This is a genomic window from Streptomyces populi, assembly GCF_002911015.1.
Taxonomy (GTDB): Bacteria; Actinomycetota; Actinomycetes; order Streptomycetales; family Streptomycetaceae; genus Streptomyces; species Streptomyces populi.
Window position 1 is genome coordinate 1 of the sequence record NZ_KZ626911.1, and the last position, 43,903, is coordinate 43,903.

General features: G+C 71.5%; 36 protein-coding genes and 1 tRNA gene. 19 read left to right on the forward strand and 18 right to left on the reverse strand.

Going from position 1 to position 43,903, the window contains the following annotated elements; all coding sequences use genetic code 11:
• The coding region (locus CW362_RS29040; protein WP_162684258.1) for a 2'-5' RNA ligase family protein at nucleotides 1-469 on the forward strand (469 nt) is incomplete at its 5' end.
• A gap of 261 nt (nucleotides 470-730) precedes the next feature.
• Nucleotides 731-1,957, forward strand: coding sequence for a L,D-transpeptidase (locus CW362_RS29045; RefSeq protein WP_103552576.1), 1,227 nt, complete (start codon nucleotides 731-733; stop codon nucleotides 1,955-1,957).
• 240 nt (nucleotides 1,958-2,197) lie between these two features.
• Here the strand turns inward: CW362_RS29045 and CW362_RS29050 are convergent.
• Nucleotides 2,198-2,282: transfer RNA gene (locus CW362_RS29050), tRNA-Leu, on the reverse strand.
• A gap of 142 nt (nucleotides 2,283-2,424) precedes the next feature.
• Here CW362_RS29050 and CW362_RS29055 point away from each other — a divergent pair.
• On the forward strand, nucleotides 2,425-3,756 hold the full coding sequence (locus CW362_RS29055) for a DUF2254 domain-containing protein (RefSeq protein WP_103552577.1): 1,332 nt from the start codon (nucleotides 2,425-2,427) through the stop codon (nucleotides 3,754-3,756).
• 54 nt (nucleotides 3,757-3,810) lie between these two features.
• Here the strand turns inward: CW362_RS29055 and CW362_RS29060 are convergent, their stop codons facing one another.
• The 3 genes from CW362_RS29060 to sucC all read right to left on the reverse strand — a co-directional run bounded on the left by CW362_RS29060 (nucleotide 3,811) and on the right by sucC (nucleotide 7,668).
• Nucleotides 3,811-5,409: an aldehyde dehydrogenase family protein gene (locus tag CW362_RS29060; protein ID WP_103552578.1), complete on the reverse strand. Its 1,599-nt coding sequence runs from the start codon at nucleotides 5,407-5,409 to the stop codon at nucleotides 3,811-3,813.
• A 178-nt stretch (nucleotides 5,410-5,587) separates the two neighbouring features.
• Nucleotides 5,588-6,526 (reverse strand): succinate--CoA ligase subunit alpha, encoded by a 939-nt coding sequence (sucD, locus tag CW362_RS29065; protein ID WP_103552579.1) that lies wholly within the window; start codon nucleotides 6,524-6,526, stop codon nucleotides 5,588-5,590.
• Between the two features lie 11 nt (nucleotides 6,527-6,537).
• Entirely contained in the window at nucleotides 6,538-7,668 is a 1,131-nt protein-coding gene (gene sucC / locus CW362_RS29070) for an ADP-forming succinate--CoA ligase subunit beta (RefSeq protein ID WP_103552580.1), read from the reverse strand.
• A 166-nt stretch (nucleotides 7,669-7,834) separates the two neighbouring features.
• Here sucC and frc point away from each other — a divergent pair, with 166 nt between their 5' ends.
• The 3 genes from frc (at nucleotide 7,835) to CW362_RS29085 (ending at nucleotide 12,728) form a co-directional block, all read left to right on the forward strand.
• Complete coding sequence (gene frc / locus CW362_RS29075; protein ID WP_103552581.1) at nucleotides 7,835-9,067, forward strand: formyl-CoA transferase; 1,233 nt, start codon at nucleotides 7,835-7,837, stop codon at nucleotides 9,065-9,067.
• 1 nt (nucleotide 9,068) lies between these two features.
• A complete protein-coding gene (locus CW362_RS29080; protein ID WP_103552582.1) occupies nucleotides 9,069-11,216 on the forward strand; it encodes an acetate--CoA ligase family protein in 2,148 nt (715 codons plus the stop codon).
• A gap of 123 nt (nucleotides 11,217-11,339) precedes the next feature.
• Nucleotides 11,340-12,728, forward strand: coding sequence for an OFA family MFS transporter (locus tag CW362_RS29085; protein ID WP_103552583.1), 1,389 nt, complete (start codon nucleotides 11,340-11,342; stop codon nucleotides 12,726-12,728).
• Here CW362_RS29085 and CW362_RS29090 read toward each other — a convergent pair.
• Entirely contained in the window at nucleotides 12,723-13,247 is a 525-nt protein-coding gene (locus tag CW362_RS29090; protein WP_103552584.1) for a hypothetical protein, read from the reverse strand. The genes CW362_RS29085 and CW362_RS29090 overlap by 6 nt on opposite strands.
• A 35-nt stretch (nucleotides 13,248-13,282) precedes the next feature.
• Between CW362_RS29090 and CW362_RS29095 the strand changes: the two genes are divergently transcribed.
• Complete coding sequence (locus CW362_RS29095; protein ID WP_240658092.1) at nucleotides 13,283-14,632, forward strand: low temperature requirement protein A; 1,350 nt, start codon at nucleotides 13,283-13,285, stop codon at nucleotides 14,630-14,632.
• Here CW362_RS29095 and CW362_RS29100 read toward each other — a convergent pair whose 3' ends face one another.
• The 4 genes from CW362_RS29100 to CW362_RS29110 form a co-directional block, all read right to left on the reverse strand.
• Complete coding sequence (locus CW362_RS29100) at nucleotides 14,633-15,310, reverse strand: GntR family transcriptional regulator (RefSeq protein WP_103552585.1); 678 nt, start codon at nucleotides 15,308-15,310, stop codon at nucleotides 14,633-14,635.
• Between the two features lie 183 nt (nucleotides 15,311-15,493).
• Nucleotides 15,494-16,441: a beta-ketoacyl-ACP synthase III gene (locus CW362_RS29105; protein WP_103552586.1), complete on the reverse strand. Its 948-nt coding sequence runs from the start codon at nucleotides 16,439-16,441 to the stop codon at nucleotides 15,494-15,496.
• Between the two features lie 136 nt (nucleotides 16,442-16,577).
• Nucleotides 16,578-16,712: an MFS transporter small subunit gene (locus CW362_RS45360; protein ID WP_276313705.1), complete on the reverse strand. Its 135-nt coding sequence runs from the start codon at nucleotides 16,710-16,712 to the stop codon at nucleotides 16,578-16,580.
• Nucleotides 16,681-18,012 (reverse strand): OFA family MFS transporter, encoded by a 1,332-nt coding sequence (locus CW362_RS29110; protein ID WP_103552587.1) that lies wholly within the window; start codon nucleotides 18,010-18,012, stop codon nucleotides 16,681-16,683. Before CW362_RS29110 ends, CW362_RS45360 begins: the two co-directional genes overlap by 32 nt.
• 213 nt (nucleotides 18,013-18,225) lie before the next feature.
• On the opposite strand from CW362_RS29110, the gene CW362_RS29115 reads away from it, so the two are divergent.
• Both CW362_RS29115 and fdhD read left to right on the forward strand, forming a co-directional pair.
• Entirely contained in the window at nucleotides 18,226-19,197 is a 972-nt protein-coding gene (locus CW362_RS29115) for a 2-dehydropantoate 2-reductase (RefSeq protein ID WP_103552588.1), read from the forward strand.
• Nucleotides 19,198-19,370: 173 nt separating this feature from the next.
• Entirely contained in the window at nucleotides 19,371-20,234 is an 864-nt protein-coding gene (gene fdhD / locus CW362_RS29120; RefSeq protein WP_103552589.1) for a formate dehydrogenase accessory sulfurtransferase FdhD, read from the forward strand.
• A 126-nt stretch (nucleotides 20,235-20,360) separates the two neighbouring features.
• Here fdhD and CW362_RS29125 read toward each other — a convergent pair whose 3' ends face one another.
• Complete coding sequence (locus tag CW362_RS29125) at nucleotides 20,361-20,903, reverse strand: isochorismatase family protein (RefSeq protein ID WP_103552590.1); 543 nt, start codon at nucleotides 20,901-20,903, stop codon at nucleotides 20,361-20,363.
• Nucleotides 20,904-21,136: 233 nt separating this feature from the next.
• Between CW362_RS29125 and CW362_RS29130 the strand changes: the two genes are divergently transcribed.
• Complete coding sequence (locus tag CW362_RS29130; protein WP_206301083.1) at nucleotides 21,137-23,146, forward strand: sialidase family protein; 2,010 nt, start codon at nucleotides 21,137-21,139, stop codon at nucleotides 23,144-23,146.
• Between the two features lie 52 nt (nucleotides 23,147-23,198).
• Here CW362_RS29130 and CW362_RS29135 read toward each other — a convergent pair whose 3' ends face one another.
• On the reverse strand, nucleotides 23,199-24,287 hold the full coding sequence (locus CW362_RS29135; RefSeq protein WP_240658095.1) for a bile acid:sodium symporter family protein: 1,089 nt from the start codon (nucleotides 24,285-24,287) through the stop codon (nucleotides 23,199-23,201).
• Nucleotides 24,288-24,458: 171 nt separating this feature from the next.
• On the opposite strand from CW362_RS29135, the gene CW362_RS29140 reads away from it, so the two are divergent.
• The 4 genes from CW362_RS29140 (at nucleotide 24,459) to CW362_RS29155 (ending at nucleotide 29,483) form a co-directional block, all read left to right on the forward strand.
• Nucleotides 24,459-25,331: a LysR substrate-binding domain-containing protein gene (locus CW362_RS29140; protein WP_103552591.1), complete on the forward strand. Its 873-nt coding sequence runs from the start codon at nucleotides 24,459-24,461 to the stop codon at nucleotides 25,329-25,331.
• A 319-nt stretch (nucleotides 25,332-25,650) separates the two neighbouring features.
• A complete protein-coding gene (locus CW362_RS29145; protein ID WP_103552592.1) occupies nucleotides 25,651-27,477 on the forward strand; it encodes an AMP-dependent synthetase/ligase in 1,827 nt (608 codons plus the stop codon).
• A gap of 307 nt (nucleotides 27,478-27,784) precedes the next feature.
• Nucleotides 27,785-28,576: an aldo/keto reductase gene (locus CW362_RS29150; protein WP_103552607.1), complete on the forward strand. Its 792-nt coding sequence runs from the start codon at nucleotides 27,785-27,787 to the stop codon at nucleotides 28,574-28,576.
• A gap of 211 nt (nucleotides 28,577-28,787) precedes the next feature.
• The gene (locus CW362_RS29155; protein ID WP_103552593.1) at nucleotides 28,788-29,483 is read left to right on the forward strand and encodes a glycoside hydrolase family 75 protein; all 696 of its coding nucleotides are present in this window, start codon (nucleotides 28,788-28,790) and stop codon (nucleotides 29,481-29,483) included.
• A 48-nt stretch (nucleotides 29,484-29,531) separates the two neighbouring features.
• On the opposite strand, the gene CW362_RS29160 is transcribed toward CW362_RS29155, so the two are convergent.
• The 3 genes from CW362_RS29160 to CW362_RS29170 all read right to left on the reverse strand — a co-directional run bounded on the left by CW362_RS29160 (nucleotide 29,532) and on the right by CW362_RS29170 (nucleotide 33,160).
• A complete protein-coding gene (locus CW362_RS29160; protein WP_103552594.1) occupies nucleotides 29,532-30,233 on the reverse strand; it encodes an SDR family oxidoreductase in 702 nt (233 codons plus the stop codon).
• A 129-nt stretch (nucleotides 30,234-30,362) separates the two neighbouring features.
• On the reverse strand, nucleotides 30,363-31,316 hold the full coding sequence (locus CW362_RS29165; RefSeq protein ID WP_103552595.1) for a class I SAM-dependent methyltransferase: 954 nt from the start codon (nucleotides 31,314-31,316) through the stop codon (nucleotides 30,363-30,365).
• A gap of 365 nt (nucleotides 31,317-31,681) precedes the next feature.
• Nucleotides 31,682-33,160 (reverse strand): cellulase family glycosylhydrolase, encoded by a 1,479-nt coding sequence (locus CW362_RS29170; protein ID WP_103552596.1) that lies wholly within the window; start codon nucleotides 33,158-33,160, stop codon nucleotides 31,682-31,684.
• Between the two features lie 255 nt (nucleotides 33,161-33,415).
• Here CW362_RS29170 and CW362_RS29175 point away from each other — a divergent pair, with 255 nt between their 5' ends.
• From CW362_RS29175 to CW362_RS29185, 3 genes are all read left to right on the forward strand, one after another.
• Nucleotides 33,416-36,340, forward strand: a complete 2,925-nt coding sequence (locus tag CW362_RS29175) for a glycoside hydrolase family 48 protein (RefSeq protein ID WP_103552597.1) — start codon at nucleotides 33,416-33,418, stop codon at nucleotides 36,338-36,340.
• 141 nt (nucleotides 36,341-36,481) lie between these two features.
• Nucleotides 36,482-39,142: a cellulose binding domain-containing protein gene (locus tag CW362_RS29180; RefSeq protein ID WP_103552598.1), complete on the forward strand. Its 2,661-nt coding sequence runs from the start codon at nucleotides 36,482-36,484 to the stop codon at nucleotides 39,140-39,142.
• Between the two features lie 184 nt (nucleotides 39,143-39,326).
• The gene (locus CW362_RS29185) at nucleotides 39,327-39,884 is read left to right on the forward strand and encodes a hypothetical protein (protein WP_240658093.1); all 558 of its coding nucleotides are present in this window, start codon (nucleotides 39,327-39,329) and stop codon (nucleotides 39,882-39,884) included.
• Nucleotides 39,885-40,104: 220 nt separating this feature from the next.
• Here CW362_RS29185 and CW362_RS29190 read toward each other — a convergent pair whose 3' ends face one another.
• On the reverse strand, nucleotides 40,105-40,446 hold the full coding sequence (locus CW362_RS29190; RefSeq protein ID WP_103552599.1) for a hypothetical protein: 342 nt from the start codon (nucleotides 40,444-40,446) through the stop codon (nucleotides 40,105-40,107).
• A 126-nt stretch (nucleotides 40,447-40,572) separates the two neighbouring features.
• Nucleotides 40,573-41,517, reverse strand: a complete 945-nt coding sequence (locus tag CW362_RS29195; RefSeq protein WP_103552600.1) for a helix-turn-helix transcriptional regulator — start codon at nucleotides 41,515-41,517, stop codon at nucleotides 40,573-40,575.
• Nucleotides 41,518-41,556: 39 nt separating this feature from the next.
• Here CW362_RS29195 and CW362_RS29200 point away from each other — a divergent pair, with 39 nt between their 5' ends.
• Together CW362_RS29200 and CW362_RS29205 are read left to right on the forward strand one after the other, a co-directional pair.
• Nucleotides 41,557-42,072, forward strand: a complete 516-nt coding sequence (locus CW362_RS29200; RefSeq protein WP_103552601.1) for a hypothetical protein — start codon at nucleotides 41,557-41,559, stop codon at nucleotides 42,070-42,072.
• Nucleotides 42,069-42,560, forward strand: a complete 492-nt coding sequence (locus CW362_RS29205) for a hypothetical protein (RefSeq protein WP_103552602.1) — start codon at nucleotides 42,069-42,071, stop codon at nucleotides 42,558-42,560. The genes CW362_RS29200 and CW362_RS29205 overlap by 4 nt, the downstream gene beginning before the upstream one ends.
• Before the next feature lie 45 nt (nucleotides 42,561-42,605).
• Here CW362_RS29205 and CW362_RS29210 read toward each other — a convergent pair whose 3' ends face one another.
• Both CW362_RS29210 and CW362_RS29215 read right to left on the reverse strand, forming a co-directional pair.
• Nucleotides 42,606-43,322 carry a class I SAM-dependent methyltransferase gene (locus CW362_RS29210; RefSeq protein WP_103552603.1) on the reverse strand — a complete coding sequence of 239 codons (717 nt, stop codon included), beginning with the start codon at nucleotides 43,320-43,322 and terminating at the stop codon, nucleotides 42,606-42,608.
• A gap of 5 nt (nucleotides 43,323-43,327) precedes the next feature.
• On the reverse strand, nucleotides 43,328-43,633 hold the full coding sequence (locus tag CW362_RS29215) for a 4a-hydroxytetrahydrobiopterin dehydratase (protein ID WP_103552604.1): 306 nt from the start codon (nucleotides 43,631-43,633) through the stop codon (nucleotides 43,328-43,330).
• Nucleotides 43,634-43,903 lie beyond the last annotated feature (270 nt).

Below are 43,903 nucleotides of genomic sequence, written 5' to 3' on the forward strand. Positions count from 1 at the left end.
TCCCGAGTCCGACTTCGAGCGGGCCGTCCCCCTGCTCGCCGCGGCGGCGGCCGAGGCGCCGGTCTTCACCGCCCGACTGGAGGGGGTGCGGACCTTCCGGCACCGGGCGTACTCCACCGTGTGGCTCGATCCGGCGGCGGCCGGCGAGGAGCCGTGGAAGGACCTGCACCACGTGCTGCAACAGCGGTTCCCGCTCTGCCACGGGCCCGCCGCGGGCTTCACCCCGCACCTGTCCCTGGGCCGGACCGGGGATCCACGACGGGTCGGCGCCGACTGCGCCACCCGGCTCGACGCCACGACGGCGACGGTCCGGGAACTCGTCCTGCTCTCGCGCAGGGGTCACGAGCCGATGCGGCCACGGGCCACGATCGCCCTGCACACGGGCGAGGTCCGCGAGCTCCCCGCACCCGGCCCCGGAGCACCCGGCCCGGAGGACACGGCATGGCTCCCCGGGATCTCCGACAGGTGAGGCCGCGTCCGGCCGGAACCCCGCCGAGCGGGGCCACGGCCAAGCAGTCCGGAGCGCGGCCAGGGACGGGATCCCGGGCGAGGGAGCGGCCCGGACGGAAGGGATCACACCAGCCGGCCCGAAGCCCGCACCACGACGTGAAACCCGCCACAAACCCTCCCATTAAAGCGGACAAATAGATAAAAATGATCCTTTGGAGCCGACGGGCCTTCTCGGCGGCCGGCTCCAGGGATTCACCGACCAGCGGCATGGGAGAAGCGTTTGATCACGGCACGCAAGCGACGCACCGGACTGATGGCCACGGCCGGCGCACTCGCACTCACGGCGCTCGGCGGCACCAGCTACGCGGCGACCGACGACACCGCGACTCCCCCGGCAGCGCAGACACAGCAGACGAGTCAGGCCGACGATCAGGACGCTTCCGACGCCCGAATAAAGATCGCGCCCGGGGACGGGGTCCACGGCGTCGCGACCGACGGCTCCGTGAACGTGACCGTCGGCGACGGCAGGCTCACCAAGGTGACCATGACCGCCGTCGCGACCGGCACCGAGGTTCCGGGCACCCTGTCCGCGGACGGCACGTCCTGGAAGCCGAACGGCCCGCTGAAGCAGGCCACCCGGTACCAGATCGCCGCGGAGGCCCAGGACGCGAAGGGCCGCTCCGCGACCGAGAACGCCTCGATCTCCACGGTCTCCCCGGCCAACGACCTCCTCGGGCACCTCTCCCCCCAGAACGGCTCGACCGTCGGCGTGGGCATGCCGGTGAGCTTCACCTTCGACAAGGCGATCGCCGACAAGGCCGCGGTGGAGTCGAGGATCCAGGTCAGCTCCAGCAGCGGCCAGCAGGTCGTCGGCCACTGGCTCAACGGCAGCCGTCTGGACTTCCGCCCCGAGAACTACTGGAAGCCCGGCTCCACCGTCGCCGTCACCGTCAGCCTCGACGGCGTCCAGAAGACGGTCACGTTCAAGATCGGCCGGAGCCAGATCAGCACCGTCGACGCCAGGACGAAGCAGATGACCGTCGTACGGGACGGCAAGACGATCAAGACCATCCCGATCTCGTCCGGCAGCGCCGAGCACCCGACGTACAACGGCCGGATGGTCATCTCCGAGAAGTTCCGGCACGTCCACATGAACGGCGCGACCGTCGGCCTCACGGAGAAGGACGGCAAGCCCTCGTACGACATCGAGGCCGTACCGCACGCCATGCGCCTCACCGATTCGGGCACGTTCATCCACGGCAACTACTGGGGCGCCGACTCGGTCTTCGGCAAGGTCAACACCAGCCACGGCTGCGTCGGCCTGAAGGACGTCAGGAACGCCGGCGACGCCAAGCAGCCCGCCGCGTGGTTCTTCGACAACTCGATGATCGGCGACGTCGTGGTCGTCAAGAACTCCGCAGACAAGACCACGGTGGCCCCGGGCAACGGCTTCGGCGACTGGAACATGCCGTGGAGCGAGTGGGTCTCGGGCGGCACGTCCAACTGAGGCCGCGCGCCTCACGCGATCACTCGCGCGCGTGAACCCGCGTCCCTGACCCGCACCCCTTCCGCCGGGCGGCGGGCCGGGCCCCCCCCCCCCCCCCCCCCGCCCGCGGCACAGGGGAAGTCCGGACGGCCCGCGCCCCGAGGAATCCTTCGGCCACGAACAGCCGTGCACGGCCACGAAAACGCAATGAGGACCCCGACCTGACGGCCGTGGTCCTCATTCGTGTATCGCTACAACGAGTGTCCGAGGGGGGACTTGAACCCCCACGCCCGATAAAGGGCACTAGCACCTCAAGCTAGCGCGTCTGCCATTCCGCCACCCGGACAAGGTGTCTGTCGCCTGGCCGAGGGTGTTCCCCGCGGCGACATGGACAACAATACCAAGGTTTCGGAGTGCCTTTCACCTGCGTATCCGGGCCCTCGGAGCGGGTCCGCGGAGCGTGGTGGGGGTGCGCCTACAGTCTCACCATGGGTGACTGGATGACTACCGGCGGTCTGCGGGAAGGGCGGCGGCCGCGGGCGCTGTCGCCGTGGCGGGAGCACCTGCGGGACACGTTCTGGTTCGCGCCCACCGCGGCCATGGTGCTGGTGTTCGTGGTGTGGGCGGTGGCGACCGGGATCGACACCGCGATCGTCGACGCGCTGCGCGAGGAGCGCGACTACGACACCCTCGACGACATGCTGCGGCTGGCCGACGACGCGAAGGCCGTGGTGACCGTGGTCAGCTCGGCGATGATGACCTTCATCGGCGTGGTCTTCAGCATCTCGCTGGTCGCCGTGCAGATGGCGAGCGGGCAGTTCAGTCCGCGCGTGGTGCGGATCTTCGTACGGAGCCGGATCACCAAGGCCACCTTCGCCGTGTTCCTCTCCACTTTCCTGCTGTCGCTGCTGGTCCTGACCTCGTACGAGGGGCAGGCCGAGGCGCGGTACGTGACCTCGATCCCGCTGGTCCAGTCGGTCCTGACGCTCACGATGCTGGGGCTGAGCCTGCTGCTCTTCGTGCTGTACGTGAACCAGACACTGCGGCTCATGCGCATCAGCCATGTCATCGACCGCATCACCCGCGAGGCGTTCAAGGCCGTCGCGCGCATGCCCGTGGGCCGCACGACCGGCGAGGAGGAGGCGCTCGGGCCCGAGACCGCCCGGGTCGTCCACCACGGGCGGGCCGGGGTCCTGCGGGACGTCGACATCGCCCGGCTGGTGCGGGCGGCCCGGCAGGAAGGCGTGGTGCTGCGGCTGATCCCGAGGATCGGGGACTTCGTCGTGCCGGGCACGCCGCTGTTCGCCGTGCACGGAGGTCCCGCGCCGGCGGGGCGGTCGCTGAGCCGCACCGTGTCCGTCGGGGTGGAGCGCACCTTCCACCAGGACTTCGCGTTCGGGCTGCGCCAGCTGTCCGACATCGGGCTGCGGGCGCTGTCGGCCGCGATCAACGACCCGACCACGGCCGTGCAGGCGATCGACCGCATCGTGCAGTTCCTGGCCGCCGTCGCCGGCCGGCCGCTCGACACGGCGCTCCATCGCGACCGGCGCGGGAACGTGCGGCTGGTGCAGCCCGTACCGGGGTGGACGGAGCTGGTCGACCTCGGGTTCGCGGAGATCCGCGGCTGCGCGGTGGGCACCCCGCAGGTCACCCGGCGGCTCGTCGCGGGGCTCGACGACCTCGTCGTGATCGCTCCCGCCGACCGGCGCGAGCCGCTGCTCCGGCACCGGGCGCTCCTCGTCGAGGCCGTGGAGCGTTCGGTGTCCGAGGCCTCGGACCGCGCCTTCGCCCTGCGGCCGGACCGGCAGGGCATCGGCTGACCGGCCCGATCCGCCGGGGATCGCGTGGCCCGTCGGCCCGCGAACCCCACCGGCTCACGGCATCAGGTGGTACTCCGGGAAGTTCCCCGGCAGCCGCTCCCCCGCCGGGCCCTGGGTCACGGCTCGGACCAGGAGTTCGCCGCCCACGAACGCTCCGCGCCACGACGCCCCGAAGCCGCCGAACAGTTCGTCGCGGTCGCCCCGGGAGCGGGGCCTGCCGTGGCCGACCTTGAACGCGCGGATCTGGGGAGCCAGCCGGGTGTACGTCGCCTCGTCGTCCGTGGACAGCGTGGCGACCAGCGCGCCGTTCGACGCGTTCATCGCGGCGAGCAGTTCGGCCTCGGTGTCGACCAGGACGATGGTGTCGACCGGGCCGAAGGGTTCCGCGTGGTGCAGCGGTGAGGAGGGGGGCGGGCCCAGGAGCGTGACGGGCTGGACGTACGCTGTCGTGTCCTGGCCGGGCAGGAAGCGGGCGTCGGACGGCTTGCCCCGGTACAGCGGGACGGCGCCCCGGTCGATGGCCTCGGTGACCTGGTCCTCCAGTTCCTTGGCCTTGGCCGCGTTGATGACCGGGCCGAAGTCCAGCGAGGGGTGGGGGTCGTCGGGGTGCTCGACGGCGAGCGGGTGACCGGTGCGCAGGGTGCGGACGGCGGGCAGGTACGCGGCGAGGAAGTCGTCGAACAGCGCCCGCTGGACGACGAAGCGCGGGTAGGCGGTGCAGCGCTGCTTGCCGTAGTCGAAGAGCTTGGGGATCACCGCCGTCAGCGCGTCCCAGTCGGTGTGGTTCCAGACGCCCCAGGTGTTGAGCCCCTCCTGCTCGAGGACGTGGCGTTTGCCCAGGTCGGCGACGGCGGTGGCCACGGCGGCGCCGGTGTCCCGGCCGCCGACGAAGGAGACACAGCCGATCTCGGGCGCGCGCACGAGCGCCTCCGACAGCTCGCCCCCGCTGCCGCTGACCAGGGTGAGGGGAACGCCTTCGCGTACGGCGAGCGCGCAGGCCAGGGTGAGGCAGGCGACCCCGCCGTCGGTCGGGGTCTTGGCGACGACCGCGTTGCCCGCCAGTGCCTGCACGAGCATCGCGTGGACGAGGACGCTCATCGGGTAGTTCCAGCTGGCGATGTTGGAGACGGGCCCGTCGAGCGGGGTCCGGCCCTCCGTCATGGGCTCGATGCCGTCGACGTACCAGCGCACGCCGTCGATCGCGCGGTCCACGTCGGCCCGGGCCGACCTCCAGGGCTTGCCGATCTCCCAGACCAGCAGGAGGGCGAGCAGTTCACGGTGCTCGGCGAGGGCGTCGAGGGCCGCCGCCACGCGGGCCCGGCGTTCGGCGAGGGGCACGTGGCGCCAGGCGCGGTGCTGGTCGAGCGCGGCGCGGACGGCGCTCCTGGCGGTGGCGCCGTCGAGCCGTGGCGGTCCCGCGACGGGGCCGCCGTCGACGGGGCTGGTGGCGGGCAGCGCCCGGCCGTCCGGCCGCCAGCCGGAGTTCCAGAGGTTGAGCACCCGGTCGTCGCGGAACGCCTCGGGGGCGACGGCCAGGCAGCGCCGCCAGGCGTCGGCCCAGGACGTGCCGGACTTGAGGACGAGGGGGGCGGGAGCGCGGGGGCCGAGACGGGGTGGTGTGGGTTCGGGAGGGGTGGGGCCGGGGGTCGTCATGCGTGTCTCCGCTCTCGGTGCACGGTCGGGGGCGGGGAGCCCGGATCCTGCCGGACGGCAGGCCGCACGGGCCTGCGCGAACGGGTCGTCACGCGCGTGCCGCACGGGCCGGCGCGAACGGTCGTCACGCGCGTGAGGAACGCGGGGAGGTCCGGCGGCTTCCGGAAGTCACCTCGCATCAACCATGGGTGACATCACTCGGGACCGCCCGCTCCGCCAGCCGTGCCAGGACCAGCCGTGCCGTCTCGGTCGGGGTCTCGCCGACCCGCACCCCGGCCGCCTCCAGGGCCTCCTTCTTGGCCCGGGCGGTGCCCGAGGAGCCGGAGACGATGGCACCGGCGTGCCCCATGGTCCGGCCCTCGGGGGCGGTGAATCCGGCGATGTAGCCGACGACGGGCTTGGTGACGTGATCGCGTACGTACGCGGCGGCCCGCTCCTCGGCGTCGCCTCCGATCTCTCCGACGAGAACGATCAGCTCGGTGCCGGGGTCCTCCTCGAAGGCCGCCAGACAGTCGATGTGGGAGGTGCCGACGACGGGGTCCCCGCCGATGCCCACACAGGTCGAGAAGCCGACGTCCCTCAGCTCGTGCATGAGCTGGTAGGTGAGGGTGCCGGACTTGGAGACCAGGCCGATCGGTCCGGGGCCGGTGATGTCGGCGGGGACGATGCCCGCGTTCGACCGTCCGGGGGAGATGACGCCGGGGCAGTTGGGGCCGACGACGCGGGTGCCGCGGGCGGCGGCGTGCGCGCAGAAGGCGACGGAGTCGTGGACGGGGACGCCCTCGGTGATGACGACGGCGAGCGCGATCCCGGCGTCGGCGGCCTCCTGCACGGCCGCGCGGGTGAAGGCGGGCGGCACGAACACGACGCTCACGTCGGCTCCCGTCGCCTCGATCCCCTCGCGCACCGACCCGAAGACGGGGACGGTCCGCGGGGCGCTTCCCCGGCCCCCGGGGCCGGCGACGTCGAACTCCACGTCCAGGCCGGCCTTGCGCGGATTGACGCCGCCGACGACGCGGGTGCCGGCGGCGAGCATGCGCCGGGTGTGCCGCATGCCCTCGGCGCCGGTCATGCCCTGGACGAGGACCTTGGACTCCCCGGTGAGAAAGACGGCCATGTCCCGCTCCTTCAGCTGATGTGGGCCAGTCGGGCGGCGAGGCGGGCGGCGTCGTCCATGGTGGCGGCCTGGTGCACCAGGGGGTGCGCCCGCTCGCCGAGGACGGCGCGGCCCCGGGCCGCGTTGTTGCCGTCGAGGCGGACCACGATCGGCTTGGTCGGCCGTACGGCGTCCAGGGCCGCGACGATGCCGTCGGCGACCGCGTCGCAGGCGGTGATGCCGCCGAAGACGTTGACGAGGACGGACTTCACGCCGGGGTCGGACAGGACGACGGACAGTCCGTCGGACATGATCCGCGCGGAGGCTCCGCCGCCGATGTCGAGGAAGTTGGCGGGGCGGGCGCCGCTGCCGGCGACGACGTCGAGCGTCGACATCACGAGGCCCGCGCCGTTGCCGACGACCCCGACCTCGCCGTCCAGTTTCACGTAGTTGAGGCCCTTGGCGGCGGCGGCGGCCTCCAGCGGGTCGTCGTTCGAGGTCTCCTGTCCGGACCGACGCGCCTGGCGGAAGCGGGCGTTGTCGTCGAGGGTGACCTTGCCGTCCAGGGCCACGAGCTGCCCCTGGGCGGTGCGGACGAGGGGGTTCACCTCGACGAGGAGGGCGTCCTCGCGCGTGAGCACCTGCCAGAGCCGCACGAGGACGCCGGCGGTCCGCGGGGGCAGTCCGGCCGCCCGGACGATCTCGGCGGCCTTCTCCGGGGTGACGCCCTCCGCCGGGTCCACGGGGACGCGCGTCACCGCCTCCGGCCGGGACGCGGCCACCTCCTCGATCTCGGTGCCGCCCTCGGCCGAGGCGATCGCGAGGAAGCGTCCGGCGGCGCGGTCCAGGACGTACGAGACGTAGAACTCGCTCTCGATGTCGATGGGTTGGGCGAGCATGACGGTACGGACCGGGTGGCCCTTGATGTTCATGGCGAGGATCTCGCGTGCCGTGCGTTCGGCGGCGGCAGGGTCCTCGGCCAGCCGCACCCCGCCCGCCTTGCCCCGCCCGCCGGTCTTGACCTGGGCCTTGACGACGACCCGGCCGCCGAGCCCACGCGCGATGCCGGCCGCCCGGCCGGGCGAGTCGGTGACCTCGGCGCGCGGCACCGAAATGCCGTGTTCCTCGAAGAGTTGACGCGCCTGATGTTCGTACAGGTCCACGTTTCGGCTCCTGTCCTGAAAGTGGTGCACGACCCCTGGACAGCACCCATCGGATGCGGGATAACAAACTTCATACAGTATTCGTCGACTGTATGCAATGTGCCGAACCTGGCCCACCGCCGGCTCCACCGGGGCGGCTCAAGGCAACGGACAAGTGAGGTGACCTGTGACGACCAAGGCTCTCGAAGGCATCCGGGTCCTGGACATGACGCACGTTCAGTCCGGTCCCTCGGCGACCCAGTTGATGGCATGGCTCGGCGCCGACGTGGTCAAACTCGAGGCGCCGACCGGCGACATCACCCGCACCCAGCTGCGGGACATCCCGGACGCCGATTCCCTCTACTTCACCATGCTCAACAGCAACAAGCGCAGCATCACCCTCAACACCAAGACCGAGCGCGGCAAACAGCTCCTGACCGAGCTGATCCGCCGCTCCGACGTCATGGTGGAGAACTTCGGCCCCGGCGCGATCGACCGCATGGGCTTCACCTGGGACCGCATCCGCGAGATCAACCCGCGGATCGTCTACGCCTCCATCAAGGGCTTCGGGGACGGCCCTTACACCGGCTTCAAGGCGTACGAGGTGGTCGCGCAGGCCATGGGGGGCTCCATGGCCACCACCGGATTCGAGGACGGCCCGCCGCTGGCCACCGGCGCCCAGATCGGCGACTCCGGAACCGGCGTCCACGCCGTCGCCGCCGTCCTGGCCGCGCTGCTCCAGCGCACCCGCACCGGACGCGGCCAGCGCGTCAACGTGGCCATGCAGCACGCCGTCCTCAACCTGTGCCGGGTCAAGCTGCGCGACCAGCAGCGCCTGGCCCACGGGCCGCTCGCCGAGTACCCCAACGACGACTTCGGCGACGAGGTCCCGCGCTCGGGCAACGCCTCCGGCGGCGGTCAGCCCGGCTGGGCCGTCAAGTGCGCGCCCGGCGGCCCCAACGACTACGTCTACGTCATCGTCCAGCCCGCCGGCTGGAAGCCGATCACCCGGCTGATCGGCCGCCCCGAACTGGCCGACGACCCCGGCTGGTCCACGCCGGGGGCCCGGCTGCCGAGGCTCACCAAGATGTTCCAGCTCATCGAGGAGTGGACCAGCGGCCTGCCCAAGTGGCAGGTGCTGGAGCAGCTCAACGCGGAGAACATCCCCTGCGGACCGATCCTGTCGACCAAGGAGATCATCGAGGACGCCTCACTCGTGGCCAACGAGATGGTCGTCGAGGTCGCCCACCCCAAACGCGGCTCCTACGTCACCGTCGGCAGCCCGCTCAAACTCTCCGACTCCCCCGTCGACATCACCGCCTCCCCGCTGCTCGGCGAGCACAACGAGGAGATCTACATCGGCGAACTCGGCCTCGGCGACGAGGAACTGCGGCTTCTCAAGCAGGGCGGGGTGATCTGAGGTGGCGGCACGGGACCGGGTGGCGCGGGTACGGGCGCTCCTCGACGGCGTCCGGCGCCAGGGGCGCGCCGCGCTGACGGCGCCGGAGGGCAGGCTGATCGCCGACGCCTACGGGATCGCCGTGCCCGGCGAGGAGCTGGCCCGTGACGAGGACGAGGCGGTGGCCCACGCGGAACGCTTCGGCGGCCCCGTGGTGATGAAGATCGTCTCCCCCGACATCCTGCACAAGACCGACGCGGGCGGGGTGCTGGTCGGCGTCGAGGGCGAGGCGGACGTGCGGGCGGCCTTCCGGACGATCACCGGGAACGCCCGCGCGTACGACGAGCGCGCCCGGATCCACGGCGTCCAGGTGCAGGAGCTGGTCCCGCCGGGGCAGGAGGTCATCGTCGGCGCGGTGACCGACCCGACCTTCGGGAAGGTCGTCGCCTTCGGGCTCGGCGGTGTGCTCGTCGAAGTGCTGAAGGACGTCACCTTCCGGCTCGCGCCCGTCGACACGGACGAGGCGCTGTCCATGCTCGACTCGATCCGCTCGGCCCAGGTCCTGCGCGGGGTGCGCGGCGGGCCCGCGGTGGACCGGACCGCCGTGGCCGAGCAGATCCGCCGGGTCTCCGAACTCGTCACGGACTTCCCCGAGATCGCGGAGGTGGACCTCAACCCGGTGATCGCGGGCCCGGACGGCGCCGTCGCGGCGGACATCCGCGTGATCCTCGGCGCGAACGCCCCGGCCGGGCGGCGCCGTTACACCCGGGACGAGATCCTCGCCTCCATGGACCGGCTGATGCGGCCGCGGTCGATCGCCGTGATCGGCGCCTCGGACGTGCCGGGCAAGATCGGTCACGCGGTGCTGCGCAACCTCGTCGACGGGGGCTTCGCGGGCGAGATCCACCCGGTGAACCCCAAGGCCGACGACATCCAGGGGCGCAAGGCCTACGCGAGCGTCATGGACATCCCGGGCGAGGTGGACGTCGCGGTGTTCGCCGTCCCCGCCCGGGCGGTGGCACGGGTCCTGGAGGAGGTGGGACGCAAGAACATCCCCAACGCCGTCCTGATCCCCTCCGGGTTCGCGGAGACCGGCGAACAGGGGCTCCAGGACGAGATCACGGCCATCGGCGAGCGGTACGGCGTCCGGCTGCTCGGCCCGAACATCTACGGCTACTACTCGACCTGGCAGGACGTGTGCGCCACGTTCTGCACCCCCTACGACGTGAAGGGCGGTGTCGCGCTCTCCTCGCAGTCCGGCGGGATCGGCATGGCCGTCCTGGGATTCGCGCGGACCACGAACACGGGCGTGTCGGCGATCGTCGGACTCGGCAACAAGGCCGACCTGGACGAGGACGACCTGCTCACCTGGTTCGGCGAGGACCCGCGCACCCGGTGCGTGGCGATGCACCTGGAGGACCTCAAGGACGGCCGCGCCTTCGTGGAGGCGGCCCGCGCCACCGTCCCGAAGAAGCCCGTCGTGGTCCTGAAGGCCGGGCGGACCGCCGCCGGCGCGCGGGCCGCGGGCTCGCACACCGGAGCCCTCGCGGGCGACGACGCCGTGTACGACGACGTCCTCCGGCAGGCCGGGGTCATCAGGGCCCCCGGGCTGAACGACATGCTGGAGTACGCGCGCGCCCTGCCGGTGCTGCCCGCTCCCCGGGGCGACAACGTCGTGATCATCACCGGCGCGGGCGGCAGCGGTGTCCTGCTGTCCGACGCGGTGACCGACAACGGGCTGTCCCTGATGGAGATCCCGCCGGATCTCGACGCCGCCTTCCGGGAGTTCATCCCGCCCTTCGGGGCCGCGGGCAACCCGGTGGACATCACGGGCGGGGAGCCGCCGTCGACGTACGAGGCGACGATCCGGCTCGGCCTCGAGGATCCGCGCGTCCACGCGCTCGTCCTCGGTTACTGGCACACGATCGTGACCCCTCCCATGGTCTTCGCCGAGCTCACCGCGCGCGTGGTGGCCGAGTTCCGCGAACGCGGCGTCGAGAAGCCCGTGGTGGCGTCGCTCGCGGGCGACGTCGAGGTCGAGGAGGCGTGCCGGTACCTGTACGAGCGGGGGGTCGTGGCCTACCCGTACACGACCGAGATGCCGGTGGCCGTCCTCGGTGCGAAGTACCGCTGGGCACGTGCGGCCGGCTTGTTGGGGGGTCGTTCATGACATGAGGACGCGCGGGGGCGGCCGACGGTGCGCGTCGGCCGCCCCCGGGACCCGCGGGCGCACGAAAGGCATGTGGCAGGGGGCGCTGACCCGTTCTTTCGACGCAAGGGGATCTCGATCGACATGACAACCACCGGCTACTCGACTCCGGTGCCTCATCGAGAGGTGAAGGACCGGCACGGACGCGTGTACCGCGTCGGCGAGACCGACATCGACATCATGGGCCGGAAACGTGCCTGGATGGTCTTCCTGCCCTGGGCGGGCATGCTGGGCATCAGCTCCGCCGAGTACGCCTTCACGTCGGCGGAGGACACGCTCCACGAGGCCCACCTGTGGAGCAGCGGACACATCTTCTGGCTGATGGGCGTCTGGGTGTTCTTCCAGGCGGCCGTGGCCTTCCCGGCCGGGCAACTGCGCGAGAGCGGCAGGCTCCCCGCCCGTACGGCGATGCTGCTGGGCGCGCTCGGCACCCTGCTCGGCTATGTGTCCCTGGCGTTCGCGCCGCACGTCGTGGTCGCCTATCTCGGCTTCGGCATGTGCAGCGGCATCGGAGCGGGTCTCGTCTACGCGACCTGCGTGAACATGGTCGGCAAGTGGTACCCGGAGCGCAAGGGCGGCAAGACGGGCTTCGTCAACGGCGGTTTCGCCTACGGGTCCGTGCCCTTCGTCTTCCTGTTCACCTCGTACATGGACCTGGGCAACTACCGGGGCGTCCTGGTGGGAGTCGGTCTGCTCTGCTGCACCGTGGTCGCGGCGGCCGGCTGGTTCTTCAAGGACCCGCCGAAGGGCTGGTGGCCGCCGGACGTGGACCCGCTGAAGGTGCCGGACGACCCCAAGGTCCGGCGGGCGCTGGAGAAGAACCCGCCGGCGCCGAAGCAGTACACCCCGAAGGAGGCCGCGCGTACACCCGTTCTGTGGATGATGTGGTTCTGTCTGCTGTGCACGGCCGGCATCAACATCTTCGGCATCGCCTTCCAGGTGCCCTTCGGCAAGGACATGGGCTTCGCGGGCGGGATCGTGGCCACGGCGATGTCGCTGAAGGCCGTCGTCAACGGCACCGGGCGCGGGGTCATCGGCTGGATCTCCGACCGCGTCGGGCGGCGCCACACGCTGATCATCGTGTGTCTGGTGCTCGGTTCCGCCCAGTTCGGCGTGCTGGTCTCGGGTCAGATGGGCAGCATGCCGTTCTTCCTGTTCTGCTCCATGGTCTCCGGTTTCGGCGGCGGCGCGATCTTCCCGCTGTTCGCGGCCATGACCGCGGACTACTTCGGTGAGAACAACAACGCCTCCAACTACGGGATGGTCTACAGCTCGAAGCTGATCTCGGGCCTCGTGGGCTCCGGCCTGGGCGCGGTCGTCGTCGGCGCGTGGGACTACCACGGCGCCTTCGTGCTCGCCGGGTCCATCGGTCTGGCCTCCGCCGTACTGGCCCTGTTCCTCAAGGCCCCGGACCGGCCCGGGGCCCGCGTCGTCGCCAATCCGCACCCGCTCGGAGAGGAGGCCGCGTCATGACGGAGCCATCGCCACGGCCGCTCGGCTGAGCGGCCACGGGCCACGGGCCGCCCTGACGAGGGCGGCCCGTGGCCCGTGCTCGGGTGACGGCTGCTTCACGACGACGTAGTCGGCGGTCGAGGTGGCGGCGCCGGTGGTGCCGGTACCGGCGAACACCCAGCGCCACGAACCCTCGGCGAGGGCGGGGACGGTGGCCCTCAGCGCGCCGTCCGTGCCGGAGGTGACCGTCCTGACGGTCGTGTAGGCACCGGCGTTCTTGTCGCGGAACTGGAGCTGCGCCTGCTGGTTGATGCTGCCGGCGTACCGGCCGGTCTCCCGGTTGGCGCGGGTCAGCCGGCCGGTGATGGTGATGGTGCCGCCGTACTTCGCCGGCTCCGGTCGGGATCCTCGCTCCTTCCGGCTCCCCTCCCCGGGTGGTGAGGCCGCGTCAGGTGCGGTGGTCCCGGCGGGCTTCGTCCGCTCCGGGGCGACGGAGGAATGGTGGGTGAAGTGCCGGGACTTCCGGCGGTGCGGCCGCATACGATCTCCACAGACCATCTGTCACGGGGGGACGTATGAGCGGGGCCGGGGACGAGGCGGGGTACACGTCGGTGGACGTGCCGGTGCTGCCGTCGGCGCGCGGGGGGCCGGATCCGGCGCCGGACGGAGGCGTGGACCGGGCGGCACCGGGCGGGATGGCACACCCGCCGGGCGACGGATCCGTGACCCCGCGTGCGGACGGGGCGGGGCTCCCGGCGGAGGACGGGGCCGGGCGGCGGGTCAGTACCCTGGAGCTCTTCTTCGACCTCGTCTTCGTGTTCACCCTCACGCAGCTCACCGTGCTGCTCACCTCCGACCTGTCGTTCGCGACGGCGGCCCGCGTAGCGCTGATCTTCGTGGTGCTGTTCTGGATGTACGGCGCGTACGCGTACCTCACCAACCAGGTTCCGCCCGACCGGCCTTCACGGCGGATCCTGTTGCTGCTGGGCATGGGCGCGTTCCTGGTGTGCGCCCTGGCCATCCCGCGCGCCTTCGACGACGGAGGCGTGGTCTTCGGTCTGGGCTTCCTCGCCGTCGTCCTCGTGCACAGCGCGCTCTACACCCGCGGCCACGGCCGTGACGTCATCTGGTACGCGGTGCCGAACTCGCTGGCCGCGCTGGCCGTCACGGCGGCGGGGCTGTTCGACGGCCTCCGTGCCGACGGGCTGTGGCTGCTGGCGCTGGTCCTGCAGTTCGTGACGCCGTTCTTCGCCGAGCACGGGGCCAGGCGGCGGGGCGGGCGTGACGCCGCGGCGCTGCGCACGCAGTTGGGCGCGCTCGACCCGGCCCACTTCGTCGAGCGGCACGGGCTGCTGCTCATCGTCGCGTTCGGCGAGTCCGTCATCGCGATCGGCATCGGGATCGGGGACCGGCCGCTCACCGCGGATCTGTTCGCCGGCGCCTTCCTCGCGCTCGCGCTGGCCGGGGCCCTGTGGTGGACGTACTTCGTACGCGACGAGCACGCCGCGGAGGCCGCGTTCACGGCGACGCCGCCGGACCGTCGCTGGCGCCTGGCCATGAACGCGTACTACTACGCCTTCCTGCCCATGCTCCTCGGCATCGCCTACTGCGCGGCCGGGGTGAAGAAGACGCTCGGCCACCTCACCGAGCAGTCGGGGACCGGTCCGGCGCTGGCGCTCGCGGGCGGGGTCGCGCTGTTCCTCGCCGGGGACGTGGCGTTCCGCTCGGTGCTGCGGCTGGGGCCGGTGACGTTCCGCGCGGTCGCCGTGCCCGTCGCGGCGGCCACCGCGCTGCTCGGCGTCCGGCTCTCGGCGGTCGCCGAACTGCTCGCGCTGGTCGCGGTGTTGGTGGTGATGCTCGGCGTGGAGGCCCGCTGGTCACCCGCCCACCCCGTCCCCCGGACCGAGGCGGCGTCCACCGGGTGACTACTTCTCGCGGTCGTGGTACATCTGCCGCGTGTGTTCGGTGTGGGCCCGCATGACGTCGGTGGCCCGCTGTTCGTCGCGCTCCGCTATCGCGGCGATCAGCTCGCGGTGTTCTGTCCAGGACTGGCGGCCGCGTTGCCGGGCCACCGGCGTGTAGTACCAGCGGACCCGGCGGTCGACCTGTGCGGCGAGCTCGGCGAGGACCGTGTTCCCGGCGAGTTCCATGACCTTGGCGTGCAGCCGCGCGTTCGTCGCGACCGCGGCGTCGACGTCGTCGGCGGCGACCGCCCGCTCGCCCTCGGCGCACAGGTCCTCGAGCGCGCCGATGGCGGCTGCGCCCGCGTTGGCGGCGGCGAGCCGGGCCGCTTCGGCCTCCAGGAGCGTACGGACCGTGAGGAGCTGGTCGGCCTCCTCCTCGGTCGGCTCGTGCACGAACGCGCCCTGGGCGGGCCGCAGATCGACCCAGCCCTCGGTGCTCAGCCGCTGGAGGGCCTCCCGCACGGGCTGCCGTGACACTCCGAGATGACCGGCGAGTTCGCTCTCCACGAGGTGCTGGCCCGGCTTCAGTGCGCGGGTGGTGATGAGTTCGAGCAGTGCCTCGTAGACGCGGTCACGGAGCGGGCCGGGCCGCTCGAGCCTCGGTACCGCTCCCTGAGGCAGTCCTGTCGACAACGTCACGGTCCCTCCTGGGCGGCGTCGTCGCCGCGATAGGAAAGTCGGTCATCAATTGTCTTTCGCCTACAGTCTACGGCGCACGAACGCCGGGCAGACACGGGAGTCGGCCTTGTCACACCCGGGGAGGCGGAGGCCGACGGGCGGCTCGGCCGCTCCACGGACGGCGGGCGGGCGGCCCGGGGCGCCTCACGGGCAGCGGACGACCTGTCCGGCGTAGGAGAGGTTGCCGCCGAAGCCGAACAGCAGGACGGGATCGCCGGCGGAGACCTCCCCGCGCTCGACGAGCTTGGAGAAGGCGAGCGGGATGCTGGCGGCGGAGGTGTTGCCGGAGTCGACGACATCGCGCGCGACGACGGCGTTCACCGCGCCGATCTTCAGGGCGAGCGGCTCGATGATGCGCAGGTTGGCCTGGTGCAGGACGACTCCGGCGAGGTCCTCGGGCGCGAGGCCGGCACGCTCGCAGGCCTTCCGGGCGATCGGCGGGAGCTGTGTGGTGGCCCAGCGATAGACGCTCTGGCCCTCCTGCGCGAACCGCGAGGGGGTGCCCTCGATGCGCACCGCGTGCCCCATCTCCGGTACCGAGCCCCACAGCACGGGCCCGATGCCCGGCTCCTCGTCCGCGGGGCAGGCCTCGACCACGGCGGCCCCCGCGCCGTCCCCGACGAGGACGCACGTGGTGCGGTCGGTCCAGTCCGTCACCTCGGTCATCTTGTCGGCGCCGATGACGAGCGCCCGGGTCGCCGCGCCGGCGCGCACGGCGTGGTCGGCGGTGGCGAGGGCGTGGGTGAACCCGGCGCAGACGACGTTGACGTCCATCGCGGCCGGCGAGGGGATGCCGAGGCGGGCGGCGACGCGGGCGGCCATGTTCGGGGAGCGGTCGACGGCCGTGGAGGTGGCGACGAGGACGAGGTCGATGTCGCCGGGTGTCAGACCGGCCGAGGCGAGCGCCTTGGCGGCGGCGTGCGCGGCCAGCTCGTCGACCGGTTCGTCGGGCCCGGCGACATGGCGGGTCCGGATGCCCACGCGGCTCCGGATCCATTCGTCACTGGTGTCGACCATGCCCGCCAGGTCCTCGTTGGTGAGTACCTTGGCGGGCTGGTAATGGCCGACGGCGGCGATCCGTGAGCCGTTCATGGGTGGTCCCCCTCGTGCCTCGGGTAGCGGGATCCACCAGTCTGATCAGTGACTCACCAGTACGACGGCAGGTGATGCCACAGGATTGCGGCGCCAGGCTTGTCGGCTTCTGTCAGACCTTGGGACGTCCGAACACCTAGCCCGAAAACAGCTGAGCGGCCTTCTGCACGAGCTCGTAGAGGCCGTAGCACAGGGGCGCGCCCACCCACAGCCAGGCGAGGACGATCAGGACCCGCCGGTCAGGCGGACTCGGGCTGCTGTCGTGCGACATCGGCGGCCTCCCTCGGCGCGGGGACGTGGTGGCGGGCGTGCACGGGGCGTACGAACTCGTTGGCGACGAAGCCGACGGCGAGCAGCCCGATCATGATCAGGAACGACAGTCCGTACAGGGACGAGCCGTGTCTGCCCGCTGCCTCCTGGTGGTCGGCGATCCGGTTCACGATCAGCGGTCCGAGGACGCCGGCGGTGGACCAGGCGGTGAGCAGCCGGCCGTGGATGGCACCGACCTGGTAGGTGCCGAACAGGTCCTTCAGGTAGGCCGGGACCGTGGCGAAGCCTCCGCCGTAGAAGGAGAGGATCACCAGCGCGCTCAGGACGAACAGCGGTTTCGAGGAGTCCCCGAGCCAGGCGATGAGCGCGTACATCAGGGCGCCGACCCCGAGGTAGACCCGGTAGATGTTCTTGCGCCCGATCAGGTCGGAGGTCGAGGACCAGCCGATGCGGCCCGCCATGTTGGCGGCGGAGAGCAGGGCGACGAATCCGGCGGCCGCGGAGGCGGTGACCGGGGTGGAGCCGTCCGCGAAGAAGTCCGTGATCATCGGCGCGGCCTTCTCCAGGATGCCGATGCCCGCGGTGACGTTCATGCACAGGACGATCCAGAGGCACCAGAACTGCGGGGTGCGGACGGCGCTGCGGGCGGAGACCTGGACGCCGTCGAGCGCGCTCGGGCCGGACGCGGCCGGCCTCTCGCCGCGCGGCACGCGCACCAGCAGCACGCCGAGCGTCATGAACACGGCGTACGACAGCCCGTGCACGAGGAAGGCGAGCGCGATGCCGGAGGAGTCGGAGCCGAACGACTTCAGCATCTGGGCGGACCAGGGCGAGGCGATCAGGGCGCCGCCGCCGAAGCCCATGATCGCGATGCCGGTGGCCATTCCGGGCCGGTCCGGGAACCACTTGATCAGCGTGGAGACGGGTGAGATGTAGCCGATGCCGAGGCCCGTGCCGCCGACGAAGCCGTAGCCGAGGACGATCAGCCAGTACTGCTCGGTGGCCGCGCCGAGCGCGGAGACGAGGAAGCCGGAGGAGAAGCAGACGAGGGCGACGGTCATGGCCCAGCGCGGACCGTTGCGCTCGACGAGGGTGCCGCCGAACGCGGCCGACAGGCCGAGCATCACGATGGCGAGCTGGAAGGGCAGCGCGCTCTGGGTTCCGCTGAGGCCGAGCGCGGATTCGAGCGGAGGCTTGAAGACGCTCCAGGCGTAGGCCTGGCCGATGGAGAGGTGGACCGACAGGGCGGCGGGCGGGACGAGCCAGCGGCTCCAACCGGGCGGTGCGACGGGAGGGCTCATGATCCGGGACGATAGGAAGCGGCCGTCCGGCTGTGAAGCGCCGTGACACGACTTGTCGACCGTATGCGGTGAACGGTGTCCCTGGCGCGACGAACGGTCGCCCGACCGGTCCCGCCCACCCCCTTGTCGACCCCTATTCCATCCTGTAGACAATATTTCGTCGACAGAGTTCGGCAGTTCCTCGGTACCCTCGACCGAACGGAGCGCCACACAGTGAGAGTCGCAGTTCTCGGCGCCGGTGCGATCGGCGCCTACGTCGGCGCCGCCCTGCACCGCGCGGGCGCCGACGTGCACCTCGTCGCCCGTGGACCGCACCTGGCGGCCATGAGGCGGCACGGCGTCCGCGTCATCAGCCCGCGCGGGGACTTCACCGCGCGGGCCCACGCCACCGACGACCCGGCCGACATCGGTCCGGTCGACTACGTCTTCCTCGGCCTGAAGGCCAACTCGTACGCGGCGTGCGGGCCGCTGATCGAGCCCCTGCTGGGCGCCACCACGGCGGTGGTCGCCGCCCAGAACGGCATCCCCTGGTGGTACTTCCACCGGCACGGCGGACCCTACGACGGCCACCGGGTGGAGAGCGTGGACCCGGGCGGCGCGGTCAGCGCGGTGCTGGCGCCGGAGCGGGCGATCGGCTGCGTCGTGTACGCCGCGACCGAACTGGAGGGACCGGGCGTCGTCCGTCACCTCGAGGGCACCCGGTTCTCCGTCGGGGAGCCGGACCGGTCCGTCTCGGCGCGCTGCCGGGTGTTCAGCGACGCCGTGCGGGAAGGCGGGCTGAAATGCCCCGTCGAACCGGAGCTGCGCAATGACATCTGGCTCAAGCTGCTCGGCAACATCTCCTTCAACCCGATCAGCGCGCTGGCCCGCGCCACGATGCGGCAGATGTGCCTGCACGGCGGAACGCGCGAGGTCATCGAGATCATGATGACCGAGACGCTGGCCGTCGCCCGGGCCCTCGGCTGCGAGGTGGGGGTGTCCATCGAACGGCGCCTCGCGGGTGCCGAGCGGGTCGGCGACCACCGCACCTCCACGCTCCAGGACCTGGAGCGCGGCAAACCGCTGGAGCTCGACGTGCTGCTCGCGGCCGTCGTGGAACTGGCGGAGATCACCGGAGTTCCGGTGCCGACGCTGCGCACCGTGTACGCCATCTCGGACCTGCTCGCGCTGCGGACGGCGGCATGACCGCGGGGCGGGCCCGCCGTCCGCCGGGGCGTCACGCGGCCCGCTCCGCGGGTGCAGGACAATGAGGACGTGAAGGTCATCCCCGCGCCACACTCCGGGTGACCCGAACGGCAACCGCCGGTTGAAGGGCCGATCCGGCCGGCCGCACGTACGGAAGCGGGACTGATCAGGACATGGGACGAGTCACGGAACGACGCAAGGTGATCCGCATCCGGGACGGGGCCGTGAGCACCCGCCCGGACACGCTCGTCGCCGAGGAGCCGCTGGAGATCCGGCTCGACGGCAAGCCGCTGGCGATCACCATGCGCACCCCGGGGGACGACTTCGCGCTGGCCGCGGGCTTCCTGGTGAGCGAAGGGGTGCTGGGCCGGGCCGACGAGCTGCAGAACATCGTGTACTGCGCGGGCGCCACGGTGGACGGCTCCAACTCGTACAACGTCGTCGATGTGCGGACGGCGCCCGGGGTCGTCGTCCCCGACATCACGCTCGAACGCAACGTGTACACGACGTCGTCGTGCGGCCTGTGCGGCAAGGCCAGTCTGGACGCGGTCCGCACGACGGCCCGCTGGAGCATCGACGACACGCAGGGCGGCACCGCTCCCCCGGTGCGGCTGGAACCCGGTCTGCTCGCGAGCCTCCCCGACCGGCTGCGCGCGGCCCAGCGGGTCTTCGACCGGACCGGGGGCCTGCACGCGGCGGCGCTGTTCACCGAGGAGGGTGAACTGCTCGACATACGCGAGGACGTGGGCCGGCACAACGCGGTCGACAAGCTGGTCGGCCGGGCCCTGCAGGAGGGGACGCTCCCGCTCTCCCGGACGGTTCTGCTGGTCTCCGGCCGGGCGTCCTTCGAGCTGGCCCAGAAGGCGGTGATGGCGGGCATCCCGGTGCTGGCGGCGGTCTCCGCCCCGTCGTCCCTGGCCGTCGATCTGGCGGCGGAGACCGGCCTGACCCTGGTCGGCTTCCTGCGCGGCTCCAACATGAACGTGTACGCGGGCGAGCACCGCGTCACCCTGCGGGCCACGGCCGCCCAGGGCTGACACCGGCTCCCCGCGGCACGGCGGCGGGGGCCCCGGACGGCGGGGAGCGCCCCCTGCGCCGGAGGGGCCCCGCCTCGGCCCCGGGCCGCCGCTCCGTGCGCGACGGACTCCGCCCGCGCCGGGGGTTCACCGCTCCGGGAAGCGCACCTCGCCGGCGGTCACGACCGTGCCGAGGCGCGGGAAGTCCAGGCGGACCGAGGCGTCGTGCTCGGCGGAGGTGAACGCGGCCATCGCGTCCTCCACGAAGACGAGTCGGTAGCCGAGGTCGTCGGCGGCGCGCGCGGTCGACTCGACCCCGAGGTTGGTGGCGATCCCCCCGAACACCAGGGTGGAGACCCCGTGTTCGCGCAGCCGCTCGTCGAGGCCGGTGCCCTGGAAGCCTCCGGTCGTCCGCTTCACGACCTCCAGGTCCCCCTCCGCGAGGAGTCCGGCCGCCAGTCCGCTGCCGGGCGGCTGCTCCGCGACTCCCGGCCGCTCGACCCGGACGAGCACGACGAGCGCGCCCGCCTTCCGGAAGGACGCCGCCAACTCCTCCGCCACGGCGAGGACTTCGGTCCCCTTGTACGGCTCCAGCGGCAACGCCACGATGCGCTCCATCAGGTCGACGAGCACGAGGGCGGTGCGCGCCGGGTCGAGGACGGGACGGGGTTCGGCTTCGGGTGCGGTCATGACGGAACGTTATCCCGCGTCAACCGTCCGTACCGGAGATCCGGACCGGCGAGCCCCGGGACACTCTTCGCCGAGCGGGCGCACTGACGTGCAAATTCTGGCGTGAACACGACCACCGCATGCTCCTTGTGGGGTGCGCGAAGGCCCAAGTAACCTCTGCGGCGCGAACGTTGGACGTGGGATGTCCAGAGAATCCGGATTGCCCAGCCGCCGTACGAAGGGCAGGTCGCACCATGCCGTCACGCCTTTGCGCCCGTCTGAGATCCCTCTTCGCCGCCCTCCCCGGACACGGCTCGCGCGCGCGTCCGCGAGCCGTCCCTCCCGCCCGGCCGGGACCCGGTTCCCGCACCCGGCCGGGACCCGCCCCGGGCACACGGCCCGGACCCCGCACCCGCCTCGAAGCCGCCCTGACGGCGGCCCTGAGCATCGCCGCGCTGGTCGCGCTCCCGGGCACGGCGCGGGCCGAACCGGCCGTCGCGGGCGGTGAGTTCGAGCAGCAGGTGCTGTTCAAGGCTTCCCAGGATCCGGGCTACGCCTGCTTCCGCATCCCCTCCGTCGTCCGGACGACGGAGGGGACACTGCTGGCCTTCGCCGAGGGACGCGTCCTCAACTGCGGTGACGCGGCCGACATCGACATCGTGGTGAAGCGCTCCACCGACGGCGGGCGCACCTGGAGCCCGCTCCAGGTCGTCAACGAGGGGAACGGGGACACCCACGGCAACCCCACCCCGGTCGTGGACCGCGAGACCGGCCGGATCGTACTGGCGGAGACCTACAACACGGGCCGCACCGACAGCGCGGGCTGCTCGGTGCCCTGCGACCGCACCCCGCACCTCCAGTACAGCGACGACGACGGCCTCTCCTGGTCGCGGCCGCGTGACCTGAGCGACGAGATCCTGCCCGCGAACTGGAACTCCTGGTACGCCACCGGTCCGGTGCACGGCATCCAGCTCACCCGCGGCCGGCACGCGGGACGGCTCGTCTTCGCCGTCAACACCGAGACCTGGGACGGCAGCCGGGTCACCGCCAACAACGCCGCCCTCATCACCAGCGACGACGGCGGCGACCACTGGGACATCGGGGCCACGGACTCCTGGCCGATCGCGGCCGACGGCACCTTCCGGCAGAAGCCGTCCGAGATGACGCTCACCGAGCGCACCGACGGGTCGATCCTGGTCAGCGGACGCGAGCAGGACGGCACCGACCTCGGTCACCGCACCCAGGCGGTCAGCGGGGACGGCGGCGACAGCTTCCTCTCCCCCTTCCGTGACGTCCCGGACCTCTACGCGCCCCAGGTCCAGGGCTCGACCCTGCGCGTCGGCGACCGGATCCTGCTCTCCTGCCCCGCCGACCCCGACCGCCGCCGGACCATGGCGATCCGCTCCTCCTACGACGGCGGACGCACCTGGGACAGCGTGGACCGGGGCACGGTCGTCACCACCGACTGGTCCGGCTACTCCGACCTGGTGCGCGTCGACGGCGACACCGTGGGCCTGATGTACGAGGGCGGCGCGGTCGACGCGCGCGACGAGATCCGCTTCGCCCGCTTCACCGAGGACTGGCTCCGGGCGCGGCGGGGCCCCGACCCGACGACGGCCGACCTCGCCCCGCTCACCCGGCGGGCGGCGGTCCTCGGCGGCCCGGGCGAGACCCCCGGGGTCCTCGGCGGCGCGCTGGAGTTCGACGGCACCGACGACGCCGTACGGCTGCCGTACCAGAACCGGCTGCCGCTGGGGACGAAGGACTTCACGGCGTCCCTGTGGTTCCGCTACACGGCCACCAGCGGTGAGCAGCCGCTGCTGTGGATGGGCGGGATCGGCACGAGCCAGCCGCAGGTGTGGCTGCGCGGGGAGCCGGCGTCCGACCGGATCACCGGTCTCATCACCACCAGGAACGGCGCGTCGCCCCCGGCCACGGCGTTCGTGCGCACCACGGGCGCCTTCAACGACGGCCGGTGGCACCATCTGGCGCTGCGCCGGGGCGGCGGACAGCTCACGCTGTTCCTCGACGGGGCGACCGTCAGCACGGCGGACGTGCCCGGATCGGTGAGCCGGAACTCGCCGTTCGGCGTGCACATCGGCCAGCGGATGGACAGCCGGGCGTACTTCACCGGAGCGATCGACGAGGTGCGGGTCCACGACCGCGCGTTGAGCGACGAGGAGCTGGCGGCGCCGCCTTCGCGCAAGGTGACCCGGGACACCGTCCTGTGGCTCCCGCTGGACCGGGTGAGCGGGGGCCACTAGGGCGTGTTCCGAAAGCCCCGTCCGCCCGGCGACGCGAACGGCCGGACGGGTCCTAGCGAACCGTCGTGGCGACCGGGGAGACCCGGGACCGGGTGGAGCGGACGGGCCCGCCGGCCCGGCCCGTTCCGCCGGATCCGCCTTCACGGCCCGTCGCGTCCCCGGTCCCGGACGAGCCGTCCGGGCCGGGACCGCCGGTCGCCTCGGGATCACGGGCCCGGCGTCTGGCGATCACCGCGCACACCATGAGCTGCATCTGGTGGAAGAGCATCAGCGGGAGCACGGCGAGGGAGGCGTGCGCGCCGAACAGGACTCCGGCCATGGGCAGGCCCGAGGCGAGCGACTTCTTGGACCCGGCGAACTGGATGGCGATCCGGTCCTCCCGGCCGAAGCGCAGGGCCTTCGCGCCGTACCAGGTCAGGGCGAGCATCACGCCGAGCAGCAGCGCCTCGACGACGAGGAGCCCCGCCAGCCGGACGGCGCTGACCTGGCTCCAGATGCCCTGCACCATGCCCTCGCTGAACGCGGTGTAGACGACGAGCAGGATCGAACCGCGGTCGACGAGGCCGAGGACCTTCTTGTGGCGGGTGATGAAGGCGCCGATCCAGGGGCGCAGCAGTTGTCCGGCCAGGAACGGCACCAGCAGTTGCAGCACGATCTTGACGAGCGAGTCCGTGGAGAAACCGCCGCCGCCGTCACCGAGGAGGAGCGCGGCGAGCAGCGGGGTGACGACGATGCCCGCGAGCGAGGAGAAGGAGCCCGCGCAGATGGCGGCGGGGACGTTGCCGCGGGCGATCGAGGTGAAGGCGATCGACGACTGGATGGTCGAGGGGACGAGCGTGAGGAAGAGCAGGCCGGTGTAGAGGTCGTGCGTCAGGAACGCCGGCTCCAGGCCGCGGGCGGCGAGGCCGAGCAGGGGGAACGCCACGAAGGTGCAGATCAGGACCGTACCGTGCAGCCGCCAGTGCTTGAGGCCGTCCAGCGCCTCACGGGTGGACAGGCGTGCGCCGTACAGGAAGAAGAGGAAGGCGATGGCCGCCGTGGACGCCCCCGAGACGACGTCCGCCGCCGTACCGCTCGCGGGGAACAGCGCGGCGAGGCCCACCGTCCCGAGCAGCAGCAGGATGTAGGGGTCGACCGGCATCCAGCTCGGCCACTGCAGGCGTTTCACGGTGCTCCACTGCTCGGTTGCTCGGTTCGGTGCGTCTGGTCCTCGTCGGCGGGTCGTGCCCTCTCCATCGTCCTCTCCCGGACCGCGATCGGGAATCCGTCATACCGCTCTGACTGTCATCACGTATCGCGATAACCTGGGCGCGTGTACGACCCTTCCCAGCTGCGGACGTTCCTGGCGGTGGCCCAGACGCTGAGCTTCACGCAGGCCGCCCGGCGGCTGGGGGTGCGTCAGTCCACGGTCAGCCAGCACGTGCGCCGGCTGGAGGACACCGCCGGACGGCAGTTCTTCTCCCGCGACACCCACTCCGTCGAGCTCACCGAGGACGGCGAGGCGATGCTCGGGTTCGCGCGGCGGATCCTGGAGGTCCAGGAGCAGGCGGCGGCGTTCTTCACCGGGACGCGGCTGCGGGGCCGGCTGCGCTTCGGCGCGTCCGAGGACTTCGTGCTGACCCGGCTGCCGGAGATCCTGGAGGGGTTCCGCACCGACCACCCCGAGGTGGACCTGGAGCTGACGGTCGAGCTGTCCGGCACCCTCCACGAGCAGCTCGCCGCCGGGCATCTCGATCTGGTGCTGGCGAAGCGGCGGCCCGAGGACCCGCGCGGCGAGCTCGTCTGGCACGACCGCCTCGTGTGGATCGGCGCCCAGCGGCTGCGGCTCGACCCGGACCGCCCGGTCCCGCTGATCGTCTACCCGCCCCCGGGCATCACCCGCGCGCTCGCCCTCGAAGCGCTGGAGCGCCAGGGCCGCCCGTGGCGCATCGCGTGCACCAGCGGCAGCCTCAACGGCCTGATCGCGGCGGCCCGCGCGGGTCTCGGCGTGATGGCCCACTCGCGGGGACTCGTGCCGCCCGGCCTGGTCCGGGTGCCGGAACGGGCGGGGCTCCCGGAGCTCGGCGAGGTCGACTTCGTGCTGGTGCACGGCCGTCGGCGGCCGTCCGCGCAGGGCGCCGCGGACGCGCTCGCGACGGCGATCCTCGCGGGCGGGGACCGTCTGCACCGGGGGCGGCGGAGCTAGGGCCGTCCGGCCGATCAGGCCGGAGGAAACCGGCGGCCGGTCACCCGGCTCCGGTGGCCGGGTCGCCCGGAACGAAAAATTCCGAATCGGCTCTCCGTGACGCCGGGATCCCCTCGCCGGGTCGTAGCGATTCCGTGGAGATTAAGGACTCGAAACCTACGGAACCGTAGGAAATTCTGTCCGACCCTTCCCCTTGTGCGGGCATTTACGTGGTTGACCTGTGCGGACGCCCCACCCCCCGGCGGTTCGACCCCCCTCCCGTCCGCTCGCACGGTGGGGTAGCTTTCACGGCGCTGTGCGGAGGCCACGAGGAGCGGGATTGCGAGAGTTCACCAACCCCCCGTTGGCGTCGGCGCCGCCGGTGGGCGGCCTGGCCGACGCCGTGTTCGAATACGCCCGGGTGGACCCGCTCCACGTCGCCCTCGGCCGCAAGGACGAGCGGGGACAGTGGCGCGACGTCACCTCGGCCGAGTTCCGGGACGAGGTCCTGGCGCTCGCCAAGGGCATGCTGGCGCAGGGCATCCGCTTCAACGACCGGGTCGCCATCATGTGCCGCACCCGCTACGAGTGGACCCTCTTCGACTTCGCCCTGTGGACGATCGGTGCCCAGGTCGTGCCCATCTACCCCACGTCCTCCGCCGAGCAGGTCTTCTGGATGCTGCACGACGCGCAGGTGTCGGCCGTCATGGTGGAGCACGAGGACCACGCCATGACCATCGCCACGGTCGTCGACCGGCTGCCCCAGCTGCACAAGCTGTGGCAGCTCGACGTGGGCGCGGTGCACGAGCTGTACGAGGCGGGCGCGCACCTCGACGACGAGGTGGTCCACCGGCACCGCCGCGCCGTGACCCCCGAGTCGACCGCGACGATCATCTACACCTCGGGCACGACGGGACGCCCCAAGGGCTGTGTCATCTCGCACGGGAACTTCATGTTCGAGGCGGACACCGTCATCGCGCGCTGGGAGCCCGTGTTCCACTCCAAGCGCGGCGACGAGGCGAGCACCCTGCTGTTCCTGCCGCTCGCGCACGTCTTCGGGCGGATGGTGCAGATCGCCGCGTTCCGCGGGAGGGTCAAGTTCGGGCACCAGCCCCAGCTGAACGCGTCCGCCCTGCTGCCGGACCTCGCCGCGTTCCGGCCCACCTTCTTCCTGGCCGTGCCGTACATCTTCGAGAAGGTCTTCAACTCCGCCCGCCGCAAGGCCGAGAGGGAGGGCAAGGCCGGCCCCTTCGAGAAGGCCGTGGACGTCGCCGTGCGCTACGCGGAGGCCGTCGAGTCCAAGGCGTGGGGCACCGGCCCCGGTCCCTCGGCGAGCCTGCGCATGCAGCACCAGGTCCTCGACAAGCTCGTCTACTCCAAGGTGCGGGCCGCGATGGGCGGCCGGGTCCGGCACGCGATGTCCGGTGGTTCGGCGATGGACCGGCGGCTCGGGCTGTTCTTCGCGGGCGCGGGCGTCACCGTCTACGAGGGGTACGGGCTCACCGAGTCCACGGCCGCCGCCACCGCCAACCCGCCCGAGCGCACCCGGTTCGGCACCGTCGGCCAGGCGATCCCCGGCACCACCGTGCACATCGCGGACGACGGCGAGATCTGGCTGAACGGCGGCAACGTGTTCCAGGGCTACCTGAACAACGACAAGGCCACCGACGCCACCCTGCACGACGGCTGGCTCGCCACCGGCGATCTCGGGTCCCTGGACGAGGACGGCTACCTCACGATCACCGGGCGCAAGAAGGAGATCCTGGTGACCTCCGGCGGCAAGAGCGTCTCGCCGGGCGCGCTGGAGGAGCGGGTGCGCGACCATCCGCTGGTCGCGCAGTGCATCGTGGTCGGCAACGACCGGCCGTACGTCGCCGCGCTCGTCACCCTCGACTCCGAGGCCGTCGAGCACTGGCTCCAGATGCGCGGCAAGCCGCCGCTGTCCGCCGGCGACCTGGTGCGCGATCCCGACCTGGAGACCGAGGTGCGGCGTGCCGTGGTCGCCGCGAACACGCTGGTCTCGCAGGCCGAGTCGATCCGCACCTTCCGGATCCTGGCCAACCAGTTCACCGAGGAGCACGGCCTGCTGACGCCGTCGCTGAAGCTGAAGCGCAGGGCGATCGAGAAGGCGTACTCGGCGGAGGTCGAGGCACTGTACCGGACGTAGTCGCGGACGGACCGCGCCACGGGCGTGTACCGGGAGTGGTCACGGACGGACCCCGGAGCGGGCGTGTACCGGACGTGGTCGCGGACGGACCGCGGAGCGGGTGCGCGGGACCCGGATCGGTCTCCGGCGCAAGCAACCGCGTGATTGATCGGACTATTTCAGCCAATCTTCGATTGGCCGCGCACGGAGCCCGGTCAGGAATGCATCACGGCCCGTGATCGTTGACCATACGAGTACCACCCGACGACTGAAGGATCGAGAGCTCGTGAGCAAGGTCCCCCCGATCATCCTGAACAACGGCGTCGAGATGCCGCAGCTGGGCTTCGGCGTGTGGCAGGTGCCGGACGACGAGGCGGAGCGGGCGGTCGCCACCGCGCTGGAGTCCGGGTACCGCAGCATCGACACAGCGGCGATCTACGGCAACGAAGAGGGCACCGGCAAGGCCGTGAACGCCTCCGGCATCGCCCGCGAGGAGCTCTTCGTCACCACCAAGCTCTGGAACAGCGACCAGGGGTACGACTCCACGCTGCGCGCCTTCGACACCTCGCTGGAGAAGCTCGGCCTGGACCACGTCGACCTGTATCTGATCCACTGGCCGACACCGTCCCGGGACCGTTACGTCGACACGTTCAGGGCCCTGGAGAAGATCTACGCCGACGGCCGCGCCAAGGCCATCGGCACCTCGAACTTCCTGCCGGAGCACCTGGCGAGACTGATCGACGAGACGTCCGTCATCCCGGCCGTCAACCAGATCGAGCTGCACCCGCACCTCCAGCAGCGCGCGGCCCGCGAGTTCCACGCCGAGCAGGGCATCGCGACCGAGGCCTGGTCGCCGCTGGGCCAGGGCAAGGGGCTCCTGGAGGTCCCGGCGATCGTCGCCATCGCCCAGAAGCACGGCCGCTCCCCGGCCCAGATCGTCCTGCGGTGGCACCTCCAGCTGGGCAACGTCGTGATCCCCAAGTCCGTGACCCCGTCCCGGATCAAGGAGAACATCGACGTCTTCGACTTCTCGCTGGACGCCGAGGACATCGCGGCGATCTCGGCCCTGAACGAGGACCGCCGGATCGGGCCCGACCCGGCCGCGTTCGACATCGGCTGACCGTTCCGGTCACGTTCGGCACCAGCCGGGCCGGCCGCGTCCGAACGGCACCGAAGCCGTCGGCCCGGATGCTCACCGCATCCGGGCCGACGGCTTTTTCGTGCCCTTGGACCGGACCAACCCGGGAACAAGTCTTGACGCGCTCATGCAAGCGGGGCCACCTTGTAGGCAACCCGGTAAGGAAAGTTTCCTAACAGAAGGGTCCCCCACAGTGCGCACTCGAACACTGACCCTGTCCGCGGCCACCGGAGCGGCGCTGCTCGCCGTCGCCGCACTCCCCGCGAACGCCTCCGGAACCACCGCGCCCCGCTCGGCGCAGGAGGGTTCGGTCAGCGCGTCCGCCCTCCTCGCCAAGGTGACGTCCTGTTCGCAGATCTCGAACGGCAAGTACAGGACGGACGACGAGACCTCGGCCACGATCCCCGTCTGCGGCAAGAACGGCGCCGTGTTCTGGAAGGCCGACATGGACGTCGACTGCGACGGCCAGGTCACCGCCAAGTGCAATGCCGACACCGATCCCTGGTTCCAGGACGACACCGCCTTCCACCAGTCCGACGGCCGGGCGCTGCGCGCCGACTCGCTGCCCTACGTCGTCGTGCCGAGCTCCAGCAGCATCTGGAAGTACACGAGTTCGGGGATCAAGGGCGGCGGTGTGGTCGCCGTCGTCTACAACGGCAAGGTCGAGTACGCGGTGGTCGGCGACACCGGACCGACGAAGATCATCGGCGAGGCGTCGTACGCCACCGCGAACGCGCTCGGCATCGACCCGGACCCGGAGACGGGCGGGGCCGACAGCGGCGTGACGTACATATTGTTCAAGAACTCCCAGGTGTCACCCATCGAGAGCCACAGCGCGGCCGTGTCCCTCGGGGACTCGCTGGCCAGGCAGTTCCTCGCGAACAACTGAGGACCCGGCGGAGGGGACGGGGCGCCCGCCCCCTCCGCCCGGCACGGATCAGACGGGCTGGCCGACCGGGCGGACGACGACCGTGTTCACGTCGACGCCCGCCGGCTGCCCGACCGCCCAGACGATCGAGTCGGCGAGCTGGTCCGCCGTCAGGAGCTGCCCCGGCGGCAGGCTGCCGTAGCTGTCCCAGAACGGGGTCTCCACCCGGCCGGGCGAGACCAGCGTCACGCCCACGCCGTACTCGGTGACCTGGCGCCTGGTGTTCTCGGCGAGCCCGGTCACCGCCCACTTGGTCGCTCCGTAGAGGTTGCCGGGCGTGTTCACGTGCCCGGCGACACTGCCGATCAGGACGATGCGTCCGCGCGACTCCTTCAGCGCGTCGACGGAGGCCCTGATGAGCAGCGCGGGCCCCAGCACATTGGTCAGCACCATCTCGGACCAGCCCGCCGGGTCCCCCTCCGCGACCGTGTCGTGGGTGGCGAACCCGGCGTTGGCGACGACGGTGTCGAGCCGCCCGAACGCCTTGAGCGTCGCCTCGACCGCGGCCCGCACCTGGTCGTACTCGGCCGCGTGCCCGACGATCGTCAACAGCCCTTCGGGGCGGCCGAGTTCCTCGGCGAAGGCGTTCAACCGCTCCTGACCGCGACCGGTGACGGCCACCCGGTGCCCGGCGTCGAGCAGTCGGCGGGCGACCGCGGCCCCGATGCCGGTTCCGCCTCCGGTGATGAGCGCGACAGCGGATTCGGTCATGGTGTACTCCCCGGAGTGTCCGACCCGTGCGGGCCAACTGTGCTGCGAACTCCGGGAGTTCATCACTTGGAGCGCACTCGATGTCAAGGTCCGACGACCGCCCTCGCGGCCGGCGGACCCGCACCGGGACTACTCCGGCTTGACCCCCACGTACACCGTCATCGCCGTCAGGACGAACACGTCCGGGCGGTGGTGCACGCTCGCCTTGTCGTCCGGGTCGAGGAGCCGGTCGAGCGTGGCGAGGTCCTCGGCGTCGAGCCCTTCGGCGAGCCCCTCGCGCCTGCGCGTGAGGGCGGTGACGGCGAAGGCGCGGGCCTCGTCCGAGACCGGGGCGGGCAGGTCGAGCAGGAAGGTGCGGGTCGCCGTGTGGCGCAGGCCGACGGAGGTGAGCAGGGCGGGCCAGTCCTCCGTCTCCGCCACCGACCCGGGCAGCTCGGTCCGCATGCGGGTGAACCACTCGTCGTGCACCGCGTCGATACGGGCCTCCAGGCCGGGCCGGCCGATGCCGGTGTCGCGCGGGAGGAAACGCGTGGGCAGACCGCCCTCCAGCAGGGCGAGGGTGCCGCCGGGGGCCAGGCTCCGGACGAAGCCCGTGAGCGCGGCCCGCTGGTCGCCGACGTGGTGCAGCGACCTGCTCGCCCACAACAGGTCCGCGGGGTACTCCAAGTCACCGATTCCGTCGGAGAGCTCGGCTTCGATCGTGCCGAAGCGGTCGGCGAAGCCGAGCCGCTCGGCACGGGCGCGGGCCTCCACCAGCAGGGGCTCGGCACCGTCCACCGCGACGATCCGCGCACCGGGGAACTTCTCGGCGAACAGACCGGAGATGACTCCGGGACCGCTTCCCGCGTCCACGATCAGCCCCGGATCGGGCCGCTGCTCCCGCAGCCACTCGGCCGCCTGGACGTACGCCGGGGTGAACAGCTCCGCCTCCTGCACCAGCAGGGGCAGCATCTGGGCGAAGTCCATGTGGGTGTGGGCATGGGAGTCGCCGTGCCCGTGGCCCTGCACGGGGCCGTGGTGGTGGCCGTGGTCGTGCGCCCCGCCCTGGTGGTGCGCCGGGCCGCTGTCGTGGTCCTGTGCCATGGGACAAGCCTCTCTCTCGGGATGAGGACAGCCTGCGCCGCCACTCCCGGAAACAGCCAGCCACGTTGCTCGAACGGCAAAAACGGACGGTAAAAAACGAGCGGCGAAAACGGATGGCGGAGCGGGCGCCGCCGGAGAACCGGACGCGCCCGCGGAAAGGCCGGGGACCGCTCATCGGTGGTGTGCGGTCCGCCAGGGGCCGGGGAAGGGGAGCCGCCCCCGGCGGACCGCACCCGCTCAGCCGGTCACGGTGACGGTGGCGCGGCTGCCGGTGTCGGTGACGGCGGCGGCTCCACCCGACCCCGCGGCGATCAGGGCGAGTGCCCCGAGAACGGCTGTTCGTGCACGACTCATGTGGGGGTTCCTTATCCGTCGAGGGCGCGCAGGTGGTCGCGCAGCCCGATGCCGTAGGCGGTCGGGGTTCCGTCGTAGTTCGAGATCAGCGACGGGCCGGAGGAGCAGTCCCAGGTGTTCCAGGTCCACCCGAGGTAGGACAGGCCCCGGTCGTCGAACCACTTCATGACGGTGTCGACGAACGAGTGGGAGCAGGTGTTCTCGCCGATCTCCCCCGCCACGAGCGGGACCTGGGCGGCGACCGGGGCGAGGGTCGAGTTCCAGCAGCTCTCGCTCGCGCAGGTGTTGAAGTTGTAGACGTGGTACGCGGCGACGAGATTGCCCGTGGGATCGCTGGGCCGGTACGTCAGCCACTGGCTCAGGTCGTTGGAGTACGCGAGACCGCCGGCCAGGATCAGGTTCTTGGCGCCGGTGCCGCGCACCGCGTCGACCAGGTCCTGCATTCCGGCAACCTCGTAGGAGATGCCGGGGCAGGTGCCGCCGTCGCGCCAGCAGGTCCACGCCTGGGTGGTCGTGGAGGTCGCGCGGTCCGGGTAGGGCTCGTTGAACAGGTCGAAGGTGACGGCCGGGTCGTCCTTGAAGGTGCTCGCGACCGAGGACCAGAAGGACGGGGTGTACTGCGCGTCGGGCATCGGTTTCTGGCAGGTGGCGTGCACGTCGGAGCAGCCCGCCGAGTTGCCGGTGTACTGGCCGTAGGTCCAGTGCAGTTCGACGAGCGGCGTCATGCCGTGCGCCTCGACCTTGGCCACCAAGTCCTTGACCGCGGCGATGTAGTTGGCGCCGGCGTACTCCGGCTTGATGTTGGAAAGGCCCAGCCAGCACTCCTCGTTCAGCGGGATGCGGACCGTGTTGGCCTTCCAGTCGGCGATCGCCTCGACGGAGGCGTCGTCGACGGGGCCGTCGAAGAAGCCGTAGCCCTGGACGCACATGAACTCGCCGCCGGAGCGGTTGACGCCGAGCATCCTGCGGGTGGCTCCCACGGAGTCGACCAGCTTGTTGCCCGAGACGTGCAGTTTCGGTGCCTCACCGCCGGACGGAGGCGGATCGGTGGGGGTGGGGGTGGGCGTCGGCTGGGTGTCCACGTTGCAGGTGGTGCCGTTGAGCCGGAAGGCCGTCGGCACCGTGTTGCTTCCCGACCAGGACGCGAGGAAGCCGGCGCTGACGCTCGCGCCGCTCGCGAGCGAGCCGTTCCAGCTCTCGTTCGCGGCGGTCACCGTCGTACCGGACTGGGACCACTTGGCGTTCCAGCCCTGGGTGACCTTCTGACCGTTCGGGAAGTCGAAGCCGAGACTCCAACCGCTCAGCGCGGCCATGTTGTTGGTGATCTTCACGGCGCCCTGGAAGCCGGTGTCCCACTGGCCGGTGACCGAGTACTCCACCGTGCACGCGGGAGTTGCTCCCGAGGCCGTGACGACCGGCGCGACGGCCGTGCCCACGAGGGCGACGGCGGCGCCGATGACCAAGAGAGGCAGACGCGGGGGGTGACGCATGAAGCGACTCCTTGCAGCTCTGGCGCGCCGTGACGGACGCGTCGACTGATGGAACCGCTCCCACTGGTGCGGATGAAGCTAGCGCCAAGTGCCCGCGTTGCCCAGAGGAGTCGCACAGTTGATCTGTCGAATCATTTCGACTCTTCAAGCACCTTGACCGCCCACACCCCTCTCTCCAATATGGGAGCGCTCCCACTGGTTCAAGGCTTGTTGCTCCTCCCCCCAATCTCCGAGCCGCAAGGAGGAACCAGCACCATGGATCCCAGCCCTCGATGGAGACGTCGCCGCAGTTCACGGCGCCTGTGGACCGCCGTAGTGGCGGCCCTGGCCCTCCCGCTCGCGACTCTGGCGACCGGTACGACTCCCGCACACGCGGCCACGGTCCAGTGCAGTGTCGACTACAAGACCAACGACTGGGGCTCCGGCTTCACCGCGGATCTGACCATCACCAACCGGGGCACCGACGCCATCAACGGCTGGACCCTGACGTACGCCTACACGGGCAACCAGACCCTCACCAACGGCTGGAACGGCACCTGGTCGCAGTCCGGCAAGAACGTGACCGTGAACAACGCCGCCTGGAACGGGACGATCGCCGCCGGCACCGCCGTCACCACCGGCGCGCAGTTCACCTACAGCGGCACCAACACCGCCCCCGCGTCCTACGCCGTCAACGGCACCACCTGCACCGGGGCGCACCAACCGCCGATCACCGTGCTGACCAGCCCGGCGGCGGGCGCCGTCTACACCCAGGGCGACGCCGTCCCGCTGGCCGCGACCGCGGCGGCGGCCGACGGGGCGACCGTCTCCAAGGTCGAGTTCTACGACGACACGACCCTGCTCGGCACCGACACCAGCTCCCCGTACACGCTGTCGACGTCGGGCCTCTCCGTCGGCGCCCACTCCATCGTCGCGAAGGCCTACGACAGCCTGGGCGCGTCGGCGGCCTCCACCCCCGTCGGCATCACGGTCGCCTCGGGACCGGCGATCGTCGCCTCGCCGACCCAGCTCGGCGTGCAGCAGGGCAAGTCGGGGACGTTCACGGTCAAGCTCTCGACCCAGCCGAGCGCCAACGTGACGGTGGCGGTGGCCCGCACGGACGGGAACACCGGACTGTCGGTGACCGGCGGTTCGAGTCTGACCTTCACCCCGTCGAACTGGAACACCGCCCAGACGGTGACGATCACCGCCGACGCCTCGGGCACCGGGTCCGCGACCTTCACGGCCTCGGCGACCGGTCAGGCCAAGGCGACGGTCACCGTGACGGAGCTGGCGGCGACCAAGGCGTACGACGCCCGCTTCCTGGACCTCTACGGCAAGATCACCAACCCGGCGAACGGCTACTTCTCCCCCGAGGGCATCCCGTACCACTCGGTGGAGACGCTGATCGTCGAGGCGCCGGACCAGGGCCACGAGACGACGTCCGAGGCGTACAGCTATCTGATCTGGCTCCAGGCGATGTACGGGAAGGTCACCGGCGACTGGTCGAAGTTCAACGCCGCGTGGTCGACCATGGAGACGTACATGATCCCCACGCACGCCGACCAGCCGACGAACTCCTTCTACAACGCGTCCAAGCCGGCCACCTACGCGCCCGAGCTGGACACCCCGAACGAGTACCCGGCCAAGCTCGACACCGGTGTCTCGGTCGGCTCGGACCCGATCGCCGGCGAGCTGAAGAGCGCGTACGGCACGGACGACGTGTACGGCATGCACTGGCTCCAGGACGTGGACAACACCTACGGCTACGGCAACGAGCCCGGCAAGTGCGAGGCCGGTCCGACCGCCACCGGTCCGTCGTACATCAACACCTTCCAGCGCGGCGCGCAGGAGTCGGTGTGGGAGACGGTGCCGCAGCCGACCTGCGACGCCTTCAAGTACGGCGGCAAGAACGGCTACCTGGACCTCTTCACCGGGGACTCCTCGTACGCCAAGCAGTGGAAGTACACGGACGCCCCGGACGCCGACGCGCGTGCGGTACAGGCCGCGTACTGGGCCGACGTGTGGGCCAAGGCCCAGGGCAGGAGCGCCGACGTGTCGGCGACCGTCGGCAAGGCGGCGAAGATGGGCGACTATCTGCGCTACGCGATGTACGACAAGTACTTCAAGAAGATAGGCAATTGCGTCGGACCGTCGGCCTGCGCCGCGGGCACCGGCAAGGACGCCTCGCACTACCTGCTCTCCTGGTACTACGCCTGGGGCGGCGCGACCGACACCTCGGCGGGCTGGGCCTGGCGCATCGGCTCCAGCCACACCCACGGCGGCTACCAGAACCCGCTGGCCGCCTACGCGCTCAGCACCAACGCCGACCTGAAGCCCAAGTCGGCGACGGGCGCCTCGGACTGGGCCACCTCGCTGACCCGGCAGCTGGAGTTCTACCGCTGGCTCCAGTCGAGCGAGGGCGCCATCGCGGGCGGCGCGACCAACAGCTGGGCGGGCCGTTACGCGACGCCTCCCACCGGGACGCCGACCTTCTACGGCATGTACTACGACCAGCAGCCGGTGTACCACGACCCACCGTCCAACCAGTGGTTCGGCTTCCAGGCGTGGTCCATGGAGCGGGTCGCCGAGTACTACCAGCAGACGGGGAACGCGAACGCCAAGACGGTCCTCGACAAGTGGGTCGCGTGGGCGCTGTCCAAGACCACGATCAACCCCGACGGCACCTACCGGATCCCCTCCACCCTCCAGTGGTCCGGTGCCCCGGACACCTGGAACGCGTCGAGTCCCGGCTCCAACAGCGGGCTCCACGTGACCGTCGCCGACTACACGAACGACGTGGGCGTGGCCGCCGCGTACGCCAAGACCCTGTCGTACTACGCCGCCAGGTCCGGCAACACCCAGGCGAAGACGACGGCCAAGGCGCTCCTGGACGGCATGTGGAACAACTACCAGGACGCCCTCGGCGTGGCCGTCCCGGAGACCCGCGCCGACTACAACCGCTTCAACGACAGCGTGTACGTGCCGAGCACCTTCAGCGGCACCATGCCGAACGGCGACGCGATCAACTCCTCCTCCACCTTCGCCTCGCTGCGCTCCTTCTACAAGAACGACCCGGCCTGGTCGAAGATCCAGGCCTATCTGGCGGGCGGCGCCGCGCCCGTCTTCACGTACCACCGGTTCTGGGCGCAGGCGGACATCGCCCTCGCCATGGGCTCGTACGCGGAGCTTCTCGAATAGTCCCCGCTGTGGCTCCGGGTACGCGGTCCTGTCCCTGACGGCAGGGCCACCGGCCGGGCGGTCCCTCACCGCACTGAGGGCCGCCCGGCCATCACTTGCCCCCTTCCCCGCTCGTCCCGTGCACCGGAGAGGACTCCCCCCGTGCGAAGAACACGCATCCTCACGGCCGTACTCGCCCTCGCCGCCGGGCTGTTGGCCGGCACCCCGCCCGCGCTGGCCGCGAGCACCCCCACCACGACGCTCGCGGCGGACACGTACACCTGGAAGAACGCGCGCGTCGACGGCGGCGGCTTCGTCCCCGGCATCGTCTTCAACCGCTCCGAAAAGAACCTCGCCTACGCCCGCACCGACATCGGCGGCGCCTACCGCTGGGTCCAGGCGACGAAGAGCTGGACCCCGCTGCTGGACTCCGTCGGCTGGAACGAGTGGGGCCACACCGGCGTCGTCAGCCTCGCCTCCGACTCCGTCGACCCGGACAAGGTGTACGCGGCCGTCGGCACGTACACCAACGGCTGGGACCCGACGAACGGAGCCGTCCTGCGCTCCTCGGACCGCGGGGCGAGCTGGCAGAAGGCCGACCTGCCGTTCAAGCTGGGCGGCAACATGCCCGGACGGGGCACGGGCGAGCGGCTGGCCGTGGACCCGAACAAGAACAGCGTGCTCTACCTCGGGGCGCCCAGCGGCAAGGGTCTGTGGCGCTCCACGGACTCCGGGGCGAGCTGGTCGCAGGTCACGGCGTTCCCCAACGTGGGCAACTACGTCCAGGACCCCACCGACACCAGCGGCTACGCCTCCGACAACCAGGGCGTCGTCTGGGTCACCTTCGACGAGTCGACCGGCACCCGGGGAAGCGCCACGCAGACGGTCTACGTGGGGGTCGCCGACAAGGACAACGCGGTCTACCGCTCGACGGACGGCGGGACGACCTGGTCCCGGCTCGCGGGGCAGCCGACCGGCTACCTCGCCCACAAGGGCGTCCTCGACGCGGTGAACGGCTACCTCTATCTCGCCTACAGCGACAAGGGCGGCCCGTACGACGGCGGCAAGGGCCAGGTGTGGCGGTACGCGACGAGGACGGGGGCGTGGACGAACATCAGCCCGGTGGCGGAGGCCGACACCTACTACGGCTTCAGCGGGCTGACGATCGACCGGCAGCACCCGGGGACCGTGATGGCGACAGCGTACAGCTCCTGGTGGCCGGACACCCAGATCTTCCGGTCCACGGACAGCGGCGGCACCTGGACGAAGGCGTGGGACTACACCTCCTACCCGAACCGTTCGAACCGCTACACGATCGACGTCTCCTCCGTGCCCTGGCTGACCTTCGGCGCGAACCCCTCACCGCCCGAACAGACCCCCAAACTCGGCTGGATGACCGAGGGCCTGGAGATCGACCCATTCGACTCGGCCCGGATGATGTACGGGACGGGCGCGACGGTCTACGGCACCGAGAACCTCACCGACTGGGACAGTGGCGGTCAGTTCACCGTCAAGCCCATGGTCCAGGGCCTCGAGGAGACGGCCGTCAACGACCTCGCCTCTCCCCCGTCGGGCGCCCCCCTGCTGAGCGCGCTCGGCGACATCGGCGGATTCCGGCACACGGATCTGACCAAGGTCCCCTCGATGATGTACACCTCGCCGAACCTCACCACCACGACCAGCCTCGACTACGCCGAGACCGACCCGAACACGGTGGTGCGTGTCGGAAACCTCGACTCCGGTCCGCACATCGGGTTCTCGACGGACAACGGCGCCAACTGGTTCGCGGGCAGCGACCCTTCGGGCGTCACCGGCGGCGGCACGGTCGCCGCGGCCCCGGACGGCAGCCGCTTCGTGTGGAGCCCGGCGGGCACCGGCGTGCAGTACACCACCGGGTTCGGTACGTCGTGGTCGGCGTCGACCGGCATCCCCGCCGGCGCGGTCGTCGAGTCGGACCGGGTCGACCCCAAGACCTTCTACGGCTTCAAGTCCGGCAGTTTCTACGTCAGTTCGGACGGCGGGGCGACCTTCACGGCGTCCGCGGCAGCCAACCTGCCGGCCGGGGACAGCGCCCGCTTCAAGGCGCTGCCCGGCACGAAGGGCGACGTGTGGCTGGCGGGCGGCGCGAGCGACGGAGCGTACGGGCTGTGGCACTCGACGGACTCCGGCGCGACCTTCGCCAAGCTGTCGAACGTCGACCAGGCCGACACGATCGGCTTCGGCAAGGCGGCGACCGGATCCTCGTACCAGACGCTCTACACCAGCGCGAAGATCGGGGGCGTCCGCGGGATCTTCCGGTCGACGGACAAGGGCGCGAGCTGGACCCGCGTCAACGACGACGCCCACCAGTGGGGCTGGACCGGCGCGGCCGTCACCGGGGACCCACGGGTCTACGGACGCGTGTACGTCGCGACGAACGGGCGCGGGATCGTCTACGGCGACACGTCGGACGGCGGGGGCGGTGACGGGGGCGGCGGTACGGATCCGACACCTCCGCCGACCGGAGCCTGCTCGGTGACGTACAAGATCGCGAACCAGTGGCAGGGCGGCTTCCAGGCCGACGTGTCGCTGACCAACACGGGCTCCGCCGCCTGGACCGGCTGGACCCTGGACTGGTCGTTCGCCGACGGCCAGAAGGTCACCCAGTTGTGGAACGCGGACCACACGCAGTCGGGCGCGGCGGTGAGCGCCAAGAGCCTCGGCTGGAACGCGAACGTCGCGGCGGGTTCGACGGTCGGCTTCGGCTTCACCGGGAGCTGGACGGGGACGAACACGAAACCGGCGGCCTTCAGGATGGGGGACCGGACCTGCGCGGTGAGTTGAGCCCTCGCCCCACCGTCTCGGGAGCGCGTGGTCCACGGGTCGCACACCCGGCCGGACACGCGCCCCCGAGCGACCGGGGCTCTCGAGACGATCACAAATGCGTCACCTCGTTCACCCAGTACTCACACTTCCTTCACATGTCTCGCTATCGTCACCCCATCACGAACCATCCCTTGGGGGGACCATGTCGTACAGCCAGCCGCCGTTCGGATCCGGGCGGCAGCCTGTGCCGCCCGGACCGGCACCGCAGCCGAGCCGGCCCCGTTGGGCGCGCAAGCGCTACGTGCTGCCGTCGATCGCGTTCGCCTTCTTCCTCGGCGTCGGCGCCGGCGGCAGTGACAGCGGCGACGGCGGACAGAAGACCGCGGCCACGAAGGCCGCGGCCGAGAAGGTGCGGCCCGCCCCCACCGTCACCACCACGACGACCGCGACCGCGACGGTGACCGCCGAGCCGGAGCCGACGCCGACGGTGACCGCGACGAAGACGGTCAAGGTGAAGGTGAAGGTCACCGTCACCGCGCGAGCCGCCTCGCACAGCGGCTCGGGCAGCAGCGGTTCCGGTGGCAGCGGCGGCTCCGGAACCAGTGTCGGCACCTGCTCGATCACCTCCAACGCGGGCAACTGCTACTCGGCCGGCCAGTACTGCCGCAACAGCGACCACGGCGCCAGCACGACCACCGCGGGCGGCACCAGGATCACGTGCGCGTACCGCTCCGGCGGGTGGCGCTGGACGTACAGCTGACGGTCCGCCGGAGAACGGGTACGACGGCTCCCGACAGCAGCGAGCCCTGCCCCGGTGCATCACGCCGGGGCAGGGCTTCAGCAGCATCCCCGACTTGTTCGTCGTTGAATGCTTGATGGGACCAGCGTAGCGACGGCCACTGACAACGCCTTCGGAGCGCCGATGCGGGAGGCCTGTCCGGGCGGCCGTCCCGGGCTCCGGGACAGGGGTCCCGCGCTCGTCACGGTGATGTCAGTGGCCAGGACTCGCACGAAGGGTCCGCGACGCAGGCGTCCACGGACCTCCGGTTCCGCGTGGCCCGCTCCAGCTCGGCCTCCGAGAACATCCTCAGCTGATCCGGCAGCCGGTCGCACGTACCGGGCCGGGAGTCGACGCTCTCGCCGACGTCGTAGTCGTCCGCCGACATGACCCCGACCCAGGCGTCCACGCAGGCCCGGTGGGCCTGCGCGACCGCCTCCGCGGAGGCGGGCCGCCCGCCGGGCCCGCTGTCGCCGCCGAGACCGGAGCAGCCGGCGAGCGTGAGCCCGGCGGCGGCGAGCAGGGCGGTGACGGAGCTGCGCATGGATCCCCCGGGACTGACGCGGTGTCGGGGTCCGGACGCTAGCGGCGGTGCGTCGGCCGGGTGCGCGGATCGGCCGGGCGTCACTCAGCCGAGTGTCACCCGAACGTGGAAGGCCTCCGGATGCCCCTACGCGTATCTGCGGGCCAGCTCGGCGACGGTCTCCGCGATGCGGGCGCGCAGTTCGGGCGGTTCCAGGACCTCGACGGCCGTTCCGAGCCGCAGGAAGTCGTCATGGGCCCGGTCCAGGGATTCCACGGGGACGGTGGCACGGATCCAACCGTCCTCGTCCACGGTGCCGTCGGCCGCCACGGCTCGGCCGACGGGACCGTCCGGAAGGGTTCCGGGCGCGATCCGCACGACCGCTTCGCCCCGGTGCAGCCGCTCGTGGAACTCCCGCTGGTACGCCGTCCAGTACGTCACCAGGTCGAATCCCTCGGGCCGGGTGAACTCCGCGTCGGACACGTTCAGTTCGAGGATCTGATCCACCCGGAACGTGCGCGGGCCCGGCCCGGCGACGACGTACCAGCGTCCCGCCTTCAGGACGAGTCCGTACGGTTCCAGACGGCGCTCCACGTCGGTGGGTTCGCGCCAGCGGCGGTAACGGACGTCCAGGACCCGGCCGTTCCAGACCGCGTCGGCGACGGCGGTGAGGTACGGGGTCTCGTCGGCGTCCGCGTACCAGCCCGGCGCGTCCAGGTGGAAGCGGCCGCTCACCCGGTCCGCGTGCTCGCGCAGTTCGCGCGGAAGGGCGGCACGCACCTTGAGCTGGGCCGCGGCGAGCACGGAGCCCAGTCCGAGTTCGGCGGCGGGTCCGGGCACACCGGCGAGGAACAGCGCCTCGGCCTCCTCGGTGGTGAGGCCGGTGAGACGGGTGCGGTAGCCGTCGAGCAGCCGGTAGCCGCCCGCGTGCCCCGCGTCGCCGTACAGCGGAACGCCGGCCGCGCTCAGCGCCTCGACGTCGCGGTACACCGTCCGGACCGACACCTCCAGTTCCTCGGCGAGCTGGGCGGCGGTGAGCCTGCCGCGGGTCTGGAGCAGCAGCAGGATCGAGACGAGACGGCTGGACTTCACTGACACAGGATGTCAGTGGAGCGGGCCTAGCGTCCTGCCATGACTTCAGCCACCTCCCCGCCTTCCGCTGCCTCCGGGGCCTTCAAGGAGAAACTCCTGACCGTGCCGCCGCCCATCGAGATCGCGGGACGACGGATCAAGCGGTACCACGTGACCGCGGACCCGGCCGGCATCGAAGCAGAGATCGAACGGGCGGCGTACGCGATGCTGCCGCGGCTGCTTCCCGAGCCGGACGGCACCCCGCCCGCCACGTTCACCGTCCTGCACCGGGGCGGCGACGGCAGCGCCTACCTCAACGCCTACAGCTGGGTCTGGGACAACGTCCTGCACTTCCGGGGCGCCGCCGCGGGCCAGCCGGTGCTCGGCTGCCCCGACCGGGACCCGGCGAACTTCGTCGTCACGGAACGCCCGTGGATCGGCTGCGTCTGGGAGCTGCCGCCGGTCCTGCACGAGCGGGACGCCTGGGTACGGCATCTGCTCGCCCCCGAAGTACCCGACCTCGACGCCTACTTGGCCGACTCGCTGCCCGAAGGAACCACGGGGGACCGCGCATGAACGACGTCCACGACACCACCTCGGCCGCGCACGGCTTCGACTTCCTCCACGGAGAGTGGGACGTCGCCAACCGCCGCCGTACCGACTTCCTCGACCCGGAGAGCGGCTGGGAGGAGTTCCCCGCGGTCAGCCGCTGTTGGAGCCTGTTCGGCGGTGCGGCGAACATCGACGAGATCGACGTGCCGGACCAGGGGTGGACGGGGCTGACGCTGCGGCTCTTCGACGTGGAGACCGAGCGGTGGTCGCTGAACTGGTCGTCCAGCCGCAGCGGCCGGCTGTTCCCGCCCGTGCTCGGGCGGTTCGGACCGGACGGGCGCGGCGAGTTCCACGGCGACGACACCCATGACGGGAAGGACGTGCGGGTGCGGTTCGTGTGGTCGGGGATCTCGGAGACGACGGCCCGCTGGGAGCAGGCGTTCTCGCTGGACGGGGAGAACACCTGGCTGACCAACTGGACGATGGAGTTCACACGCCGTCGGACGGCCTGACGCCGGGGCGACCGGAGCCGGGGACCGGGCGCCCAGGGCTCCGGATCAGGCCCTGCGGAAAGCCAGCAGGGTGAAGTCCGGTTCGCGGCGCGGGACATCGGGGCCCGGCAGGGTCTCGACGCGATCGGCCAGCCGGGGTCCGCCAGCCGCGTAGAGCCGCCCGCTGCGGATGTACTGGGCCACGCGGCGCGGGGTGCTGCCCTGGCCGTGGCCGCGGAAGAGGGCCGTACCGCCCGGGACCAGGCCGTGTCCGGCGGCGTACCGGGTGACGCGCTCGGCCGCGTCCTCGGCGTGTCCGGCGCGGCAGTCCGCGGTCAACGCGTCGATGTCGCTGCCGACGTAGTGGGCCGCGGCCTTGTCGACGGTGGTGACGAACACGCCGCCGGGACGCAGGACGCGCGCGGCCTCGGCGACGACGGGGCGCGCGTCGTCCAGCAGATGGAGCAGCCAGACGGCGCTCACGGCGTCGAACAAGCGTTCCGGGAAGGGAAGCCGACGGGCGTCGGCGCGGACGACGGCTCCCGGGACGCGTTCCGCCGCCCGGCGTGTCATGCCGTGGGCCGCGTCCACTCCCGTCACCCTCAGCCCCGGGCGCCCGGCGGTGATCCTGCTCGTCACGGTGCCGGTGCCGCAGGCCATGTCGAGCAGGCCCCGGGCTCCCAGGGGGATCAGCGCGAGCACGGCGGCGGCGGCCGCGGCGGCCCGTGGTTCGCCGCCCCGCGTCGCGTCGTACCGGTCGGCTTCCTTGTCGTAGTCCAGCACGGGGATCAGCTCGCCCCGTGTCCCGGCGCGAGTTCCTCGACCCTGCGGGCGAGGCCGAAGTCGAGTGCGGTGACGGCGCCGCCGACGCTGTGGGTGTTCACGGTGAGGGCGATCGTGTTGTAGCCGAGGGTGAGGTCGGAGTGGTGGCCGAGCTCCTCCTGCACCTGGGCGATGTGCACGACCATCGCGGTCGCCGCGAAGTGGGTGCCGAGCCGGTAGGTGCGGGCGAGGCGGTCGCCGTCCAGCGACCAGCCGGGCAGCTCCGCCAGCCGTGCCTCGATCTCCTCGGGCTCCAGCGGTTCGACGGCCATGGGCGTGGTCCCTTCTCGTACGGCGGGTGAGGGGTACGGGGTGGTGCGGCGCCGGGGCGGACCGGCGGCGGAGGCGACCGGAGCGGGCCTTTCGCCCAGCCTGCCACAGCCGCCACCCCTCGGCAGGGCGCGCGCGGCGAGGCGGCTGACCTGCGGCGGCCGAACGGGGCGCCCCTCCGGTCGGGGACCGGGACACCTCGCCGGTGACGGACCGCCGCCCGGGGCACGCGCGGAGCGGCCCGCCGGGGCACGGGTACCGGGACGGCCTGG

Excerpts from the sequence above, each read along its gene's own strand:
- CW362_RS29055 (WP_103552577.1), top strand. The coding sequence starts at position 2,425 with ATGGGTGACTGGATGACTACCGGCGGTCTGCGGGAAGGGCGGCGGCCG.
- CW362_RS29060 (WP_103552578.1), bottom strand. The coding sequence starts at position 5,409 with ATGACGACCCCCGGCCCCACCCCTCCCGAACCCACACCACCCCGTCTC.
- sucD (WP_103552579.1), bottom strand. The coding sequence starts at position 6,526 with ATGGCCGTCTTTCTCACCGGGGAGTCCAAGGTCCTCGTCCAGGGCATG.
- CW362_RS29085 (WP_103552583.1), top strand. The coding sequence starts at position 11,340 with ATGACAACCACCGGCTACTCGACTCCGGTGCCTCATCGAGAGGTGAAG.
- CW362_RS29090 (WP_103552584.1), bottom strand. The coding sequence starts at position 13,247 with ATGCGGCCGCACCGCCGGAAGTCCCGGCACTTCACCCACCATTCCTCC.
- CW362_RS29095 (WP_240658092.1), top strand. The coding sequence starts at position 13,283 with ATGAGCGGGGCCGGGGACGAGGCGGGGTACACGTCGGTGGACGTGCCG.
- CW362_RS29105 (WP_103552586.1), bottom strand. The coding sequence starts at position 16,441 with ATGAACGGCTCACGGATCGCCGCCGTCGGCCATTACCAGCCCGCCAAG.
- CW362_RS45360 (WP_276313705.1), bottom strand. The coding sequence starts at position 16,712 with ATGTCGCACGACAGCAGCCCGAGTCCGCCTGACCGGCGGGTCCTGATC.
- CW362_RS29110 (WP_103552587.1), bottom strand. The coding sequence starts at position 18,012 with ATGAGCCCTCCCGTCGCACCGCCCGGTTGGAGCCGCTGGCTCGTCCCG.
- fdhD (WP_103552589.1), top strand. The coding sequence starts at position 19,371 with ATGGGACGAGTCACGGAACGACGCAAGGTGATCCGCATCCGGGACGGG.
- CW362_RS29125 (WP_103552590.1), bottom strand. The coding sequence starts at position 20,903 with ATGACCGCACCCGAAGCCGAACCCCGTCCCGTCCTCGACCCGGCGCGC.
- CW362_RS29130 (WP_206301083.1), top strand. The coding sequence starts at position 21,137 with ATGCCGTCACGCCTTTGCGCCCGTCTGAGATCCCTCTTCGCCGCCCTC.
- CW362_RS29135 (WP_240658095.1), bottom strand. The coding sequence starts at position 24,287 with ATGCCGGTCGACCCCTACATCCTGCTGCTGCTCGGGACGGTGGGCCTC.
- CW362_RS29150 (WP_103552607.1), top strand. The coding sequence starts at position 27,785 with ATGCCGCAGCTGGGCTTCGGCGTGTGGCAGGTGCCGGACGACGAGGCG.
- CW362_RS29160 (WP_103552594.1), bottom strand. The coding sequence starts at position 30,233 with ATGACCGAATCCGCTGTCGCGCTCATCACCGGAGGCGGAACCGGCATC.
- CW362_RS29165 (WP_103552595.1), bottom strand. The coding sequence starts at position 31,316 with ATGGCACAGGACCACGACAGCGGCCCGGCGCACCACCAGGGCGGGGCG.
- CW362_RS29170 (WP_103552596.1), bottom strand. The coding sequence starts at position 33,160 with ATGCGTCACCCCCCGCGTCTGCCTCTCTTGGTCATCGGCGCCGCCGTC.
- CW362_RS29175 (WP_103552597.1), top strand. The coding sequence starts at position 33,416 with ATGGATCCCAGCCCTCGATGGAGACGTCGCCGCAGTTCACGGCGCCTG.
- CW362_RS29185 (WP_240658093.1), top strand. The coding sequence starts at position 39,327 with ATGTCGTACAGCCAGCCGCCGTTCGGATCCGGGCGGCAGCCTGTGCCG.
- CW362_RS29190 (WP_103552599.1), bottom strand. The coding sequence starts at position 40,446 with ATGCGCAGCTCCGTCACCGCCCTGCTCGCCGCCGCCGGGCTCACGCTC.
- CW362_RS29200 (WP_103552601.1), top strand. The coding sequence starts at position 41,557 with ATGACTTCAGCCACCTCCCCGCCTTCCGCTGCCTCCGGGGCCTTCAAG.
- CW362_RS29205 (WP_103552602.1), top strand. The coding sequence starts at position 42,069 with ATGAACGACGTCCACGACACCACCTCGGCCGCGCACGGCTTCGACTTC.
- CW362_RS29215 (WP_103552604.1), bottom strand. The coding sequence starts at position 43,633 with ATGGCCGTCGAACCGCTGGAGCCCGAGGAGATCGAGGCACGGCTGGCG.